Source organism: Plantibacter sp. CFBP 13570, from assembly GCF_014841395.1.
GTDB classification, from domain to species: Bacteria; Actinomycetota; Actinomycetes; order Actinomycetales; family Microbacteriaceae; genus Plantibacter; species Plantibacter auratus.
Window position 1 is genome coordinate 1 of sequence record NZ_JACYTW010000018.1, and the last position, 56,889, is coordinate 56,889.

Genomic DNA, 56,889 nt, shown 5'->3' on the forward strand with positions numbered 1-56,889 from the left:
GCCTCGGCCGGGGCGGCCTTCGGCTTGCGCTTCACGGGAGCCTTGCGAGCGGGCTTCTCAGCGGCTGCGGGAGCCGCCGGAGCTGCCGCGGGGGCCGCAGCGTCCGCCGGGGGCTTCGGGCGAGACGCGAAGGTCTCGAAGGCCTCACGCGGCGTCTGCACGGCCGACAGGGAGACGATGTCGCGTCCCAGCCAGAAGTTGTTCCACCAGCCACCGAACACGCGGAACTTGCGCTCGAAGCTCGGCATGGCCAGCCCGTGGTACCCACGGTGCGCGAACCAGGCCGGGAGGCCCTTGATCGCGAGGTTGCCGGACTGGAAAACGCCGACGCCGATGCCGAGACCGGCGACCGCACCCATGTTCTTGTGGAAGTAGTTCTTCGGCTCCTCGCCGCGGAGGACCGCGGTGATGTTCTTCGCGAGGAGCTTGCCCTGACGGACGGCGTGCTGAGCGTTCGGCACGCAGAAGCCACCGACGCCACCACCGCTGAGGTCGGGGACGGCGGAGACGTCGCCGGCCGCCCAAGCGCCCTCGACGATGTCGTCGTCGGTGCCGACGCGGAGGTCGGCGCGGGTCTTGATGCGTCCGCGCTCCTCGACGGGGAGGTCGCCACCACGGACGACGCCCGGGTTCGCCATGACACCGGCGGTCCAGACGATGAGGTCGGACTCGAACGACTCACCGGTCGAGAGCTCGATCTTGCCGTCGACCGCCGACTGCAGCTGGGTGTCGAGGTGCACGAGCGCGCCGCGCTCGGCCAGGTTCTTGAGGACCCAGTGGCTCGTCTCGATCTTGACCTCGGGCATGATGCGACCCATGGCCTCGATGAGGTGGAAGTGCGTGTCCTCGAAGGAGAGCTGCGGGTAGAACTTCAGCAGCGAGCTCGCGAACGAACGCAGCTCGGCGAAGACCTCGATACCGGCGAAGCCGCCACCGACGACCGTGAAGGTCAGCAGGCGGTCGCGCTCGGGCCCGGCCGGCAGGTTCGCGGCCTTGTCGAAGTTGGAGAGCACGCGGTCGCGGATCGCGACGGCCTCTTCAATGGTCTTGAGACCGATCGCGGTGTCGGCGACACCGGGGATCGGGAAGGTGCGGGAGACGGCTCCGGCGGTGACGACGATGATGTCGTAGTCGACCTCCCAGGGCTCACCGACCTCGGGCGTGATGGTCGCCTTCTTCTCGGCGTGGTTGATGCCCGTGACCTTGGCGGTGATCACGTTGGTGTGCTTCAGGTGGCGACGCGGCGAGACGACCGCGTGACGCGGCTCGATGGAACCGGCGGCGACCTCCGGCAGGAAGGGCTGGTAGGTCATGTAGGGCAGCGGGTCGACCATGGTGACTTCGGCCTCACCACGACGAAGCTGCTTCTCGAGCTTCCATGCGGTGTAGAACCCGGCGTAACCACCACCGACGATCAGAATTTTGGGCACGGCGAACGATCTCCTACGTCAAGACGATTGGTTCAGATGAGTGTCTGAGAATATCGGAACAGAGTACTACTTCTGCAGCACCCGCTTGAAATGCCTGGTAGCGCCTATGACACCGAGCGTGACCAGGCTACCAGTTCCGAGGAGGAGCGCCAGTGGCAGCGAGCCGTAGAGCAGGGTGCTCGGCGTCGGGAGGAACGGGTTCGCGCGCACCTCGACGGCCTCGTTCTCCGGGATCGCCGGGGGTACCGGCTCCGGTGTCGGCGACGGCTGCTCGGCACCCGGATCGGGATCGGGGACCTGCGGTGCCCGTCGGTAGAGCGTGATCCAGTCGGACAGCTGCTGCTCCGGCGAGGTCGCCGCCGGACCGACGGAACCGCTGACCGCCTTCGCGGCGTCGATGAGTCCTGCACCGTAGATGGGGCTCTGCGCGGAGTCGCCCACCTGCTTCGCCGTTGCCGTCACGCGCTTGATGGCGTCGGCGGCGCTGAGCTCCGGCCAGGCGGAGCGGACGAGGGCCACGAGTCCGGAGACGATCGGCGCCGCCCCGCTCGTCCCCTGCCACTGCACGTAGGACCCGGCGGGCGTCACCCCGACGAGTTGCTCGCTCGGCGCAGCGACGGCGATCGTGATGCCCTGGCTCGAGGCGTCGAAGCTCGCCGACCCCGCGCGGTCGACACCGGCGACGGTCAGCACACCCGGGATCGTCGCCGGAGCACCGACCTCGACCGTCCCGCTCCCCCGGTTACCCGCTGCGGCTACCACGACGACGTCGTGCGAGAAGGCGTAGAGGAAGGCGTCGTCCCAGCTCGTCGGCCAGTCGAGGCTGTTGCGCGTCAGCGACATGTTGATGACGTCGGCGCCGTTGTCCACCGCCCACCGGACGGCGGTCGCGATCTGATCGTCCCAGGGGACGACGGCCGACCCGTCGGAGCCGAACCCGACCGAGACGGAGAGCAGGCGCGCTTCTGGCGCCACACCGATGACCCCGGCACCGCCCGTGCGACCACGTCCGGCGATCATCGAGGCGACCAACGTCCCGTGCTCGCTCCCCTCGGAGCCCACCGGTGTCCGGCCGTCGGGACTCCCGAGCCCGGAGACGTCGACGCCACCCGCGACCGCACCGGTCAACTCCGCAGGACCGCTCGCGATGCCGGTGTCGATCACGGCGACGGTGACACCGGCGCCTTTCGTCGTCTCCCACGCCGTCGTGAAGCCGTAGTCGCCGAGCCAGTACTGCATGTCGCGCACCGTGTCCGCCGACGCCGGGAGCGCCTGCGTCCCCACGAGCAGGAACGCCAGGAGCACCACGGACAGCGCCGACAGCGCACCTCGGAGGCCGTGCGGACGACGACGGTCTCCGCGTCGCGGACCGTCACTCCCCCACAGGCGACCCCCGTCGCGTGCGGGGCCTATCCCTGCCCCGCCTGGCCGTCCGCGCATGCGCACACCTCGGGGCTCCAGCTCACGCGGTCGAGCGCGAGGTCGCCGATGGGGTTGACGCCCGGACCAGCCGCGAGGGCGTGGCCGACGAGCGCGTGGAGGCACTTGACCCGCACCGGCATACCTCCGGCGGAGATCCCGTCGATCTCGGCGACCTCGGCGATGGAGGTGCGGTCGGCGAGGTAGGCCGTGTGTGCGGTGGCGTAGTCGGCGCGGACCGCTTCGTCCTCGGCCAGGAGCTCGTTGTACTCGTTCATCACTTGGGTCGCCTCGAGCGAGGAGACCGCGGCCGTGGCGGCCGGGTGGGTCAGGTAGTAGAACGTGGGGAACGGCGTGCCGTCGGCCAGGCGAGGAGCGGTGGAAACGACCGTCGGGGCGCCGCAGACACAGCGCGCCGCGATGCCGACGACGTTTCGGGCCGGGCGTCCCAGTTGCGCCGACACGATCTCGACGTCGCGCTCGGAGACGGGGCCGAAGGGAGGGGTGCTCATGGTTCCATTATCGCCGGGTTCACCACTGTGTCCGGACGTCAGCCGCCGGCGGGAGGCGTCGTCTGCGTGGGAACGGGGGTGTCGGTCGCGACGGGGGCCGGCGAGTAGCCGGTGGCGACGAGCGAGGACAGCAGACCGTCGAGCCAGTCGGACTGCGAGTCGACGAGCGTGTCGCTCACGGGTGTCTCGGTGGTGGGCAACGAGGCCGGGTCGACGTCGTTGATGATGATGTAGCTGACCTCGCCGGGCAGGGCGTAGAACAGGCGGTCGCGTGCCTGCGTCATGACGTAGCTCTGGTCGTTCCAGCGCTCGCGTTCGGCCTGCTGCGCGTCCACCTTTTTCTGGGTGTCGGCGACACCGGCCTCCAGCGCGGCGATCTGCTGCCGCTGCTCGAGGAAGGTCTTGAGGTTCGGCGCCAGGACGACGACCCCGAGCACGAGTATCCCGAGGAGCAGGACGCTGAACCCGGACAGTCGCAGACTCCGCAACCAGCCGCCGGCGTCCGACTGGCGTGCCGAGGCGGTCCGTGTCGAGCCGGTCCGCGAGCGCGGTGCCGAGGAACCGGCCGACGCGGATCGCGGTGCCTTCGTCGTCGACCGCGGGGCTGTGCCTGCGGAGCGCGCGGGCTTCGCGGTGGCTCCAGTCGGGCGCTTGGACGACGAGGAGGCGCGCTTGGAGGAGGCATCCGCGGAGCTCGATCGGGGCTTCGACGTCGGTCGTTGCTTCGACGAGCCGGAGGACGAGGAGGACGCTGCTCCGCTGCCGGACGGCGTGGGCTTCGACTCGCCGCCGGCCGGCATCGATGGCTTCTTCACAGGCGCCTCCCGCACACGACGAAGGCTCTCAGGGGTGCCGATCGGCACCCCTGAGAGCCTTCAGGTGACGATGCTTAGGCGGTGAACCGGGGGAAGGCGCTGCGGCCGGCGTAGACGGCTGCCTGGCCCAGCTCCTCTTCGATCCTCAGCAACTGATTGTACTTCGCGACCCGCTCGCTGCGCGCAGGCGCACCGGTCTTGATCTGGCCCGCGTTCGTGGCGACCGCGAGGTCGGCGATCGTGGTGTCCTCGGTCTCGCCGGAGCGGTGCGACAGGATCGTCGTGTAGCCGGAGCGCTGCGCGAGGGAGACCGCGTCGAGCGTCTCGGTGAGCGTCCCGATCTGGTTGACCTTGACGAGCAGCGAGTTCGCCGCACCCTTGGCGATGCCGTCGGCGAGACGCTTCGGGTTCGTGACGAACAGGTCGTCGCCGACGATCTGGACCTTGGAGCCCAGCTCGGGGGTGAGGTGGGCGTAGCCTGCCCAGTCGTCCTCGGCCAGCGGGTCCTCGATGGTGATGAGCGGGTAGTTCGCGACGAGGTCGGCGTAGTACGCGGTCATCTCGGTGCTGTTGAGCGCCTTGCCCTCGAACTGGTACGCGCCCTCCTTGTAGAACTCGCTGGAGGCGACGTCGAGGCCGAGCGCGATGTCGGTGCCGACCGTGAAACCGGCCTTCTCGATGGCCTCGACGATGAAGTCGAGGGCCGCACGGTTGTGCTCGAAGTCGGGGGCGAAGCCACCCTCGTCGCCGAGGCCGGTCGCGAAGCCCTTCGACTTCAGCAGGCCCTTGAGCGTGTGGTACGTCTCGGTGCCCCAGCGGAGCGCCTCACGGAAGCTCGGAGCGCCGATCGGGAGGATCATGAACTCCTGGATGTCGACGCCGGTGTCGGCGTGCGAGCCACCGTTGATGATGTTCATCATCGGGACCGGGAGGACGTGGGCGTTGGCGCCGCCGACGTAGCGGTAGAGCGACAGGTCTGCGGAGTCCGCAGCGGCACGGGCGACCGCGAGGCTCGCACCGAGGATCGCGTTCGCGCCCAGGCGGCTCTTGTTCTCGGTGCCGTCGAGCTCGATCATGGTGTGGTCGACGAGGCGCTGGTCGTCCGCCTCGATGCCCTCGAGTGCCGGGCCGATCTCGTCGAGGACGGCGTCGACCGCCTTCTCGACACCCTTGCCGAGGTAACGCGCGGCATCGCCGTCACGCAGCTCGTACGCTTCGAACGCACCGGTCGATGCGCCGGACGGGACTGCTGCACGGCTGACCGTGCCGTCTTCCAGGAGCACCTCGACCTCGACGGTCGGGTTGCCTCGGGAGTCGAGAATTTCGCGAGCGCCTACTGCCTCGATGAGTGCCACTGATGTTCTCCTTGTGGGGATTGGGACGTGGGACGGGTACGACGGCCGCCCGCGCTCAGTCTAGTGACATCGGCTGAACGGGCGCAGAGCCGCGGATCGTCGCCCGAGGCGCGCGGTCAGCGGTCGAGCCGGAAGCTCGACACGATGCCGTGGTGGTCGCTGCCCTCGGCGTCGCCGACGGCGTTGTGGGTCGCGGTCATGCCGCGGACGAAGACGTGGTCGAGTCGCATGAGCGGTGTCCCGGCCGGCCAGGTGAGTCCGAAGCCGCCCTCACTCTGATTGGGCTCCGACACCTCGCTCTGGAGTGCGGCGAGCGCCCGGTCGGAGGCGGAGGCGTTGAAGTCGCCCATGACGACGATCCGATCGCGGGTGTTCGCCGCGACGGTGTCGGCCAACTCCGCGAGCATCACGTCCCGTTCGGCGTGCGCACCCGGACGCGCGGAGTCGGCGTGGATCACGTAGACGCTCACGGCTCCGGACGGGGTGTCGACGACGGCGTTGATCGCCCGGTACCAGTCGAGGCCGAGCTTCAGCCCGACCGAGTCGGCGATCGGATAGCGGCTCCAGAGACCCACCGTCCCCGTGAGCACGGAGTACGGGTACTGCTCGTCGAGCGTCGCGGCGAGCGGTTCGCGGTCGTGGTCCTCGATCTCCTGGAGCGCGATGAGATCCGCCCCACTGGCCTGGAGGGAGGCCGCGATGACCGCGGGATCGCCCTCCGGCCCGAGGTTCTGGCTGGCGACCGTGAGGGAGGCCTCGGCCGGGACCGCCGAACGTGCGTCACCCATGGGGACGACGCCGGGGCCGAACAGGAAGGCCCAGACGAGCGTCGGCGCGAGGAGACCGATGACGGCACCCGGCGTGCGGGCGACGAGGAGGACGAGGAAGAGCACCGGCAGCACGACCCATGTCCACGGCAGGGCGTTGTCCCAGACGAGTCCGAGGCCGAGGATGTCGGGGACGAGGGCGTGGGCGGCCGTCAGCAGGGCGAGCGGGACACCGACGGCCAGCGCGAGCGTGGTCGCCCGGCGCCGTACGAGGCTCACCCGGCGGCGCGTGGGACCGGTCGACTCCGGCGCGCGCCGAGGGCGCGCTGCAGGGGCCATGACGCTCATCGGGGGAACCAGTTCTTCGATCGGGGGCAGAGCGGACGGATCGATCGAGGGAGGCGATCCGGCCGAATGCTCCATCCTGCACCGACGAGCTGGGCAGCGGCTCGGAAGCGCGCCGAGGAGCGCGAAGCGGGTGCGGGAATCGTCAGTCGAGCGCTTTGAACTCGAGCGACTCGAGGGTCGAGTCGGCCGAGACGAACGCGAAGGCTCCGAAGCCGGCTGCCGACACGCGGTCGAGGAGGGCCTTGAGGTTCTTCACGCGGGCTTCGAGGCGCACCCGACGCCCCTGGGCGACGAGCTTGGCCTTCAACGCCACGAGCGTCACGGGAGGCACGTCGCGGTCGTGCACGAGCACGACGGCATCCGCGGCCGCGCCCGCGGGGAGCTCGATGAGGTCGACGATGCGCTCGAAGCCGATCGAGAACCCGACCGCCGGCACGTCCTGGCCGAGGAAACGCCCGATCATGCCGTCGTAGCGACCGCCGCCGCCGAGCGAGTACCCGAGGTCGGGGTGCGCGATCTCGAAGATGGCGCCCGTGTAGTACCCCATGCCCCGCACCAGGAAGGGATCGAACACGAGCGGGTTCGCGAAGGGGTCGGCCGGCTGACCCTGGAGGGACGTGGCCGCGGCGACGGCCTTCCCGAGTGCGTCGAGCTCCGCGACGACGGCGTCGTCGGCACCGAGCGGCAGCGCCTTGCGGATCGCCCGCTCGCCGAAGGTGTTGAACTCCATCGTCTGTGGACGGGAGAAGAAGGCCTCGAGCGCGTCGACGGCGGTGGCGTCGACGCCACGGTCGCGCAGTTCGGCGACCACGCCCTGCTGACCGATCTTGTCGAGCTTGTCGATCGTGATGAGCACCTGCGCGTGCTCGTCGGCAGGGAAGCCCAGCGACTCGAGCATGCCGATGAGGAGTCGGCGGTCGTTGATCCGCACGCTGCAGCCGGTGATGCCGAGCTCGGCGAGGGCCGCGAGGGTCGCGATGATGAGCTCGGTCTCGGCGAGGTTCGACGACTCTCCGATGATGTCGATGTCGCACTGCACGAACTGGCGGTACCGGCCCTGCTGCGGACGTTCGCCGCGCCAGACCGGAGCGATCTGGATCGAACGGAACACCGGCGGGAGCTCAGCCCGGTGCGACGCGTAGAACCGGGCGAGCGGCACGGTGAGGTCGAAGCGCAGGCCGAGGTCGGTGAGTTCGGTCTGGTTGTCCGCCGCGGCCACGATGGCCTCCGGGGTGAGCTTGCGCCGGAGGATGTTGAACGCCATCTTCTCGTTGTCGCCGCCGAGCCCGGAGTGCAGCCGGTCGTACTCCTCGACCACCGGCGTCTCGATCTCGTCGAAACCGTGCGCGGTGAAGACCCGACGGATGGTGCCCAGCGCGTGCTCCCGACGGGCCTTGTCGGCGGGGAGGAAATCGCGCATGCCGCGCGGCGGGTTCACTGGAGCTGCCATGCCTCAATTCTGGCATGGCGGGGAACCGGCACCGTGAGCAGGCGCCCGGCGACCCCTCGCTCAGCCGTCGGTCGGAGACGCCACCGGACGCTCGGCGTCCTGCACTCGCACGCTCAACCGACGGACGGCACCCCGGAGCGCCCGTTCCGCGTCGAGCCCGTTCGCCCGTGCTGCAGCGACCACGGCGAGGAGCTGCTCCCCCAGGGCGTCCTCGTCGTCCACGACATCAGCGTCGACCGTCGGGCCCACCCCGAGCGGCACGGCCCTGCCCAGCACCTTGTCGGCGAGGGCGAGCGACGGCATCCCCTGCGGGATCCCCTCGAGCGCGCTGCTGCGCTTCGCCTTCTCCTCGGCCTTCGCAGCGTTCCAGACGCGCACCACGTCCTCCGGGGTCGGCGCTGCTTCGTCGCCGAACACGTGTGGGTGACGGTGGACCATCTTGCGGGTGACGGCCTCGGCGACGTCGTCGAAGTCGAACGGCGCATCGGCGTCACGGGACGCGATCTCCGCATGGAAGACGACCTGCCACAGCACGTCGCCGAGTTCCTCGACGAGTTCGTCGCGCGTCCCGGCCTCGACCGCTTCGACGAGCTCGTAGCTCTCCTCGATGAGGTACGGCACGAGCATCTCGTGGTCGATGCCCTGCGTCCAGACGCAACGGTCGCGGATCTGCCGCATGGCGTCGACGAGGCGCTCAGCGGAGGTGTCGCCGACGGGCTCGCTGCTCACCGACGGGCTCCCCACGGGCGGCGGTCGTCGGTGCTGCCGGTCTTCGAGATCAGTCGCGCGATCCGGTCGCGCGCTTCGGTGAACGGCGGGTAGACGAGCGACAGCGTGTCCGGGGACAGCGGCTTGGAGAACACCGCCTTCGCGTGACTGAACGTGTCGAAGGAATGGCGACCGTGATACGCGCCCATTCCGCTGGCCCCGACACCGCCGAACGGCAGACCCGGCACGAGGAGGTGCGCGGCCGGCACGCCGAACGCCAACGCGCCCGAGGAGGTGTCGCGCGTGAACCGCTTCCGCGTCGCGCGGTCGTCGCTGAAGACGTAGAGCGCGAGCGGCTTCTCCCCCGCCCGGATGTGCGCGATGGCCTGTTCGAGGCCGGACACGTGGAGGATCGGCAGGATCGGACCGAAGATCTCCTCCTGCATGATCGACGCCGAAGCGTCGACGCCGTTCACGACCGTCGGGGCGATGTACCGCTCCGAGGCGTCGGCCCCTCCGCCCAGGGCCGGTTCGAGACCGTCGAGCAGACCGCTGACCCGGGCGAAGTGCTTGTCGGAGATGATGCGGCCGTAGTCGGCACTGTCGGCGGGGTTAGGGCCGTAGAGCGCCGCGATCGCGTCGCGCAGGTACGGGACGAGCCGATCGGCGACCGAGCGCGTCGCGAGCAGGTAGTCGGGGGCGACACAGGTCTGGCCGGCGTTCATGAGCTTGCCCCAGACGATCCGGCGGGCCGCGTCCGCGAGGTCAACGGTGTCGTCGACGTACACCGGCGACTTCCCGCCGAGTTCCAGGGTGATCGGGGTCAGATGTTCCGCCGCGGCCCGGGCGACGACCTTGCCCACGGCGGCTCCACCCGTGTAGAAGATGTGGTCGAACCGCTCGGCGAGGAGGGCGGTGGCGACCTCCGCATCGCCCTCGACCACCGCGACGGCACGGTCGTCGAGGTACTCCGGGAGGAGGCGCGCGAGTGCGGCGCTCGTGGCGGGGGCGAGCTCGCTCGGCTTCAGCAGGACGGCGTCACCCGCGGCGAGCGCCCCGATGACGGGACCGATGCAGAGCTGGACCGGATAGTTCCACGGGCCGATGACGAGGACGACGCCGACCGGTTCCACCACGACCGAAGCGGACGCTGGAGCGAGGGTGAGTGGCACCGCGACGCGTCGGGGCCGCACCCAGCGCTTCAGGTGCTTCAGCGTGTGATCGATCTCGCCGACGAGGAGGCCGATCTCGGTGATCTGCGCCTCGGTGCCGCTCTTGCCCAGGTCGGTCGCCAGCGCCCGCTCGAGCTCGCCGCCGCGTTCGAGGAGCAGTTGCTTCAACGCACGGAGTTGGCGGAGCCGCCAGGCGACGGGCTTCGTGGTGCCGCGGTCGAAGGTCTGTCGGAGCCGGGCCACGGCGTCGGCCACGACCACCTTCGGCTCCTGCTTCGTCCGGATGCTGGTCGCCATGGGTTCCTCCGACTCGACGGGATCGTGGGCACCAGCATACGTCCGTCCGCAGGCCGACGGCCGGGCCCGGCGACCGGCTACCCGACGCCTGGAGCCGTGACGAAGCGGTCGACGTCCGCCGCGATCTCGCGGGACTTCGTGTGGTGCAGGTAGTGGTCGGCGTCGAGCGGCACGACCTCTCCTCGGTCGACGCTCGCAGCCTGCTCCTCATGGAGCGGCAGCCACCCCTCCACCGTCGGGTTGTCCCGCTGGGCGAAGAGCAGCACCGGGAGGTCTGCCGGGAAGGTCTTCCCCTTCGCCGCTCGGAAGTTCGCCGCGATGCGCGACATCTCGTCCGAGGACGTCGCACTCGAGGTGTTGCGCAGCGAGATCATCCCGAGCTGCTCACGCGTGTGCTGGTCGTACGGCGGATCCGGGTACGGGTCGCCCGACAGCGCCGTGACGAGCCGGGTGATGCCGAGTGCCTTCGCCGCACGCAGGGCGTCGACCGGCAGCGCGGCATCCATGCCCGGCTGATCGGGCACGCTGCTGTCGATGCCGACGAACGCCGTCACCTCGCCGCGGAACCGCTCGACGTAGTCCAGCGCATAGATTCCCGCGATGGAGTGCCCCATCAACACGTACCGGTCGATGCCGAGCCCGGCGACCGCCTCGTGGATCTCGGAGACGATGTTCTCGGTCGTTCGCGGCACGTCGGTCTGGTCGCTCAGCCCGTATCCGAAGGGCTCGACCACGACCACCCGGTACGACGACGAGAGCTCCCCGACGAGCGGCGAGAAGTCGAGCACGGGCGAACCGGTGCCGAAGCCGGGCAGGAGGACGATCGTCTGATCACCCTCCCCCGTGATCGACACGTTCATGCGTTTGCCGTCGACCTCGACCCGCTGCCCGTACTCCTCGATGCGCGTGGCCTCAGAGGCCGATGCGGCGGTGTTGACGATGGTGGTCGTGAGGAGCCCGGCGAGCACGAGCGCGACGAGCGCTGCGATCCCGGTGAGGACGATGCGGAGGAACTTCTTCATCCCTCCACGCTAGGGATGGACGACGACCGTCGGATCGGCCGCGGGTACCGACGCCGTCGTCCCGCGGGCCCATCTGCGGCTGCCCGCTAGGACGACGTCGAGCCCTCCGGCAGCGGGTAGATCGCGTTCAGGAACTGCTGCACCCAGGCGATGAGGTCGGTGTCGGCCAGCGGTTCGTCGCCGACGCGCGGCAACGGCACGATGACGGTGTTCGTCTGGGCCAGGTACTTCGCGCCGGGATACATGCGTCGCAGCCGCGTCTGGATGGAGTCGGGGAGGTCGGCGGGCGTGACCCGCAGGTTCGGTCCGACGGCGATGAGGTCGCTGAGTCCCGAGCGCTGCGCACGCTGACGGAGCCGCGACACGGCGATGAGCGTGCTCACCTGCGCCGGCGGCTCGCCGTATCGGTCGGTGAGTTCGTCGATCACGAGGTCGATCTGGCCGTCCTTGGCCGCAGGTCCGGACGCGGCCGACAGCTTCTGGTAGGCCTCCAGCCGCAGCCGCTCGCTGTCGACGTACTCCTCGGGGATGTGTGCGTCGACGGGCAGTTCGAGCCGGAGCTCGGTCTGCCCTTCGGCGACGTCGCCACGGAAGGTGGACACGGCCTCGCCGATCATGCGCAGATAGAGGTCGAAGCCGACGCCCGCGATGTGGCCGGCCTGCTCGCCGCCGAGCATGTTGCCCGCGCCGCGGATCTCGAGGTCCTTCAGGGCGACCTGCATGCCGCTGCCGAGCTCGTTGTTCGCCGCGATGGTCGAGAGCCGGTCGTGGGCGGTCTCGGAGAGCGGCTTGTGCTCGTCGTACAGGAAGTACGCGTAGGCGCGCTCGCGACCGCGGCCGACGCGACCCCGCAGCTGGTGCAGCTGGCTCAGGCCGTACTTGTCGGCGCGGTCGATGATGATCGTGTTCGCGTTCGAGATGTCGAGGCCGGTCTCGATGATCGTCGTGCAGACGAGGACGTCGAAACGGCGCTCCCAGAAGTCGACCACGACCTGTTCGAGCGCGGCCTCGCCGAGCTGCCCGTGGGCGATGGCGATGCGCGCCTCGGGGACGAGCTCCGCGAGGTCCGCCGCGACGCGGCTGATGGACGAGACCCGGTTGTGCACGAAGAAGATCTGGCCCTCGCGCAGGAGCTCGCGCCGGATCGCCGCACCGACCTGCTTGCCGTTGTACGGACCGACGAAGGACAGGATCGGGTGGCGGTCCTCCGGTGGCGTCGCAAGCGTGGACATCTCCCGGATGCCGGTGACCGCCATCTCGAGCGTGCGCGGGATCGGGGTCGCGCTCATGGCCAGGATGTCGACGTTCGTCTTCAGCTTCTTGAGGGCGTCCTTGTGCTCGACACCGAACCGCTGCTCCTCGTCGATGATGACGAGGCCGAGGTCCTTGAAGTGCACCTTGTCGGTCAGCAGACGGTGCGTCCCGATGATGACGTCGACCGTGCCGTCGGCGAGTCCGGCGAGCGCCTCCCGCGCCTCCTTGTCGGACTGGAAACGGCTGAGCGGCCGCAGGTGCACGGGGAACCCGGCGAACCGCTCCTGGAAGGTCTCGAAGTGCTGCTTGACGAGCAAGGTGGTCGGCACGAGCATCGCGACCTGCTTGCCGTCCTGGACGGCCTTGAACGCGGCACGGACGGCGACCTCGGTCTTCCCGAACCCCACGTCGCCGGAGAGGAGGCGGTCCATCGGGATCTCCCGCTCCATGTCGGCCTTGACCTCGTCGATGGTCTGCAGCTGGTCGGGGGTCTCCGCGAACGGGAACGCCTCCTCGAGCTCGCGCTGCCACGGGGTGTCTGGACCGAAGGCGTGCCCCTTCGACGCCATGCGCGCCGAATAGAGCTTGACCAGCTCGACGGCGATGTCGCGGACGGCCTTGCGCGCCTTGCTCTTCGCCTGCGACCAGTCGCTGCCGCCCATCTTGCTGAGCTGGGGAGCCTCGCCGCCCACGTAGCGGGTGAGGAGGTCGAGCTGGTCCGTGGGGACGAGCAGCTTGTCGCCCGGGTAGCCGCGCTTGGAGGGTGCGTACTCGAGCACGAGGTACTCGCGGGTGCTCTTCACCGGGTTGCGTCCACCGCTCGAGACCTCGCGCTGGGTCATCTCGACGAACTTGCCGATGCCGTGGGTCTGGTGCACGACGAAGTCGCCGGACCGGAGCTGCATCGGGTCGACGACGTTCTTGCGTCGGGTGGCGAGCTTCTTGACCAGGCGCGAGTCGTACCCGGCGGTGCGTCCGTAGAACTCGGTCTCGCCGAGCAGCATGAGCTTCGACGTCTCCAGCTCGAAGCCACCCTCGACGTCGGCCTGCAGCAGGTAGGCGACCCCGGGCTCCGGGTCGGCCGGCAGCTCGTCGACCATACGGGCCGCGATCTCGTGCTCGGCGAGGACGTCCGCCGCACGCTCGACGAGACCGACCCCGCGGGCGGCGACGATGACCGTCCACCCCTCGCGGATGCGGTCGGCGACGTGTTCGATGGCGCCCTCGACGTTGCCGTGGAAGCTCGGCACGGTGTCGCCGTCGACCGTGACGGTGAGGAGCTCGTCGAGTTCGAGGTGCTCCGGGAGCGTCTCGACGTCGGGGCCGGCGCGGAAGCCGCTGAACGTCCACCACGGGTGGTCGGGCGCCGGCTGGCCAGGAGCGCTGAAGGTGACGGACTCCTTCAGGGCGCCCAGCGAGATGAAGTCGCCGGAGGCGAGGTCGATCGGCGCGTTCGCACCGACGGTCGCGGCGCTCCATGCGGCGGCGAGGAACTCGCGGTTCGTCTCGGCGAGGCTGATCGACCTCGTGACGACGCGCTCCGGCGAGACGACGGCGATGGCCGCTCCATCCGGCAGGTAATGAGTGATCGGGACGAGGCGGTCGACGAGGGCCGGGGAGAGCGACTCCATGCCCTCCACCGCGATGCCCTCCGCGATCTTCTCGAGGATCCCGGTGAGGCTCGGGAACTCGTGCTGCATCTCCGCGGCGCGCTGCCGGACGGCCGGGCTGAGGAGCAGCTCACGGGACGGCGGCAGGCGGATCGCGTCGACCGGCTCGGGCAGCGAACGCTGGTCGGCGACCGAGAACTCCCGGATGCCGTCGACCTCGTCGCCGAAGAACTCGACCCGGTACGGGTGGTCGGCGACCGGCGGGAAGACGTCGAGGATGCCCCCGCGCAACGCGAACTCACCACGCCGCGACACCATGTCGACCCGGGTGTACGCGAGTTCGACGAGTCGCAGCGCGATCGCGGCGAGGTCGTGTCCGCGACCGCCGTGGACGAGTTCGATGGGAGCGGTCTCGGTGAGGTTGTCGGCCACGGGCTGCAGCGCGGCGCGCACCGACGCGACGAGGAGGAACGGCCGCTCCCCCGTCCAGGCGCCGAGCCGCCGCAGCGCCTCCAGGCGTCGGCCGACGATCTCGGCGCTTGGGCTGAGGCGCTCGTGCGGCAGGGTCTCCCAGGCCGGGAACTCGACGATCTCGGCCTCTGGCATGAGGTCGCTGAGCGCGGAGCGGAGCCGCTCGGAGTCGCGGCCGGTCGCGGTGACGACGAGGGCCGCCTGGGCGGCACCCTGCCGACCGCGCTCGTCCATGAGCGCCGCGAGGAGCGGTGCACGCAGCCCGTCGATCACGGAGAAGTCCGCGCTCTTGCCCGCGTACGCGAGGGCATCGTCGATCGTTGCGGCGCGCCGAAGCGCGTGAGTCAAACCCTGAAGCGTCACCGGGACAGCCTACGCCGAGCCACCGACACCCATAACCCCATCGCCCACCGGCCACCGCTGTCAATCGGCTGCGGACGACGCGTCACGCGGCATCCTCTCGCGCCGGACGCGTCATGATTGACCCATGACGAGCACGGAGCCCCGGTCAGACCGACACCCCGAACGGACCGGCGGCTTCCCGCTCCCCCCGATCCGCCAACCGATCCGCCGGATCGGAGCGCGGACGTTCGACTTCTCGAAGCAGGTCGCGGTCATGGCGATCATCAACCGCACCCCGGACTCCTTCTTCGACCAGGGCGCGACGTTCTCGCTCGACCGAGCCGTCGACGCCGCCGTGACCGCCGCAGAACAGGGCGCCGACTGGGTCGACATCGGCGGAGCCAAGTTCGCCCCTGGGCCGGAGATCCCCACCGCCGAGGAGATCGACCGCGTGCTCCCCGTCGTCGAGGCGCTCGCCGCACGGAGCGACGTCGTCATCTCCGTCGACACCTTCCGCCCCGAGGTGGCGGCGGCCTGCATCGCGGCGGGCGCCTCCGTCATCAACGACACCACGGGGATCCACGACCCGGCTCTCGCGGACGTCGTCGCCGCGAGCGAGGCCACGCTCGTCATCACGCACAGCCTGGCCAGGCCGAGGCAGCCGCATCCCCGCCCCCACTACGACGACGTCGCCGGTGAGGTCGCCGCCTTCCTGACGGCCCGCGTCGACCTCGCACTCTCCCACGGCGTCCCCGAGTCACGGCTCATCGTGGACCCCGGGCACGACCTCAACAAGAACACCGTGCAGACGCTCGAACTCACCCGACGGTTCGACGAGATCGCCGCGCTCGGGCTGCCGACGCTCGCCGCGGTGTCGAACAAGGACTTCATCGGCGAGTCCCTCGACCGCCCGAAGTCGGAACGTCTCGAGGGGTCCCTGGTGTCCGCTGCGGCGTGCATCCTCCTCGGCGCCCGCATCGTGCGGATGCACGCCGTGCCCGAGTCGATCGCGGCCGTGCGGATGACCGAGGCGATCCTCGGCTTCCGCGCACCGGTGGCGCCCGTCCACAACGTCTGATCCGGAACCCCCGAGGAGTCACATGAGCACCCCCAGCATCACGAGCCTGGTCCCCGCGCAGGAGGAGCCGCTGTCGGTCGACGAACTCGTGGCGGCCTACACCGTCGAGGACCGCTCCGCCACGACCGTCCGCGTGAACTTCGTGACGAGCCTGGACGGTGGGGCGACCGTCGACGGCGTCTCCGGCGGCCTCGGCGGCCCGGCCGACAAGACCGTGTTCGACATCCTGCGCCAGCTCTCCGACGTCGTGCTCGTCGGTGCCGGAACCGTGCGCGACGAGGGCTACGGTGCCATGCGGCTCGACGTCGACGCCGCGGCGTGGCGCGACGACCACGACCTCCCCCTGCACCCGGTGTTCGCGATCGTGTCGGGCTCGCTCGACCTCGATCTCCGCTCGGAGGTCTTCACCCAGGCGCCGGTCCGGCCGCTCGTCGTGACGACCGACCGCGCCGACCCCGCGAAGCGCGCGGCGCTCGAGGCGGTCGCCGACGTGGTGGCGTGCGGCGACGAACACGTCGAACCGGCGCGTGTCGTCCAGGCGCTGTCCGACCGCGGCCTGCGGCAGATCCTGTGCGAGGGTGGTCCGGCACTCTTCGGCTCGTTCATCGCCGCTGACGCCGTCGACGAACTCTGTCTGACGATCAGTCCGACCCTCGTCGGCGGGGAAAGCGTCCGGGTCGCCACAGGTCCCGCGTCCGAGGTGCCGCGAGCGATGCGGTTGCAGCACCTCCTGCGCGCGGACGACCTCCTGATCTCGCGGTACATGCGAGCCTGAGCCGTCGGCTTCCGCGCCGTCGACACCCACCCCTCGATCGTCTGATATCCCAGTAGACCAGTACTGCTACGCTGGCGGCCTCCCCCCATCCGATGATCTCTTGGGATGCTGCATGCGCGTTTCGACCAGCCCACTCCGTCCGATCCTGACCGCGACCCTCGTGCTGGCGGTCGGCTGGACGCTCTCGATGATCCAGCCGTCAGCGGCCGGAGCGTCGGTTTCCGAGCCGACGACCGACGCAGCGGGTGCTCCACGCGGGGAGGTCTTCCACGAGGACTTCGAACGCGCACCCGACACCGGTACGCCCATGTCGGTCCGCGACTACCTGGGCCGTTCGGACCTGCGGTTCGACGCCGACGACTTCTGGACGGACCGAGCGGCGTGCAACGGCTTCATCCTGTCCGCCTCCATGACGGGCGCCGAGCCCGGCGACTGTCTGGACGTTCCGAGCGCCCTGGCGCACGTCCGAGCCCTCGCCGGAGTGCTGGGTATCCTCAACGGCACCGATCCGAGGTCCAATTCCGTCGTTGCGGCCTACACCCAGACGAACGGTCCCGACGGCGCGGTCGAGCTCGAGACGACCACGCCGGTCCCACTCGCGACCGGTTCCGGCCGCTTCCTGACCGCCTCCGTGAACGTCGCGTCCCTGAACTGCTTCGCAACGGTCCCGACCGCCCTGCAGCTCGCGCTGCGGACCCCCGACGGCGTCGAACACCCGGTGTCCGAGCAGGCGATCGACCCGTGCACGGACGATCGTGCCGAATCGTTCAGCCACGGCGGCGTCCCCGCTCGTGCGGGGCACTTCACCGCCGATGCCTCGATGCTGGTGGATGCGACCTCGATCGGTGTCGTCATGCGCAACGAGCAGGGCGGCGGATTCGGGAACGATCACGCCTTCGACGATCTGAGCATCATCGACGTGACCCCGACCCTCGATGTCGAGCTGTCGGAGGACACCGCTGTCGTCGGTGAAACGGTCCGCCTCCGCTTCCTCGTGCGCAACACCCCGGAACTCGCAGCGAAGGCCGGCTGGTCCGTGCAGACGGCCTTGCCCGGTGGACTCGCGGTCGCCGCCGATCCGCGCGTCAGCGCGAGTTGCACGGCGGAGGTGACCGCTCCGGCGTCCGGGGCCGACATCGCGTTCACCGGCGACCTCGCGACAGGCGAGGAGTCCTGCACGATCGAGGTCGACGCCACACCGGTCGCTCGTGGCGCGCTGACCGTCGCCCTGGCGGGTGACGCCGTCCGCGGGCTCGACATCGGCTCGCAGCCGGCCCTGACGGCCATCGACCGGGTCGTGATCGAGAGCCCGGTGTCCGATGCCCTCGTGGAGTCCTCACGACCGACCTTCGCTGGAACGGGCGAGCCGGGCGCCGACATCACGGTGCGCGACGGCGAGGGCCACACGTTGTGTGAGACCACCGTCGACGCGTCCGGCCGCTGGAGTTGCACGAGCACCGTGACCGTCGAGTCCGGCGAAGCGGTCGTCCGCGTGGAACAGACCGCCTCGGAACTGAGCAGCACGGACGAGACCACCTACCGCGTGCTCGTCCCTGAGCTGGCCGTGGAGGGCACCGTCCGCCTCGAGATCCAGGGTGCCGACGGATCATGGATTCCAGTCGAGGGCGAGACCGTCACGACCGACCCGGGTGACCGGCTGCGCGTCATCGCGACGGTCTCCAACACCGGCGCGAACGCGCTGGGCGACATCACGCTCGCGGAGACGCCGGACACCCGCCTCACCTGCACCAGCCAGCTCATCGAGCCTGGCACCTCGACGGTCTGCGCCAGTACCGAACCGCTCGTCCTGACGCCGGCCGCGCTCGACGACGGCTCGTTCGCCCACGCGTTCGAGGCGGTCCTGACCGGGTACTCGCGCGCGTCGGACCACTCCGCCACCGGGTCGGTGACGGCCGCCGACACCGGTCGTCTGCCGCTCCCGGACGCACCCCGCGTCTCGACGGGGGCGCTCCACACCTCGCTCGGCATCGTGTGGAGGGTCGCGCCACTCGAACCGCAGGCGCCGTTGGTCCGGACGGGAGCAGAGGTCCCGCTCTCCACCGCACTGCTCATCAGCGGACTGCTCCTGGTGGGCGCGGTGCTCGTCGGCGCCGGCACGCGCCAGGGCCGACGGGTCCGCGCACCACTCGGCTGAGCGGGTGTCAGGCGCCGTGGAACCGGGTCTGTGCAGCCAACAGGCCCTCGTTCACGAGGAGTTCGACCGCATCGGCCGCGTCGGAGACCAGCATAGGAAGCTGCTCCCGCTCGGTTCCCGCGAAGTCCTTGAGGACGAAGTCGGCGGCGTCCTGACGGCCCGGCGGCCTTCCGATGCCGACCCGGACGCGCAGGAACTCAGGGGTCTTCAGCGCTGAGGCGATGTCTCGGATGCCGTTGTGCCCGCCGTGCCCACCACCCTGCTTGAGCTTGATCGAGTCGAAGGGGATGTCGAGCTCGTCGTGGACGGCGATGACGTGGTCGGGGTCGACGGAGAAGAACTGGGCGAGCGCGGCGGTCGGGCCGCCTGAGAGGTTCATGTAGCTGTTCGGCTTGCCGAGGACGAGCTTCGGGCCACCCGGCACGAGCCGCCCCTCGGCCACGCGCGCGTTGCCCTTGTGGGTCTTGAAGGTTCCGCCGATCCGCTTCGCGAGCTCGTCGAGGACCATCTGCCCGACGTTGTGCCGGTTGCGGGCGTACTGCTCGCCCGGGTTCCCGAGTCCGACGATGAGCCACGTGTCTGCAGCCATGCTGCCTTCCTGATCGAACGCCTCGGCGCGACCGGTGAGACCGGCCAGAAACCGAGCGAACCTGCCGCCTGCCATGCACCGAGACTATCGGGGCGGGCGGGCGACAGGTTCGTCTGCTGGAGTGCTGACTACTCCGCGGCCTCGGCTGCGGTCTCCTCGGCGGCGGCCTCAGCGGCCTCCGTCTCCTCGTCCGCCGGAGCGGCCGGGACGGTGATCGCGACGATGAGGACGTCGGCCTCGGTGATGAGCGAAGCGCCCTTCGGGAGCTCGAGGTCGCCGGCCAGGATCTGGGCGCCCTCTTCGAGGCCCTCGACGCTGACGGTGACGCGCTCGGGGATGTGGGTCGCCTCGACCTCGAGGCTCACCGTGGTGGCGTCCTGGTTGAGGATGGTGCCGGCGGCGGACTCGCCCTCGATGGTCACGGGGATGTCGACCTGGACCTTCTCGCCCTTCTTGACCACGATGAGGTCGAGGTGCTCGATGATCTGGCGCACGGGGTCCTTCTGGACGTCCTTGACCAGCGCGAGCTGGCCCGTGCCGGCGATGTCGAGCTCGAGCACCGCGTTGGACTTGCGGAGGATGAGCAGCATCTGGTGGCCGGGCAGCGAGACGTGCACGGGCTCGGTGCCGTGGCCGTAGAGCACGGCCGGGATCTTGCCGAGGGCACGGAGCTTGCGGGCTGCGCCCTTGCCGAACGATTCGCGGAGTTCCGCGGTGACCTTCAGGTCATCGGACATGATGTTCTCCTCACGGGTCTTGCACCCGGTTGGTCGTGCCGCGACGATGCGCGGCGGAATGGATGAGTCAACTCGAACGCGTATCTGCGTGAGGAAAAGCCGGAAGCCAGACCACCGCGTCGATCACGGAAGCTGCCACGGGCCGCTTCCCTCGCCGAAGTTCAGTGGGAGAGTCTATCGCACCGCGCTGAGGCCCGCGACCGCCTCGTCCACGATCTCGTCGACGGTGGCGTCGACGTCCACCACGAAACCCGGTTCGTCGGCGTCCAGGTCCTCGAGGAGCGCGAACTGCGAGTCGAGGAGCGACGGCGGCATGAAGTGACCGCTCCTGCCCTCCATGCGGCGTCCGAGCACCTCGCGCGAGCCGTGGAGGAGCACGAACCGCACCCCGGGCGCCTCCGCGAGGATCGCCTCCCGGTAGGCCCGTCGGAGTGCGGAGCAGGCCATCACGAGCCCGGTGTCCGAGGCGTCGGCGAGTGCTTTGCCCACGAGGGCCAGCCAGGGCCAGCGGTCGGGGTCCTCGAGCGGCGTTCCGGCGGCCATCTTGCGCACGTTCTCGAGCGGGTGCAGGGCGTCGGCGTCGACGAAGGGCACCCCGAGCCGGTCGGCGATCAGCACCCCGGTCGTGCTCTTCCCGGACCCGGACACGCCCATGACGACGACGAGCGGTGCATTCACACGGAACCCCCTGTGGTCTCCGGCCGATGGCCGGGCGGCAGGCTCGTCCGACCCGCACAGCACGATACCGGACACCCCCGGACGGTCCGCTCGGACCTCACCTGCACGCGGGGTCATTGAGAGGTGGAGCGACACCTCCCTTTGCTACGGTTGCAGGACGGGCCGTGCCCGGATCGACGAGGGTGTCGCCGCTGTCCTGCAGCCGCCCCCATCGACTCCTGAGCACTCGGAACGCCTCCCGCATCACCCACTCTGAAGGAGAACCACATGGTGAACACCGCCGAAGCTCGCGCCAACATCGGCGTCGTCGGTCTGGCCGTCATGGGCAGCAACCTCGCACGCAACCTGGCGAGCCGCGAGGGCAACACGGTCGCCGTGTACAACCGCTCCCCCGAACGCACCGACCTGCTCGTGAGCGAGCACCCCGAGGCCGGCTTCGTCGCGTCGAAGACCATCGAGGAGTTCGCCGCGTCGCTCTCGAAGCCACGCACCGCGATCATCATGGTGCAGGCTGGCAAGGGCACCGACGCCGTCATCCAGCAGCTCACCGAGGTCTTCGAGCCCGGCGACATCATCGTCGACGGCGGCAACGCACTCTTCACCGACACCATCCGCCGCGAGAAGGCCGTCCGCGAGACGGGGATCAACTTCGTCGGCGCCGGTATCTCCGGCGGTGAGGAAGGCGCCCTCAAGGGACCGTCGATCATGCCGGGCGGCTCCGCCGAAGCGTGGGAGACCCTCGGCCCCATCCTCAAGTCGATCGCCGCGATCGCCGAGGGTGAGCCCTGCGTCACCCACGTCGGCACCGACGGCGCCGGCCACTTCGTCAAGATGATCCACAACGGCATCGAGTACGCGGACATGCAGCTCATCGCCGAGGCCTACGACCTCATCCGTCGCGGCACCGGCAAGTCACCGGCCGAGATCGCGGAGATCTTCGCCGAGTGGAACCGCGGCACGCTCGAGAGCTACCTGATCGAGATCACCGCCGAGGTCCTCAAGCAGGTCGACGCGAAGACCGGGCAGCCGCTCGTCGACGTCATCCTCGACCAGGCCGGCGCCAAGGGCACCGGCGCGTGGACCGTGCAGACGGCCCTCGACCTCGGCATCCCGGTGTCGGGCATCGCGGAGGCCGTGTTCGCCCGTTCGCTGTCGTCGAAGCCGGCGCAGCGCGCAGCGGCCCGCGAGCTCGCCGGTCCCTCCGAGGAGTGGACCGTCGCCGACCCCGACCAGTTCGTGGAGGACGTGCGCCAGGCGCTCTACGCGTCGAAGATCATCGCCTACTCGCAGGGCTTCGACGAGATCGTCGCCGGTGCCGAGCAGTACGGCTGGGACATCAAGAAGGGCGAGATCGCGAAGATCTGGCGTGGTGGCTGCATCATCCGTGCGCAGTTCCTCAACCGCATCACCGAGGCCTACGAGGAGAACCCCGAGCTGGTCGCCCTCGTGACGGCGCCCTACTTCAGCGACGCCGTCGCGGAGGCGCAGGACAGCTGGCGCCGCGTGGTCGTCGCAGCCGCCCAGGCGGGCATCCCCTCGCCGGCGTTCTCGTCGTCGCTGTCGTACTACGACGGACTCCGCGCCGAGCGTCTGCCCGCAGCACTCGTCCAGGGCCAGCGTGACTTCTTCGGCGCGCACACCTACAAGCGCGTCGACCTCGACGGCACGTTCCACACCCTCTGGTCGGGTGACCGCAGTGAGGTCGAGCAGGCGGGCTCGAGCCACTAGCTCACGGCCTGCAGACGCAGAACGCCCGGTCCGAGTCGGACCGGGCGTTCTGCGTACCAGCGGAAGGTGACGGGCTACGCAGCGCCGTCGAACATGCTCGTCACGGAACCGTCGTCGAAGACCTCATGGATCGCCCGGGCGATGAGCGGCGCGATCGAGAGGACGGTCAGTTTGTCGAAGCGCTTGGCCTCGTCGACCGGCAGGGTGTCGGTGACGACGACCGAGTCGATGGCGTCGCTCTGCAGGAGTTCGACCGCCGGGTCGGAGAACACCGCGTGGGTGGCCGCGACGACGACACCGATGGCACCGGCGTTCTTGAGTGCTTCGGCAGCCTTGACGATCGTGCGTCCGGTGTCGATCAGGTCGTCGACGAGCAGGCAGACCCGGCCCTCGACCTGGCCGACGATCTCGTGGACGCTGACCTGGTTGGGGACCAGCGGGTCGCGGCGCTTGTGGATGATGGCGAGCGGCGCTCCAAGCTTGTCGCTCCAGATGTCGGCCACGCGGACGCGGCCCATGTCGGGCGAGACGACCGTCAGCGTCGAGGCGTCGAGCTTGGCGCGGAAGTGCTCGAGGAGGACCGGCATCGCGAAGAGGTGGTCGACCGGGCCGTCGAAGAAGCCCTGGATCTGCGCGGCATGGAGGTCGACCGACATGATGCGGTCGGCGCCGGCGGCCTTGAAGAGGTCGGCGACGAGGCGGGCCGAGATGGGCTCGCGTCCGCGACCCTTCTTGTCCTGGCGCGCGTAGGGGTAGAACGGGGCGACCACGGTGATGCGCTTGGCGCTCGCCCGCTTGGCCGCGTCGACCATGATGAGCTGTTCCATGAGCCACTCGTTGATCGGAGCGGTGTGCGACTGGATGACGAAGACGTCGGTGCCGCGGATGCTCTCGTCGTACCGGGCGTAGATCTCGCCGTTGGCGAAGGTCCTGGCATCGGTGGGGAGGAGCTCGGAGTCGAGCTCCGCCGCGATCGCCTCGGCGAGTTCCGGGTGGGCTCGTCCGGAGACGAGAACCAGCTGCTTCTTGTTGTCCGCCGTGATGCCTGACACAGACCCTGCCTTCTGCCGGAATGCTCCGGCCTCACTCACGAGTCGACGTTACCAGCAGCAGCCGCGTCGTCCGACACGGCGTCGACGGCCGGGGTCGCCGATGCGGCGCTCGCGGCCGTCGCGGCAGCCGTGCCCGGGCGCTTCTGCTCGACCCAGCCCTCGACGTTCCGCTGCTGAGCCACCGTCAACGCCAGCGCCCCCGCCGGGACGTCCTTGCGGATGACGGTGCCGGCACCGGAATAGGCGCCGTCGCCGACGCTGACCGGGGCGACGAGCGTGTTGTGCGCGCCGGTGCGGACGTGCGATCCGATGGTCGTGCGGTGCTTGTGCACACCGTCGTAGTTCGAGGTGATCGTGCCGGCACCGACGTTCGACTCGACGCCGATCTCGGTGTCGCCGATGTAGCTGAGGTGCGGGACCTTGCTGCCCTCGCCGATCTGCGCGTTCTTCGTCTCCACGAAGGTGCCGATCTTGCCGCGCTCGCCGAGCACCGTGCCTGGTCGTAGGTAGGCGAACGGCCCGACCTCGGCACCGGCGCCGATGACCGACAGCGTCGCGTCCGTGCGGCGGACGCGCGCACCAGCGCCGACCTCGGTGTCGATGAGCGTGGTGTCCGGACCGATCGTCGCACCGGACTCGACGACCGTCGCGCCGAGGATCTGCGTCCCGGGAAGCAGGGTGACGTCGGCGTGCAGCCGCGCCTTGATGTCGATCCACGTCGTGGCCGGGTCCTGGACGGTCACGCCGGCGAGCTGCCAGGCGCGCACGAGGAGGGCGTTCAGTTTGGCCGCGGCGGCGCTCAGCTGGGCGCGGTCGTTGATGCCCTCGACCAGCCAGGAGTCGCTCACAGGGAGCGCCGACACCTCGGAGCCCGCGCGTCGCAGGAGGCCGATGACGTCCGTGAGGTACTTCTCCCCCTGGGCGTTGTCGGTGGTGACCTCGGCGAGGGCGTCGCGGAGCTGGCTCACGCCGAAGAGGTAGACCCCGGCGTTGATCTCGTTCACAGCCCGCTCGGCATCGGTCGCGTCCTTCTGCTCGACGATGTAGTCGAGTGCCCCGGCCTCGGTGCGGATGATGCGTCCGTAGCCGGTCGCGTCGTCGGGCATGGCAGAGAGGATGGTCGCCGCGACATCGTGGTTGCGGTGGCGTTCGATGAGCGTGGTGAGCGTGGCAGCGTTCAGCAACGGGACGTCGCCGTTGACCACGAGGACGTCGCCGTCGAAGTCGTCGGGCAGCGCCAGGAGCGCCTGCTCCACCGCGCGACCGGTGCCGGGCACCTCGTCCTGGTCGACGATGGTCGCACCGGGGAGCTCCGACTCGATGGCCTCGACGAGGCGGTCGCGCTCGTGGCGGACCACGGCGATGACGTGCCCGGCATCGAGCGAGCGGGCGGTCGCCAGCACGTGGCCGACGATCGGCACGCCGCCGAGCGGGTGCAGGAGTTTCGGCAGCGCCGACTTCATGCGGGTTCCCTGGCCAGCAGCCAGGATGATGATGGCCAGACGGTCGTCGGTCACGTGTGCTCCCCCTCGGTCCGGGCACTCGCCCGGTCGGTGATCGGTCGCTCCGCCACCAGGATTCGAACCTGGACCGAACAGCTCCAAAGGCTGCCGTGCTGCCGTTACACTATGGCGGACCACCACCCGGAGGCCGGGCAGCGTGGTCAATTCTGCCAGACGGATCCTGTGCTGCCGACTCGGATCCGATACGACACGAGCGTTGCCTCGATAATGGTGGGATGCCAGCTAGCACCGATGAGGTCGACCGGATCGTCGACGCCTGGAACCGCGAGCGCCCGGACCTCGACTTCTCGCCCCTCCAGATCCTCTCCCGTGTCGCCCGGCTGTCCCGCCACCTCGACCGCGCACGTCGGGCGGCCTTCACCCGGTCGAACCTCGAGCCGTGGGAGTTCGACGTCCTCGCGGCGCTCCGTCGCGCCGGCTCCCCCTACCGGCTGAGTCCGAAGGCCCTGCTGCTCCAGACGCTCGTCTCGAGCGGCACGATGACGAACCGCATCGACCGCCTCGTCGAGCGCGGACTCGTGGAACGCCAGGGCGACCCCAACGACGGCCGCGGCATCCTCGTGCAGATGACGAACGCGGGACTCAACACGGTCGATGCGGCCATCACGCGCCTCGTCGACGCCGAGGCGGACCTGCTCGACGGGCTGAGCTCGACCGAACAGGCGCGGCTGACCGTCCTGCTGCGGAAGCTCAGCCTCGACTTCGACTAGCGGAGCACGCTCGGTCACTGAGCCTGTCGAAGTGCGCCCTTCGACAAGCTCAGGGACCGGGTGGGGTGGCTCAGGGACCGGGTGGGGTGGCTCAGGTACCGGGTGGGGTGGCTCAGGGACCGGGTGGGGTGGCTCAAGGACCGGTCAGCGGCGGAGGATCTTCCGGGCAAGCCAGTTGCCGAAGAACTGGATGAGCTGCACGAGCAGGATGATGATGATCACCGCGGCCCACGTGACGACCGGCTCGAACTGCCGGAAGCCGTACTGGATCGCGAAGGCACCGAGCCCACCGCCGCCGATGAAGCCCGCGACCGCGGACATGTCGACGATGACGACGAACACGAAGGTGTAGCCCAGGATCAGCGGACCGAGTGCTTCCGGAAGGACGATGCTCAGCAGCGTCCGGAGCCGGCTCGCACCCGCGGCACGCGAAGCCTCGATGACGCCGGGCGACACCGTCAACAGGTTCTGCTCGACGATCCGGCTGATGCCGAAGGTCGCCGCCAGGGAGATGATGAAGATGAACGCGTTCGCGCCGATGCCGGTGCCGATGACGAGTCGTGAGAGCGGCTGGGCGGCCGCGAGGAAGATGATGAACGGGATCGGCCGGAAGATGTTCACGATCACGTTGAGCACGCCGTAGAGCACGGGGTGCGAGTACAGGTTGCCGGGCCGCGTCACGTAGAGACCGGTGCCGACGACGAGCCCTGCGATCCCGCCGAAGAGCAGGCTGAAGGAGACGAGGTAGAGGGTCTCGACGGTCGCGTCGCCGAGCTTCGGGAGCAGATCGATCAGTGCGTCCATGTCAGCGCACCTCCGTCACGGTCGCCTGGGATCCGATGGCGGTCAGCGCTCCGTCGATCGTCTGGTCGTCGCCGCGGAGGGCGAGCGTCAGGTGGCCGAACGCGCGACCCTGGATGTCGTTGATCCCGCCGTAGACGAGCTCGAAGTCGACGCCCGCCTGCGCGAGCGTGAGGAAGACACCGGCCTGCGAGGCGTCGCCGTCGCGGAACGAGAGGGTGACGATGCGCCCCACGTGCCGTTCCTTGAGCACCGCCAGCTCGGCCGGTGACGGTACGCCCTTGATGACCGTCGATACGAAGCGCTTGGACGCGGCGTGCTGCGGGTCGGAGAACACTTCGAAGACGTCGCCCTGCTCGATGACCTTGCCGCGCTCCATGACGGCGACCTTCGTCGCGAGCGACTGGATCACCTCCATCTCGTGGGTGATGACGACGATGGTCACGCCGAGGTCGCGGTTCACCTGCTTGAGCAGCGCCAGGACCTCCTGCGTGGTCTCGGGGTCGAGGGCGCTGGTCGCCTCGTCCGCGAGCAGGATCCGGGGCGAGGTCGCGAGCGCGCGAGCGATGCCGACGCGCTGCTTCTGTCCGCCGGAGAGTTGGTCGGGGTAGTTGTCGGCCTTGTCGGACAGCCCGACGAACGTCAGCAGCTCGTCGACGCGGGTGCGGATCTCCGCGCGGGGACGTCCGGCGACCTCGAGCGGGTACGCGATGTTCTTCCGCACCGACTTGGAGTTGAAGAGGTTGAACTGCTGGAAGATCATCCCGATGCCGAGCCGGAGGTCGCGGAGGCCGCGCTCCGAGAGCGTCGTCACCTCGGTGCCGTCGACGACGATGCTCCCCGACGTCGCGGGCTCGAGCGCGTTGATGAGGCGCACGAGGGTCGACTTACCGGCACCCGAGTAGCCGATGATCCCGAAGACGTCACCGGCCTCGATGTCGAGGTCGACGCCGTCGATCGCGGCGATCGGCGCGGCGCCCTTCTGCGGAGACGGGTACCGCTTCGCGACGTCTCGGAGGCTGACGAGTGGCATGGGGGTGTCCTCGGTGTGTCGTGTGATCAGGAGGCGGTGGAACGACGAAGCGTTCCTGTGGGAGCGGATGACAGCCTCCCACAGGAACGCTCTGAACGTCGGATCAGCCCTTGGCCTTGATGTCCTTCTGGACGGTCTCGAGCGACTTCACGAGGTCCTTGACCGGGGTCTTCAACGGAACCGCGGTACCGCCGGAGTTCTCCACGACGCCGTCGACGACGGACTTCGTGTCCTGGTAGATCTTCACGAGCTTCGCGTACGTCTCGTTGTCGGCGTCTGCGGCCTTCGCGGCGAAGATGTTGACGTACGGCAGCGCGTTCGGGTCGGACGGGTCGTCCTCGGCGATCGCGTCGGACGCCTTCAGACCGGAGTCGTTGATGAAGTCGTTGTTGATGATCGCGCCGGTGACGTCAGGCAGCGAGGTCGGCGTCAGCGAAGCCTCGAGCGAGGTGACGGTGACCTTCGACTTGTCGGCGATGATGTCGTCCGGCGTCGAGAAGATGTTCCCGCCGTCCTTCAGCTCCAGCAGGCCTGCGGACTGCAGGACGAGGAGCGCACGAGCCTGGTTGCTCTCGTCGTTCGGGATGGCGATCGTGTCGCCCTTCTTGATGTCCTTGACGCTGTCGACCTTGGTCGAGTAGAGGCCGAGGGGGTAGATCGCCGTCGAGCCGATGGGCGTGAGGTCCTCACCGGAGGCCTCGTTGTACTGCGCGAGGTAGACGATGTGCTGGAACTGGTTGAGGTCGATCTCGCCCTCGGTGAGCGCCGGGTTCGGCTGCGTGTACTCGCCGAAGTCGACGATGTCGACGAAGATGCCCTCCTTCTCGGCGGCGTCCTTATACGTCTCCCAGTAGGGGTCGCTCGCGCCGACGACGCCGATCTTGACGGGGTTCGCCTCGGTGCCCTTGTCTTCAGCGGCGGCGCCTGAGCCTGAGCCGCCGGCGCATCCGGCGAGGAGCGCGATGGCGGGGATGATGGCCAGTCCGGCCAGAAGCTTCTTCGAGAAGGTCATTGCTGTGATTCCTCTTTCGGGTGGTGCGCGCCGGTGGACGCTGATTCGACGGTACGTCGGCCTAGCAGGGATGACGAACCGGTGCGTAACACTTCGGAACAGAGCGACGAACGAGGTGATCCGGTCGCCGCGAGTGGGCTATTCGACGAGCTCGGAGAGCTCCAGCCAGCGGACCTCGAGGTCGGCGATCTCGCCGTACATGGCCTGGATCTTGGCGCCGAGCGCGGTGATCCCGGCGAAGTCGCTCTGGTCGTGGACCGCGACCTTCTCGTGTGCCTGCTCGATCTGACCGTTGAGCTTGTGGAGCTTGCGGTCGATCGCCTTGATCTCCTGCTGCGCGTTCCGGAGCTCTGCACCGCTCAGCTTCGGTGTCTTCTTGGTCGGGCCACCGCCTGAGGCCGTCGGGCGGTCGTGCTCCTGGGAGCGGCTGCCGGCCGTCCCGGCGTTGAGCTCCAGGTACTGGTCGATGCCGCCGGGCAGGTGCCGGAAGTGGCCGTCCATGATCGCGTACTGCTGGTCGGTCACCCGCTCGAGGAAGTACCGGTCGTGCGAGACGACGAGCAGGGTGCCCGGCCACGAGTCGAGGAGGTCCTCCATGGCGGCGAGCATGTCGGTGTCGAGGTCGTTGGTCGGTTCGTCGAGCACGAGGACGTTCGGCTCGTCGAGCAGGATGAGCAGGAGCTGCAGGCGGCGGCGCTGACCACCCGAGAGGTCCTTCACCGGCGTGGAGAGCTGCGCACTCGTGAAGCCCAGACGTTCGAGGAGCTGCCCCGGGGTCATCTCCTTGCCGCCGGCGACGTAGCTCGTGCGCTTGCGCCCGATGACGTCGCTCACGCGGTCCTGCTCGTACTCGGCGAGCTCGTCGAGCTGCTGCGTGAGCGTCGCGACCTGCACGGTCTTGCCGCGCTTGACGCGACCCTCGGTCGCTTCGACCTCGCCCGTGACGAGCCCGAGGAGGGTGGACTTGCCGGCGCCGTTCACGCCGAGGATGCCGGTGCGCTCGCCCGGGGCGATGCGCCACTCGACGTCCTTGATGACCGTCCGGTCGCCGTAGGACACCGTGACGTCGAGGATGTCGACGACGTCCTTGCCCAGGCGGGCGGTCGCCATGCCGGCCAGCTCGACCGTGTTGCGCACGGGCGGCTCGTCGGCGATGAGCGCGTTGGCGGCCTCGATGCGGAACTTCGGCTTGGCCGTGCGGGCGGGAGCGCCACGGCGCAGCCAGGCGAGCTCCTTCTTCATGAGGTTCTGGCGCTTGGCCTCGGAGACCGCGGCGGAGCGGTCGCGCTCGACGCGCTGCAGGACGTAGGCCGCGTACCCGCCCTCGAAGGGTTCGACGATGCGGTCGTGCACCTCCCACGTGGCCGTGCAGATGGCGTCGAGGAACCACCGGTCGTGGGTCACGACGAGCAGGCCGCCGGAGTTCTTCGACCAGCGACGGTTGAGGTGCTGCGCGAGCCAGGTGATGCCCTCGACGTCGAGGTGGTTCGTGGGCTCGTCGAGGAAGAGGATGTCGTGGTCGCCCACGAGCAGGGCGGCGAGGGCGACCCGGCGGCGCTGACCACCGCTGAGGTCGGCGACGAGGGCGTCCCAGGCGATGTCGGAGGCGAGGCCGGAGATGACGTCGCGGACCTTCGGGTCGCCCGCCCACTCGTGCTCGTCGAATCCGCCGACGATGGTCTGGCCGACGGTCTTGTCGTGGTCGAGGGTGTCGGACTGGTCGAGCACGCCGACCGTGACACCGTTGCGCACCGTCACGCGTCCGGAGTCGGGCTCCTTGCGGCCGGCGAGGAGGCCGAGGAGCGTGGACTTGCCGTCGCCGTTGCGGCCGACGATGCCGATGCGGTCGCCCTCGTTCACCCCGATCGTGATGCCGTCGAAGACGACCTTGGTCGGGTACTCGAGGTGGAGCGCTTCAGCGCCGAGAAGGTGTGCCATATCCGGTCAACGATACCGGGCCCGGGCGTCGACCACCGCCCGTGCACCGTAGGCTGCACGGGTGCCTCTGTTCTCCCGTTCCCGCCGACTCCCGTTCGGCCGTCGCGACGCCCGGATCACCCTCCTCGACAAGCGGACGCAGCGCTACGAGCTCAGCGTCGACGACATCCCGCAGTCGGTGGTCTCCCTCGCGGACCCCCGCTCGCTCGAGTACCCGTACATCCGGCACATCGCCCGCGTGATCGACGCCGAGGCGCCGGCGGGCGAGGAGCTCTTCGTCGTCCACCTCGGTGCCGGCGCGCTGACGCTCCCCCGCTACGTCCAGGCGACGCGTCCGGGATCGCCGCAACTCGTCGTGGAGTTCGAGCCGGAGCTGTACGCCGGGATGCTGGAGGCGCTGCCGCTCCCGGACGGCCACCGGGTCGAGGTCCGCTTCGGTGACGCCAGGGCCGTCGCGGACGAGCCGATCGACGAAATCGCTGCCACCGACGGGGACGTCACGGCATGGCGGGACGCGAAGGTGACCGTCGTGGATCTCTGGGACGCCGCCGTGATCCACCGTCGGGTCGCGAGCCTCGAGTTCTACCGCCGCGTGGCGGCGCGCTCGGCAGACGACGGCGTGGTCGCGGTGAACCTGCTCGACGGCAGCCCGTTCGACTACTCGCGACGCCAGGCGGCGACCCTGCGAACCGTGTTCGCGCATGTCGCCGTCGTCCTCGACTTCGATCCGGTCGACGACGAAGGGCCCCTCGGCAACGTCGTCGTCTTCGCGAGCGACGCACCGCTCGCGGCCGTGACCCACCCGCAGCTCTTCGGCGCACCCGCGCCCGTGCAGCTGCACGGTGACGCGCTCACGCACTGGATCGACGGGGCGACGGTCATGACCGATGCCGACGGCGAAGATTCCCCCGACCCCGACGACCCCCGCTGGGACTGACGACCAGACCGTCACCGGGGCCCTCCTCCCTATGCGCCCCCATCCCGTTGCGCTACGGTGGGCGTAGCGCAATGGACCGATCCGACCGGACTCCGGCGTCGCGCGGAGGAGGTTGGTCGGTGCCCGTCTCCCGACGCGTCTCCCGCGCTCAGCAGATGAGCGACCGCATCCTCGACGCAGCCCTCGACCTCATGCGCTCGCGCGGCTCGGTCGCCGTCAACATCGAGGCGGTCGCGGAGACCACCGGCGTGGCGAAGACGACGATCTACCGGCGGTACCGCAACCGCTCCGAGCTGCTCACGGCGGCCGTCGCGCGCGCCATGGAGACCCCGGTCGAGATCCCCGAGAACCTCTCGACCTACGACACCTTCACCTGGCTGCTCCACGAAGCCCGGGCGATGATCGAGGACGTGGTGGGCCGGGGCACGATCGCATCGATCCTGCTCCAGGACGACCCCGAGTTCTCGACGCTGCTCCGCGACCTCACGAGGAACCGGGCGCGCGCGCTGTCCAACCTGGTCGACGAACGGATCTCCACCGGCGATCTGAAGCCCGGACTCGACGGCCGCCTCGTCGCGACTCTGCTCCTCGGTGCGGTCCTCGGACAGCTCGTCCGCGGCGCCGACATGGACGACGACTGGGCGGACCAGGTCCTGTCCGTCCTCTGGCCGGCACTGGCCGCATGACGCGAGGCAGCACCCCGCCGCACGCTGCGGTGATCTACAACCCGACGCGCATCCAGCTCGAGCGCGTGACGAGGCTCGTCGACGCCGCGGCCACGGACGCCGGCTGGGGCCCGACGAGCTGGATCCCGACCCGCGAGCGGTCGACCGCGGTCGACCAGGTCGCCGAGGCGCTCGGAGGCGGCGCGTCGCTCGTGATCGCCGCCGGCGGTGACGGGACGGTCCGCGAGGTGGCCGGGGCGATGCGTCACACCCGGACGCCGTTCGCCGTCGTCCCCGTCGGCACCGCGAACCTCTTCGCCCGGAACGCCGGTATCCCGATCGACACGGCCACCGCCGTGCGGGCCGTGTTCACCGGGGAGGACCGGAGCGTGGACGTCGGCGTCATCGAGTACCGGAACCCCGACGGCGTCCGGCGCAGCACCCCGTTCCTCGTCATGTCCGGCTTCGGCGTCGACGCGGACATGGTGGCCTACGCCGACCCCGTCCTGAAGCGCCGCTTCGGCTGGATCGCCTACGTCGTCCCGATCATCCGCGGGCTGTTCCGCCGCGACCGGCCCCGCGTCTCCTGGAAGGAGGACGGCGGACCGATCCGGAGCGGACGGACGCACACGATGTTCGTCGGAAACTGCGGCACCGTCTCGGCGGGCCTCGACGTCCTCCCCGACGCACTCCTCGACGACGGTGTGCTCGACGTCCTGATGGTGCGGTCCCTCGAGGGGTGGGACGGGGTCCGGGTCACGCGCTGGCTGCACCGCGCGAACAACCCCGTCGCCCGGTTCTCCAAGGGAAGACGGACACGGGGCCGCCGCGTGCAGCCGAGTGCCGTCGAGACGGCTGGTTCCGCCGGCGGGGCGCTCCGCTACCTGCGGGTACGACGGATCGATGTGACGGTTTCACCGCCAGCCGAGTTCCAAGCAGACGGCGACGGGATCGGCCTGGTCTCGGCGGCCCGGCTGACCGTCGACCCCGGCGCGCTCATCGTCCGACTACCGGCGACGGCGGCGCGATCGGGTCGGCTCCGGCCCTGAGCCCGCCCTTCGACAGGCTCAGGGACCGGAAACGGCTCAGGGACCGGAAACGGCTCAGGGCTCGGACGAACAGCTCAGGGACCGGAGGAACGGCTCAGTCCGCGAGGATCTTGCCGGGGTTGAAGTTCGAGCCGGGGTCAGCACTGTCGAAGAGGCCGCGCATGATCGCGACGCCCTCGGTCGAGATGTCCTGCTCCATCCACGGCGAGTGCTCGACGCCGACCGCGTGGTGGTGCGAGAGGGTGCCACCGTGGTCGACGAAGGACTGCTGGATCGCCGACTTGACCTGCTCGTACTCGCCGATCGGGTCGTCGCCGGTGATGAACGCGAAGGTGAAGTAGAGGCACGCGCCGGAGTGGTACGAGTGGGAGAGGTGGCACATGATCCACCCGTGCACCCCGAGCTTGTCGTACGCGGCGTTGGCGGCGTCGTTCGCGGCGTCGTAGACCTCCTGCAGGCGCGACCAGGGCGCCGCGGTCTCCGAGACGTCTGCCGCGGCTCCGCGGTCGAGGAGGAAGTCGCGCAGGTACGGGGTGTCGAACTTCTTCTGGTCATAGAGGGCACCGGGGCCCTTGCCGACGCCGATGCCGCCGTGCTTCCGGACGATCGAGCCGACGAGGCCCTTCTCGTACCGCACGTGCGACGCGCTGCCCTCGTAGCCGATGAAGGAGAGGCACAGCTGCTCGAGGTCCCAACCCCTGGCCGTGAGCACCTTCATGAGCCCCTTGGTGACCTGCGCCGAGACGCCGGTGCTGGCCTTGCGGGTCGCGAGCGAGAAGCCGCTCTCCCTGGCGTTCGAAACCCGGGTGACCGACGGGCTGGCGTCGCTCTCAGCGATCTCGTGCATCGCCGCGAGCCCGGCCTCCCAGGTGGGGAAGAAGTAGCCGAGGACCTCGCGGACGGCGGGCGTCCGGTGGACCTGCACGGTGACCTCGGTGATGATGCCGAGTCGACCCTCGCTGCCGATGATCATCTCGCGGACGCTCGGCCCGGTCGACGCACTCGGCACGGGGCGGATCGCCACGATGCCGTTCGGGCGCACCATCCGCAGGCCCTTGGTGATGTCGGCGATGTCACCGTACTTGTCGGACTGCATGCCCGAGGAGCGGGTCGCGACCCATCCGCCGAGCGTGGAGTGCGTGAAGCTGTCGGGGAAGTGGCCCATCGTCCAGCCTTTGGCGCCCAGCTGCTCCTCGATCGAGGGGCCCTGCGCGCCGGCCTGGATGGTGGCGAGACCGGAGCCCTCGTCGATCGACAGGACGCGGTCGAGCCGGCCGAGGTCGAGGGAGATGATGACCCGCTCCTCGGTCGGCTGCGGGTCGAGCGAGCCGGCGATGTTGGTGCCGCCACCGAACGGGATGATCACGGCGTCTGCGGCGACGGCTGCAGCGACGACCGACGCGACCTCGGCCTCGTCAGCCGGGTACACGACGAGGTCGGGCGTGCGGGGCAGGTCGTTCGCGCGGATCCGGAGCAGGTCGCGGATGCTCTTGCCGTAGGTGTGGACGACGCGTTCCTGGTCGTCCGTGGTCACGTGACCCTGACCGACGAGCGTCGAGAGCTCGGCGATGAACTCCTCGGACGCGCGCGATGCGGGGACGGTGAGCTCGTCGAAGCTGAGGTGCGCCTGCGCCGGCTTCCGGAGGTCGAGACCGACGGCCTGCTTCACGAACGGCGCGAAGTCCGGTTTGTTGCTGTGCTCGAAGGCGACCCCTTCGACTCCCCAGCCCCACCACTTCATGTGCTCCACAGACGTCATCCGGCTTCCTTTCGTGGTGTGTCGATCGAAACGTGTGCTCCCGGCTCGACCGAGGCGCGCAGCGCGACGATCTCGGCGACGACGCGGTCCATGAGCTGGACGGGCGTCTCGTTCGGCTGCGGGTGGATCGGTTGCCCGAAGACGACGCGCACCGGCGGTCGTCCGGGGACGGGCCAGTTGCGACCCTTCGGCATGGCGGAGTGGGTGCCGAGGACGGCCACCGGGAGGCACGGGATGCCCTGACGGGTTGCGAGTGCCGCGGCACCGGGCTTGAACCGGCCGAGCTCACCCGTCCGCGATCGGCCGCCCTCCGGGAAGATGAGGATCGGGACGCCGCTCTCGAGCAGCTCCCGTGACACGCCTGCACGCTTGCGGTCACCCGAGCGGTCGACCGGGAACGCGTTGAAGAAGAGGGCGGCGAAGATGCGGCGGGCGGGCACGTCGAAGAAGTAGTCGGCCGCGACACCGGCGGCGAGGTAGCGCGACAACCGACGCGGCATCGCCCCGACGACGAGCGGTGCGTCGAGGTGCGACTGGTGGTTGGCGACGACGATGTACGGCCCGGTCACGCCCGACAGGCGCTCGCGACCCGTCACCGTCACGCGGGTCAGCGACCAGACGAGCGGCTTCAACAGCAGACGCTGGGCGACGAACCGCGCGTTGGCGTGGAGGGAGGAGGTGAACCGCGGCTCTGCGGTCATCGGCGGGCTCCTGACTGGGCGGCGTTGGCGGCTCGGCGGCTCGAGGACATCCGGCCGGAGATCCACCGGATGGACGCACGGGGCGCGAACTTGACGAGGGCCATGAGGGCCTTGAAGCGGAAGCTCGGGATGGAGACGACGACCCCCCTCCCGGCGTCGCGAAGGGCGTCGGCGACGAGCCGGTCCACATCGATCCACAGACCTGACGGGATCGATCGGGTGCTGATGCCGGCGCGATCGTGGAACTCCGTACGGACCCACCCGGGGCACAGGGCCGTGACGCGGACACCCGAGCCGGCGAGCTCGACCGCGAGCGCCTCGGTGTAGATGGTGACGAACGCCTTCACCGCGGAGTAGCCGCCGGTGGTGATGTACCCGGCCGTGCTCGAGACGTTGATGATGGTGCCGCGTCCGCGTTCCCGCATGGCACGGGCCGCTGCGCCTGAGAGCGTGGTGACGCTCCGGCACATGACCTCGATCGCGTTGTCGAGCTCGCTCGTGTCGGGGTCGGTCAGCCGGGAGTGCACGCCGAACCCGGCGTTGTTCACGACCACGTCGATCGGTGACCCCTGATCCTCGATCCGCGCGGCGAGTCTCGCGACGTCGGCGCGGTCCGAGAGGTCGGCACTGATCACCTCGACGGTGCGACCGGTCGCGCGCAGTCGCTCGGCCGATCGCTCGAGCCGCTCGACATCACGGGCGACGAGCACCAGGTCGAAGCCCCGCCCGGCGAGCGCCGTGGCGAACGCGGCACCGATGCCGGACGTCCCACCGGTGACGAGAGCTGTAGCCATGGGGATCAGAATACGCTACGCGTTGCGTATCGTTGCAAGCTACAGTGATGAGGTCGGATCGTCACGGAACGGAGACGCCATGGTGAACCGGGATTCGCCGCGCGGAACAGCACCCGCGGCCCTCGAGGACGCGGAGCAGGAGAGCGCCATGCTGCGGCCTGCCCACGGGTTCAGCGTCCGCGACTACGCGAAGTCCGCCGTCGGCAGTCGTCGCAAGGAGATCGACGCCGCGGCCTTCGCCGAAACGCCGCTGCGTGCTGAGACGGTCGCGCTGCTCCGCGCCCTGTCGGACATCGAGCGCGCGACGATGCAGTACCTCCGCGGGGTGCTCGTCACCCCCACCCACAAGGACGCCAGGGTCACCGCGTTCCTCATCACCTGGGCGTACGAGAAGTACTGGATCACCGACACCCTCGACACCGTGCTCAAGGCGAACGGGACCCCGCGCGACAAGACGCGTTCGACGGGTCTCCGCCGCACCGTCCACGGCGTGCGCGACCGCTTCGCGCCCATCGGCCAGGCCCTCATCGCGAACGTGCTCGGCGAGGACATCATCGCCTGGCACATGACGATCGGGACGATCGACGACCTCATCACCCACGCCGCCTACCGTGCGGTGCGCGAGCGCGAGCCGCACCCCGTGCTCGACCGCCTCGTCGACGAGATCCTCGAGACGAAGGCCAGGCACCTCGAGTTCTTCACCGCTCAGGCGAGTGACCGCCTCGCCGCGTCGCCCCGTGCACAGGGCATCACCCGTCGCCGCATCCGGAACGCCGTGTGGCCCACCGGCTCCGATGCGAACGGCCCCCGACAGACGGCGCGGTTCGCCGCGCTCGTGTTCCGCAGCACCGCCACCTGGAGCGACCCCGCCGTCCTCGGCATCGACGCGTCGATCGACGCGCTGCCCGGTCAGTCGGGCCTCCATCTCGCCGCAAGACTTGCCCGCCGCGGACGCCGCGGCAGCCTCGAGGAGAACCGATGACCGACACCCCCACCCCAGACGCCGAACAGCCCGACGCCCAGGAGCCGGAGGCTCAGCAGCCGGACGCACAGGAGTCCGCAGCCGAGCAGCCCACCATCGCCCTGGATGCCCTCGACGGCGCGCACGTCCTCGTCACCGGCGGCACCGGCTTCCTCGGCCAGGCGGTGCTCGAGCGCCTGCTCGCCGATCACCCGACCACGCGCGTCAGCCTGCTCATCCGGAAGAAGGGGTCGGTCCGCGGGAGCGACCGTCTCCAGACCCTGCTCCGCAAGCCGGTGTTCAAGGCCTGGCGCGAACGCGTCGGCGCCGAAGCCGCTGCAGCGATCGTGGCCGAACGCGTCAGCGTGATCGAGGGTGGCCTCGACGAGATGGCACTGCCGGCCGACCTCGACGTCGTCATCCACAGCGCGTCGACCGTCTCCTTCGACCCGCCGATCGACGAGGCCTTCGCCACGAACGTCGGCGGCGCGACCACCCTGTACGCGGCGCTCGCGAAGAGCGGCGCGACCCCGCACGTCGTCCACGTCTCCACCGCCTACGTCGGTGGCACGCGGAAGGGCATCCAGCCGGAACGCAGCCTCGCGCACGACGTCGACTGGCGCGTCGAGGCCGAGGCAGCCCGCTCGGCGCGCGTCCGCACCGAGGAGTCGTCCCGTCGTCCGGAGGTCTTGCGCAAGCTCATGCAGACCGCCCGTCGCGAGCACGGCAAGGCCGGCCCCCAGGCCGTCTCGAACGCCGCCGAGGCCGCACGCATCGCGTGGGTCGACGCCCGACTCGTCGCCCACGGGCGCGCACGCGCCGAGAGCCTCGGCTGGACCGACGTGTACACCTTCACGAAGGCGATGGCCGAGCGGGTCGCCGAAGAGCGCTGGGCCGGCGAGGGCAACCGACTCTCCGTCGTGCGTCCGTCGATCATCGAGAGCGCGCTCGCGCACCCCTTCCCCGGCTGGATCGACGGCTACAAGGTCGCCGACCCGCTGATCATCGCCTACGGGCGCGGACAGCTGCCCGACTTCCCTGGCCTCCCCGACAGCGTGCTCGACATCATCCCCGTCGACTTCGTCGTCAACGCGATCCTCGCTGCGGCCCAGACCCCGCCGGAGCCGGCTGCGGCGCGCTACTTCCACGTGAGCTCCGGCGCCAGCAACCCGCTGCCGTTCCACAAGATGTACGCGAACGTGCACAGCTACTTCACGGAGCACCCGATCCCGGCGGACGCCGGCGACATCAGTGTGCCGACCTGGAACTTCCCCGGCGGGCGTGCCATCGAGCGCTCCATCGACCGGCGGCAGAAGGCGACGACGGCGGCCGGCCGGGTCGTCTCCCACTTGCCGGCGAACGCGACCACCCGCGGGTGGCAGGACCGGATCCGCAAGGCGTCGAGTGACCTCGGCTCGCTCCGCGACTTCACCGGGCTCTACCGCTCCTACGTGCAGAGCGAGATCGTCTTCGACGACCAGCGCACCCGTGCCCTGCACGCCTCGCTGACGCCCGAGCAGCAGGCGGACCGCGGGTTCGACGTCACGACGATCGACTGGGACGACTACTTCCAGCGCATCCACTTCCCCGCCGTCACGACCCTGACCCGCGCCTTCGCCAACCGCAAGGCGGGCGCCGCGAAGCAGCAGAAGATCCTGCCCGTGCGCGACGACGTCCTCGCGGTGTTCGACCTCGAGGGCACGGTGCTCGCCTGGAACCTCATCGAGCAGTACCTCTGGCTGCGGCTCGCCGCGACCTCACGGTCGCGCTGGCCCATCGAGATCGCCACGCTCGGCGCCTCCATGCCGGGGTACATCGGTGCTGAACTCCGCGACCGCGGTGAGTTCATCCGCACGTTCATGCGCCGCTACGAGGGCGTCGACGTGGCGCAGCTCGAGAAGATCGTCCGGGGCGGCTTCGGCAAGGCCGTCCGGTCCCGCCTCCTCCCCCAGGCGCTCGAACAGATCGCCGCGCACCGGGCGGCCGGTCACCGGACGATCCTCGTCACGGGCACCATCGACCTCATGACGGCTCCGCTCGAGCCGTTCTTCGACGAGGTCGTGGCCGGGGCGATGCACGCCGAGAACGGACGCCTCACGGGCTACCTCGACAGCCCGCCGCTCGTCGACGAAGCGCGCGGCGCCTGGCTCACGCAGTACGCCGAGCAGCACGGCATGGACCTCGCGCACTCCTACGGCTACGGCGACTCCCATGCGGACGCCGCCTGGCTGCAGCTGGTCGGGAACCCGGTCGCCGTCAACCCCGACCACACCCTGTACAAGCTGGCGCAGGCCGGCCGGTGGACGGTGCGAGAATGGGCACGAACCACCGGAGGCGTCCGCTCCGAAGACGAACTGACCCGCGCACCGCGCCCCGCACAGCCGAGAGGAGAGCGGACGGCCGAGGACACGATCCCCGACCGCCCCACCGCACATGGCGTTTGACATCGACAAGTTCACCGAGACGAGTGTCTCGGTGAACTGGAGCGACCTCGACTTCGACGAGTTCAAGACGAACCCGCTCCCCGCTTCCACCCTGCGCAGCCTGCGCTACATGTGCGACATCGAGTACCACACGGTCTGCTATCTGCGCGACATGCTCATGACGCCGTCCCACGAGGACGACGAGGTCGGCGCGTTCATGACGATGTGGAACCGTGAGGAGTTCTGGCACGGGGAGGCGCTCGCCGCCGTCCTCGCCGCCCACGACATCACGGTCGACTTCGACGAGCTCAAGGCGACGCGCCTGAAGCTCGGCTGGAAGGACCGCCTCGACCCCATCAAGCAGTCGATCCTCGGCAACCTCGTGGGCACCGACTTCATCGCGGTGCACATGAGCTGGGGCGCGGCGAACGAGTGGTCCGCGACCGCCGCGTACACCCGCCTCGCGCAGTTGGAGCGACACCCGGTGCTCTCGGTGCTCCTCAAGCGGATCGCGAAGCAGGAGACGCGTCACGTGGCGTTCTACGCGAGCCAGGCCAAGGCACGCCTGGAGTCGTCGAAGAGCGCACGTCGACTCACCCGCTTCCTGCTCCGCAAGGTGTGGGGCCCCGTCGGTTCCGGCGTCATGCCCGACTCCGAGGTCACGCACGTCATGGGCCACCTCTTCGGCGACGAGGACGGCCTGGCCGAGGTGCGCCGCATCGACGGGCACATCGCCAAGCTCCCCGGCATGGAGGGGCTCACGATCATCGAGAACTCGCTCCGCGTGCGCGGCGTCGCGGCCTGAACCGCGCCACCTCGCACAGCAGCCCCGGTCGGATCTCCGACCGGGGCTGCTTCGTGTCGTGCGGGCCGCGTCTCAGCTCTGCGAGACGATGCGGGCGCCGTGGACCGGTCCGTGGGCACGGATGACCTTCAGCCCGGACGAGGCGAGCGTCACCTGCAGTTCGACGGCGTCGTCGGTGTCGGCAGCCAGGAAGGCGATCGTCGGCCCGGAGCCGGAGACGAGGCTGCCGAGGGCGCCCTGGGAGTCGCCGAACTCGAGCACCTCGCCCAGCACCGGGCGCAGCTGCAGCGCGGCGGCCTGCAGGTCGTTGTAGAGGACTTCTCCGAGGAGGTGGGCGTCGCCCGCCCGCAACGCCTGGAGCACCGCGGCGTCGACCGTCGGCTGACGACCGGACGGCGAGATGTCGAGGATGTGCCGCGCACGGTGGGCGTCGAGCTCCTGGTAGACCTGCGGGGTCGACATCCCGAAGTCGGCGAGGGCGAGCACCCACTCGAACTGCCCCTTGGCCAACGCGCTGCTCAGTTGGTCGCCGCGGCCGGTTCCGACCGCGGTGCCGCCGAGCAGGGCGAAGGGCACGTCGGCGCCGAGGCGTGCCGCCAGCGCCAGGAGGTCGTCGCGGCTGCGTTCGGTCCCCCAGAGAGCGTCACAGGCGAGCAGCGTGGCCGCCGCGTCGGCTGAGCCGCCGCCCATCCCGCCGGCGACCGGGACGTGCTTCTCGATCTCGAGCCGGACACCGCCGCGGTACCCGGTCCGTCTCGCGAGGGCCTTCGCGGCGCGGATGGCGAGGTTGCTCGTGTCGGTCGGCACACCCGACACGTCCACCGAGCCGGAGAACGACACACTGAAGTCGTCGGCCGGGTAGGCGTGCACGTCCTCGTACAGCGAGATCGCCTGGTACGCGGTCGCGACGTCGTGGTAGCCGTCGTCCATCACTTCGCCGACTTTGAGGAAGACGTTGATCTTCCCCGGTGCTCGCACGTGGACGTGCTTGAGGATGGCCTCGGTGGTCATTGTTCCAAGTTAGTCGATCGAGCAGGCGCCTCAGACCGCGTCACTTGTCGGAGGAGTCCGCCCAGATGTTGACGTCGGCGCCCTCCGCGAGTCGGTCGATCTCCTCGAGCTCCTCGGTCGTGAACGCGGGGCCGTCGAGCGCCGCCAGGTTCTCGTCGAGCTGCTCGGGGCGAGAGGCGCCGATGAGGGCGGAGGTGATCGCGGGGTTGTTCAGGACCCAGGCGAGCGACATCTGCGCGAGGGTCTGCCCGCGCTCCACGGCGATGTCGTTGAGGGACCGGAGGCGGGTCGCCATCTCCTCGCTCACCTGGCGGTCGGGCAGGGAGGGACGGTTCGTGGCACGCTCGGCCGGGCCGTCGCCGAGGTACTTGTCGGTGAGCAGGCCCTGCGCGAGGGGCACGAACGCGATCGCGCCGAGGCCGGTCTCGGTCAGCACCTCGGTGAGGCCGTCCTCGACCCAGCGGTTGAGGATCGAGTACGACGGCTGGTGGATCACGAGCGGCGTGCCGAGCTCGCGAGCGACGGCGTGTGCGGCGGCGGTCCGCTCGGCCGAGTACGACGAGATGCCGACGTACAGGGCCTTGCCGGAGCGCACGATCGCGTCGAGCGCGCCCACGGTCTCCTCGATGGGCGTGACCTCGTCGACCCGGTGCGAGTAGAAGACGTCGACGTAGTCGAGACCCATCCGCTCGAGCGACTCGTCGAGGCTCGCGGTCAGGTACTTCTTCGAACCGAAGTTGCCGTACGGGCCTGGCCAGAAGTCGTAACCGGCCTTCGAGGAGATGATGAGCTCGTTGCGGTACGGACCGAAGTCCTCGCGCATCATGCGACCGAAGTTCGTCTCGGCGGAACCGTAGGGCGGGCCGTAGTTGTTCGCGAGGTCGAAGTGGGTGATGCCGTGGTCGAACGCGTGGCGCAGCAGCGCGCGCTGCCCGTCGAACGGCCGGTTGTCGCCGAAGTTGTACCAGAGGCCGAGCGAGATCGGCGGGAGGAAGAGCCCCGAGGTGCCGACCTGGCGGTAGTCGTTCCGCGCGTAGCGGTCGTCTGCCGCAGCGTACGGGCGGTGGATGTCGGGGACGTTCAGCGGGAATCGAGCATCAGCGGTCATGCGCCAACGTTATCGCCCCGCACGCACGATCGACAGGAAGTCGTGGACCGTGAGCTCCTCGCCGCGTGCCGTCGGCTTCACCCCGGCGGCCTCCATCTGCTCCGTCGCGGCCTGGGAGCTGCCGAGGACGCTCCCGAGTGCCTGCCGGAGCATCTTGCGACGCTGCTGGAACGCCGCGTCGATGAGCGCGAAGGTCTTGATGCGCTCCTCCTCGGTGCCGATGACGTCGCTGCGCCGCTCGAATCCGACGAGCACGGAGTCGACGTTCGGAATGGGCCAGAACACCTGGCGGCTCACCTGGCCGGCGATGCGCCACGCGCCGTACCAGGCGGCCTTCGCGCTCGGTGCGCCGTAGACCTTGCTCCCCGGGCCGGCGGCGAGTCGGTAGCCGACCTCGGCCTGCACCATGACGACACCGGCCGTCAGCGAGGTGAAGTGCTCCAGGAAGTGCAGGAGGACGGGTACGGAGATGTTGTACGGCAGGTTGGCGACGAGTCGGTTGGGCTGCGCGGGGAGTTCCTCGATGCGCATCGCGTCCTCGTGGACGACCGACAACCGGTCGATCATGCCCGGTGCCATCTCCCCCACGGTGAGCGGCAGCTGCTTGGCGAGCCGACCGTCGATCTCGACGGCGACGACGCTCGCGTCGGCCTCGAGCAGGCCGAGCGTCAACGAGCCGAGGCCGGGGCCGATCTCGACCACGACGTCGCCCGGAGCGACGTGCGCGACCGACACGATCTTGCGGACGGTGTTCGCGTCGATGACGAAGTTCTGACCGAGCTTCTTCGTCGGCGTCACGTCCAGCAGGGTGGCGAGATCTCGGATCTCGGCGGGGCCGAGCAGGGCGACGGAGGCGGTCATCCCTCCAGTATCCCTGATCGCGGAGCCGGTCCTCGTCGGACGACGGGCGCGAGGCTCGGTGACGGGCTCAGTCGCTCAGTCGGCCCAGGAGCCGTAGACGCGCTCGGTGTTCGTCGCGAGCTGCGTCGCGAACGCGGCCACGTCCTCGCCCAGGTGCTCGGCCATGCCGCGCACCGTGTACGGGAGGAGGTACGGCGCGTTCGGCCGACCGCGGAACGGGGCGGGCGTGAGGTAGGGCGCGTCGGTCTCGACCATGATCAGCTCGCGGGGCATGATCGCGAGCGCCTCACGCAGCGGTGCGGCGTTCTTGAACGTCACCGTCCCGGCGAAGGAGGCGTACCAGCCGTGCTCGGCGCACAGCTCGGCGAGCTCCGGGCCGCCCGAGAAGCAGTGGAAGACGGTGCGTTCCGGAGCGCCCACCCGCAGGAGCGTCTCGACGACCTCGTCGTGGGCGTCGCGATCGTGGATCTGCAGTGCGACACCGTGACGTTTCGCGATCGCGATGTGCGCTTCGAACGATGCGAACTGCGCCGCTCGGCCGTCCTCCTCGGTGCGGAAGAAGTCGAGGCCGGTCTCCCCGACGGCGCGGACGCGAGGCTCCGCCGCCAGACGGTCGATCTCGGCCAGCGCCTCGTCCAGGGTGCCCGCGCGGTCGAGGTCCGGCGCGTCGTTGGGGTGGATCGCGACCGCCGCGAGCACACGGGGGTCACGAGCGGCGATCGCCGCCGACCAACGCGAGGTCTCCACGTCGGTGCCGACCTGCACGATGCCGCGGACCCCGACGGAGGCTGCACGGTCCAAGTGCTCGGACGGGGTCAGCGGGGCGTCGCCGTCGGCGTGTTCGAGGTGCGTGTGGTTGTCGTAGACCGCGACCGGCAGCGCCTCAGGTGCCTCGGGATAGCTCAGCTGCTTCCGCTCCCCCGCTTCGCGCTGCCGCAGGTGCGGTGTGACGGCCGGATCCGGCGCGACGCCCCCGCTCATTCGGCGACGGCCTCGATCCGCGGGAACAGGGGCTCGAGCCCTGCCACCGAGGTGCCGGCGGGCAGCTGCCCCCAGGTGCCGACGTCGCCGATGCGCTGTGCGCCGAGCTCGCCGAGGGCGGCTTCAGCGCCGAGGGCGGACCACAGCTTGGTGGTCGCCTTCGGGACGAAGGGGTGGAGCAAGACCGACAGGGCGCGCAGGCCCTCGACCGCCGTGGCGAGCACGGTGCCGAGCCGCTCCCGCTTGGCCTCGTCCTTCGCGAGTGCCCACGGCTCCTGCTCGGTGATGTAGCCGTTCAGCTCGTCGACGATCCGCCAGATGGCCGCGAGCGCGTCCTGGATGGCGAGGCGCTCGATCGCGGCGTCGGCGTCGGTTGCAGCGCGGGCGACCGTCTCCTGGATGGCCACGTCGGCCGGCTCGGCAGGGCCGCTCGCCGGCACGACGCCGTCGAAGTACCGCGTCACCATCGCGAGCACGCGCGACGCGAGGTTGCCGAAGCCGTTCGCGAGCTCCGCCTGGTACCGCGCGGAGAGGTCCTCCCAGCTGAACGAACCGTCCTGCCCGAAGGCGATGGCGCGCATGAAGTAGTAGCGGAACGCGTCGGAGCCGAAGGTGTCGGTGATCTCACTCGGTGCGATACCGGTGAGCTTCGACTTCGACATCTTCTCGCCGCCGACGAGCAGCCAACCGTGACCGAAGACCCGCTTCGGGACCTCGAGCCCGGCGGCCATGAGCATGGCCGGCCAGATGACCGCATGGAACCGCAGGATGTCCTTGCCGACGATCTGCGTGGCGGGCCAGCGCTCGGCGAACGCCTCCTCGTCGGAGCCGTACCCGGCGGCGGTGATGTAGTTGAGCAGGGCGTCGAACCACACGTAGACGACGTGGCTCTCGTCCCACGGGACCTTGATGCCCCAGTCGAAGGTCGAGCGGGAGATGGACAGGTCCTTGAGCCCCTGGCGCACGAACTGGATGACCTCGTTGCGCGCCGACTCCGGCTGCACGAACTCCGGTCGTTCCTCGTAGAGGGCCAGCAGGCGCTCGGCGAAGTCGCTCATGCGGAAGAAGTAGTTGCTCTCCTGGAGCAGTTCGACCGGCTTCGAGTGGATCGCGCACACGAGCTGCCCGACGTACTCGCCGGTGCCCTGCACGAGGTCGCTCTCCTGCTTGTACTCCTCACAGCCGACGCAGTAGTACCCCTCGAACTCACCGGTGTAGATGAAGCCGGCGTCGTACAGGCGCTGGAGGAAGAGCTGGACGTTCTGCTCGTGCCGTTCGTCCGTCGTGCGGATGAAGTCGTCGTTCGAGATGTCGATCGTGTCGAGCAGCGGGTACCAGGACTCGCTGACGAGCTTGTCGGCCCACTCCTTCGGCGTCACGCCGTTCGCGGTCGCCGTGCGCAGGATCTTCTGGCCGTGCTCGTCGGTCCCGGTCAGGAACCAGGTGCGGTCTCCGGCCTGACGGTGCCAGCGCGCGAGGACGTCCGCGGCCACCTCCGTGTAGGCGTGCCCGATGTGCGGGGCATCGTTGACGTAGAAGATGGGCGTGGTGATGTAGAACGAGGTGCCGTCGGCCATGGGGTCAATCCTAGGACGAGCGGGCGTCGCCACCGTGCCTGTTACGGTGCGGGACGCACCTGCGCGTCCGGTGACGCCTTCGGGGGCCGGGCTGCGAGGGCCGCCTGGTACAGGTCGCGCTTCGAGAGGCCGGTGGCCTCGGCGACCTCGTTGGAGGCGTCCTTCAGGCGCGTGCCCGACGCCACGAGCGCGAGCACCTGCTCGAGCGCGGTGGCCGGATCGGCCTCGACGGCCTCCGCACCGGCGATGACGATGCAGATCTCGCCTTTCACACCCCCGGACGCCCACTCGGCCAGTTCAGCGGCCGTTCCCCGCTTGACCTCCTCGAACAGCTTGGTGAGCTCCCGGCACACCGCCACGCGACGTTCGGCTCCGAGCACGGAGGCGATGTCCTCGAGGGAGGAGGCGAGTCGGTTGGGCGATTCGAAGAACACCATCGTGCGTGGCTCGGTCGCGAGGCCCCGGAGGCTGCTGCGTCGGTCGCCCGGCTTCCGCGGGAGGAACCCCTCGAAGGTGAAGCGGTCGGTCGCGAGGCCGGACACGGCGAGCGCCGTCACGACCGCAGACGGCCCGGGGATCGCGGTGACCTGGACGTCTGCGGCCGCCGCCGCGTCGACGAGGTGGAAGCCGGGGTCGGACACGGTCGGCATGCCGGCGTCGCTGAGCACGAGGACGTCGGTCTCGCGGGCCAGTTCGACGATCTCGGCCGCGCGTTCGCGCTCGTTGTGGTCGTGCATGGCGATGAGGCGCGGCCGCGATTCCACACCGAGCGCGCGCAGCAGGTGGATGGCCGTCCGGGTGTCCTCGGCGACGATGACCTCCGCCGCGGCCAGCGCCTCCCGGAGTCGGGGCGACGCATCGCCGAGGTTGCCGATGGGGGTCGCTCCGAGGATGATCACCGGACCAGTCTCCCATCCGGTCGGGGTGGTTAGATGAGACGGTGTCGGTCGATCTTCTGGAAGCCCCTGTGACGGGATCCCGCCTCGACCGCTGGTGGGAGCGGATGCTCCGCACCGAGCGCCGCCGGAAGCTCTGGATCTGGGGTGGTCCGGCCGCTGTGACGCTCCTCGCGTTCGTGCTGCGGTTCTGGAACCTCGGTCACCCGCACTCGCTCGTCTTCGACGAGACCTTCTACGTGAAGGACTCGTGGTCGCTGTGGCTGAACGGCTACGAGAGCACCTGGCCGGACGGGGCGGACGAGGGCTTCGCGAACGGCGACGCGGGCAGCCCGAGCACGAACCCCTCCTACGTCGTGCACCCACCGCTCGGCAAGTGGCTGATCGCGCTCGGCATCGCCGTGTTCGGCATCGACGACAGCACCGGGTGGCGCATCTCCACCGTGATCGCCGGAACGCTCGCGGTCCTGCTCGTCACGCTCATCGCCAAGCGGTTGTTCACCTCGTCGATCCTCGCCGTCCTGGCCGGGTTCCTGTTCGCGATCGACGGCCACGCGATCGTCATGGCCCGGGTCTCGCTGCTCGACAACTTCGTCATGTTCTTCGTCCTGGCGGGATTCGGCGCGATCCTGTTGGACCGGTCGTGGCACGCGTCACGCCTCGCGGCGAAGGTCGCGTCAGCCCGGGCGAGCGGCGCCGATCCGGCCTGGGGTCCCGTCCTCTGGTGGCGGCCGTGGCTGCTCGCCGCAGGGGTCGCGTTCGGCGCGGCCACCGCGGTCAAGTGGAACGGGCTGTACTTCCTCGCCGCGTTCGGCGTGTACGTGATCGTCACGGATCTGCTGCTCCGCCGCCGACTGGGCCTCAGCCTGTGGGCGAGCGCAGCGGTCCTCAAGCAGGGCCCCGTGTCCTTCGTGACCCTCGTCCCCGTGTCCGCCGTCGTGTACCTCGCCAGCTGGACCGGCTGGATCAGGACGTCCGGCGGGTACGACCGCCAGTGGGCCGATGCGGTGGGCAACGCCTGGACCGGCACCTTCGCGTGGGTCCCCCACTGGTTCCAGAGTCTCCTCCACTACCACCAGAGCGCCTACAGCTTCCACGTCGGCCTCAGCACCCCGCACCCCTACGCCGCGAACCCGCTCGGCTGGCTGCTCATGATCCGGCCGACGAGCATGTACTACCAGTCCCCCGCCACCGGGACCGACGGCTGCGCGTGGGACGCCTGCTCCTCCGCGATCACCTCGATCGGCAACCCGCTCATCTGGTGGGGCGCCGCCGTCGCGCTCGGGTACTGCGTCTACCGGCTCGTCCGCTACCGCGAGTGGCAGGTCGGGCTCATCGTCCTCGGGGTCGCAGCGGGGTACCTGCCCTGGCTGCTCTACCTGAACCGGACGGTGTTCCAGTTCTACACGATCGTCTTCGAGCCGTACCTCATCCTGGCGCTCGTCTTCGCGATCGGGAAGATCCTCGGGTCCCGCGACGACCCGGAGGAACGCCGATTCGCCGGCGTCGGCGTCATCGGGGTGTTCGTGACCATCACGACGCTGTTGAGCATCTTCTGGTATCCGCTCTGGACCGCCATCACCGTGCCCTACTGGTTCTGGCACCTGCACGCCTGGTTGCCGTCATGGGTGTGACGGGAGGTCGGTGATGAAGGCGCTCCCCGGGGTGCTCGTCGCCGGTGCAGCGGCGCTCGCCGCCCTGGGCCTCCACACCCTCCTGCCGGTCGTCCCGCTGCTGACCGCGAGCGTCCTGCTCGGCATGGTGGCGGGCCAGCTCCCGCCGTTCCAGCGGCTCGCGGCGGGCGTCCTGAAGCCGGGACTCGGGATGAGCGCGAAACGGTTCATGCGGATCGGTGTCGTCCTGCTGGGGCTGAAGCTGAGCCTCGTCGACATCGCCGGCCTGGGGTGGGTCACGCTCGCCACCACGGTCGCGATCGTCGTCGTCACCTTCTTCGTCACCCTCTGGCTCGGCCGGAGACTGGGGCTCGCGGGCCCCGAACCGCTCCTCATCGCCACGGGCTTCTCCATCTGCGGCGCCTCCGCCATCGGCGCGATGAGCGGCGTCGTGAAGGCGAAGGACGAGGAGCAGGCGACGCCCGTCGCGCTCGTCACCCTGTGCGGGACCCTCGCGATCTTCGTCCTCCCGGCGCTCCGTGGCCCCCTCGGGCTCAGCGACGAGCAGTTCGGTCACTGGGTGGGGGCGAGTGTGCACGACGTGGGTCAGGTCGTCGCGACCGCCCAGATCGCCGGCACGAGCGCACTCGCGATCGCCGTCGTCGTCAAGCTGACCCGGGTCGTGCTCCTCGCCCCCATGGTCGCCGCCGCCGCGACGATCGAGCGCCGCCGACTCCTGACGGTGTCGGCCGGCGCCGGTGCGCAGGTCGATGCCGACGGAACCGCGACCGCAACCCGACCGCCGATCGTCCCGCTGTTCGTCGCGGGCTTCATCGCCGCGGTCCTCGTCCGCACCCTGCTCCCGGTGCCCGAGCTCGTCCTCGACGTCGCCGACGGCGTGCAGACCGCGCTGCTGGCGATGGCGCTCTTCTCGCTCGGTGCCGCGATCCGCGTCCGCACGCTCGTCACCACCGGGTGGCGCGCGCTCGTCGTCGGGCTCGTCTCCTGGCTCCTCATCGCGGTGCTCGCGCTCGGAGCGGTGCACCTGGCCTGAGGCACGGGCACGCGGTCGCTTTCGCGGCACGTCATGCACGGCGTGCCGCGGGCGCGGGCACGTGCCCGCGTGGCGCGGCTAGTGCTCGCCGCCCACGATCTTCAGGCCGATGACGCAGCCGATGAGCCCGAGGATGAGCAGCACCTTGACGACCGACAGCTGCTCGCCGCCGAAGGTCATGGCGTACCCGACGGTGAGCGCGGCACCGATCCCGACCCAGACCGCGTAGGCGGTGCCCACCGGGATGTCGCGCATGGCCCAGGCGAGGCCGGCCATGCTGAGCACGAGCGCCCCCGCGAACGTCACGGTCGGCCAGAGCTTCGTGAACCCCTCGGACTTGCCGAGCGCGGTGGCCCAGACGGCTTCCAGGACGCCGGAGGCGATGAGTACGATCCAAGACATGACGATCACTCCCAAGTGGTCAGTCTTGTCGCGTTCCGGGTACTGCGCCCTCGTCCGGCAGCCCGATGAGGGCTGTGTCCCACACGATACGCCGAAGCGCTGGGCAGGCCCTGTGCAGTGCGGTCGAATGCGACGCAATGTTGCAGCACGGTGAAGCGCTCGACGGTGCTCCGGTAGCGTGAACGCATGGCAGATCGTGAGTATGGCTTCCGCACGCGTGCGATCCACGCGGGCAACATCCCCGACCAGGTGACCGGCGCACGGGCGCTGCCCATCTACCAGTCGAGTGCCTTCGTCTTCGACGACACCGCCGACGCAGCCGCGCGCTTCGCCCTGCAGAAGTACGGGAACATCTACTCCCGCCTCGCCAACCCGACGGTCGCGAGCTTCGAGGAGCGCATCGCCAGCCTCGAGGGCGGCCTCGGTGCCGTCGCGACCGCCTCCGGCCTCGCCGCGCAGTACATCACCTTCGCCTCCCTGGCGGGGCAGGGCGACCACATCGTCGCCTCGGCCAACCTCTACGGAGGCTCGATCACGCAGCTCGACGTCACCCTCCGCCGGTTCGGCATCGAGACCACCTTCGTGCAGTCCTCCGACGCCGCCGACTACGCCGCCGCCATCCAGGAGAACACGAAGCTCGTCTTCGCCGAGACGGTCGCGAACCCCTCGGGCGAGATCGCCGACATCGAGGGCCTCGCCGACGTCGCGCACGCGCACGGCATTCCGCTCATCATCGACTCGACCATCGCCACGCCCTACCTCAACCGTCCGATCGAGTGGGGTGCCGACATCGTCACCCACTCCGCCACCAAGTTCCTCGGCGGCCACGGCACGACCCTCGGCGGTGTGGTCGTCGAGAGCGGACGGTTCGACTGGGACAGTGACAAGTTCCCGCTCTTCGGCCAGCCGGTGCCGAGCTACGGCGGGCTGCAGTGGTCGGGGAACTTCGGCGAGTACGCCTTCCTCACGCGCCTCCGCGCCGAACAGCTCCGCGACATCGGTCCGGCGCTCGCCCCGCACTCGGCGTTCCTCCTCGCCCAGGGTGTCGAGACGCTGCCCTTCCGGATCCAGGCGCACGTCGACAACGCACGGATCGTCGCCGAGTGGCTCGACGCCGACCCGCGGATCGCCGCCGTCAACTGGGCCGGGCTCCCCGCTCACCCGCACCACGAGCGCGCGAACAAGTACCTGCCGAAGGGCCCCGGTTCGGTCTTCAGCTTCGAGGTGAAGGGCGGCCGTCAGGTCGGCCAGAAGCTCATCGAGTCCGTCGACCTCGCGAGCCACCTGGCGAACATCGGCGACGCGAAGACGCTCATCATCCACCCGGCGTCGACCACCCACGCCCAGCTGTCCGACCAGCAGCTCGTCGACGCGGGCGTCCTGCCCGGCATCGTGCGGCTGAGCGTCGGCATCGAGGACCCCGACGACATCATCTACGACCTCGACCAGGCGCTCGCCGCAGCGGTGAAGGAGTGATGGCATGAGCACTTCGACAAGCTCAGTGACCGGTGTGGACGCGACCGTGACCGGCGTGGACGCGACAGTGACCGGCGTGGACGCGACCGTGACCGACCAGGACGCGACCGAGACGGTCCGGCTCACCAACGGTCTCACCTGCTCGCTGCCCGCCGATTCGCCGCTCGCGAAGCTGCTGCGTTCGCAGCGCACCTGGGCGGGCCCCGACGCGAAGGCTCGCCTGAAGCTCCTCCGCGAGGCGAAGTCCGTCGCGATCGTCGGCGCCTCACCGAACCCGGCGCGCTCCTCGTACTTCGTGGGCACCTACCTGCAGCAGTCGAGCGACTTCACGATCTACTTCGTGAACCCGAACGCCACGGAGATCCTCGGTCAGCCCGCCTACCCCGACCTCGCCTCCCTGCCGGAGGTACCCGACATCGTCGACGTCTTCCGCAAGGCGAGCGACATCCCGCAGGTCATCGACGAGGTCGTCGCCATCGGAGCACCGACCGTCTGGGTGCAGCTCGGCATCTGGAACCAGGAGGCCGCCGAGTACGGCGAGTCGAAGGGCCTGAACGTCGTGATGGACCGCTGCATCAAGGTGGAGCACGCCCGGTTCCACGGTGGACTCCATCTGCTCGGCTTCGACACCGGGCAGATCACCGCCCGCAAGACCCTGCGCTGACGCCTCGGTTCCCTGAACTCGTCGGCAGGTCGCACTTCGACAGGCTCAGTGACCGGGGACGGCTCAGTGACCGGGCCGGTCCAAGTAACGAGCCGTGGATACACTCGTGACGTGCCTGCGTCGAACCTCCGAGTGACCGTCCTGGGGCCGGTGCTCGTCGAGGGACGCACCGGTCGGCTCGTCGAACCCGGCGGCCGGCTCGCCAAAGCGCTGGTGACCATCCTGGTGCTCGCGGACGGGCGCGCCGTGTCGACGGCCGCCCTCACCCCGCTGGATGTCGTGTCCGAAGACGGTGGCGGTGCCGGCGTCGGGACGCAGGAGCGTCGCCAGCATGCTGATGGTGGTGGTCTTGCCGGCGCCGTTCGGGCCGAGGACGCCGTAAACGGTGCCGGTGCGGACCGAGAGGTCGACGCCGTCGACCGCCCGGTTGTCGCCGAAGGTCTTCACGAGGCCGTGGGCTTCGATCGCCCAGTCGGAGCTGATGCTCATGCGGATGCCTTTCGAAATCAGGTGTGGGCCGCCGGTGGGCGACCCGGACAACAGTGTGGGCGGGGGCACTCACGGATCGCTCACCTACCGCTGACACCCGCTGACACCGCACCCGGCGCCGAAGACGCTTAGAGTGAGAGGAGCCAGTCGCACCGAAGGGGGTCGTCCAGTGACCGCATACGTGTCCGCGTTCGACCTCTTCTCCATCGGGATCGGGCCGTCCAGCTCGCACACGGTCGGACCGATGCGGGCGGCCCTGGCCTTCGCCACCGGGCTCGCGGACGACGGACTGCTCGACCGGGTCGACCGCGTCACATGTTCGTTGTACGGATCGCTCGGCGCGACCGGCATCGGTCACGGCACCCCCGACGCCGTCGTCGCGGGCCTCCAGGGACTCACCCCGGAAGAATGCGATCCAGCCGAGGTCCGCCGGGCCTGGAGCGACCACCTCGACGGCGCTCCGCTCACCCTCGCCGGGACGCGTGCCATCGCGTTCTCGAAGGACGACGTCTCGTTCGTGCCCAGGACGAGGCTGCCGGGCCACCCGAACGCCATGACGCTCCACGCCTGGGATCAGCGGAGCGACCTCCCGGTGCGCTCCGAGACGTACTACTCGGTCGGCGGCGGCTTCATCCGTCGTGACGGCGACGACCCGAGCACGGTGCTGCCGTCGACACCCGTGCCGATGCCGTTCCGGACCGCTGAGACGCTCATCGGGCTCTGCGACGAGACAGGGCTCCCGATCGACGCGATCGCGAGACGCAACGAAGAGGCCCTGCGGTCCGCGGTCGAGGTCGACGCCGGCCTCGACGCCATCTGGACGGCCATGCACGAGTGCGTGACCGCCGGGCTCGCCGACACCGGCACCCTCCCGGGCGGTCTCGGCGTCAAGCGCCGGGCACGTGCCGTCCGTGAGCGCCTCGACGTGGCCGAGGCCGAGAGCGGGCGCGAGCTCCCCACGGAGTGGCTGCATGCATTCGCCCTGGCGGTCAACGAGCAGAACGCCTCCGGCGGGCGGGTCGTGACCGCACCCACGAACGGGGCCGCGGGGATCATCCCGGCGGTCGGGAGCTACTACCTGCGGTTCGTGCCGGGCGCCTCGCTCTACGGGATCCGTCGGTACCTGCTCACGGCGACCGCCATCGGCTCGCTCTTCAAGGCGAACGCGTCCATCTCCGGGGCCGAGGGCGGCTGCCAGGCCGAGGTCGGCTCGGCCTGCGCCATGGCCGCCGGTGCCCTGTGCGCCGTCCTCGGCGGCACACCGCGTCAGGTCGAGAACGCCGCGGAGATCGCGATGGAGCACCACCTCGGCCTCACGTGCGACCCGGTGGGCGGGCTCGTCCAGGTCCCGTGCATCGAACGCAACGCGATCGCCTCCTCGACTGCCGTCAGCGCCGCACGTCTGTCGCTGCACGGCGACGGGACGCACCTGGTGTCGCTCGACACCGTGATCGAGACCATGCGCCAGACCGGTGTCGACATGTCGACGAAGTACAAGGAGACGAGCGAGGGCGGTCTCGCGGTCAACGTCATCGAGTGCTGAACCGCGGCGTCGTGTGACCGCGTGTTGCCGACCACCGTGGTCATCCGGGCTGCGGCCTCCTACGGTGGGCGCATGACCTCCACGCACGCGCCGTTCCTGGTGGACCCGCTCGTCTCCACCCAGTGGCTCGCGGACCATCTCGGCAGCGAGAGCCTCATCGTCCTCGACGCGAGTGTCGTCGAGCTGCCTGCGCTGGACGGCGGCCCGGTGCGGCTGGTGAGCGGCTACGACCTGTACCTCTTCGACGGGCACGTACCCGGTGCCGTGTTCGTCGAGCTGCTGGACGCGCGCCAGGGGCTCGGAGCATCCTCAGCGGACGAGATCCGACGCGGTGCGGCCGCCATCGGCATCACGGAGCAGCACACGATCGTCCTGTACGACCAGCTGGACGGGCGCTCCGCCGAGCGCCTTCGTGCGGCGCTGACCGGAGCCGGATACGAGCGCGTCGCGCTCCTCGACGGTGGACTCGGACGCTGGCGCTCCGAAGCCCGCGAGCTGCGCTTCGGTGGACCGGACGGCACGTTCGGAGCCTGACCCGTCGACGTGACGGGTCGGTCGGTGGGCTGGTTCAGCGGGCGTCGAGCTGCGCCGCGTCCGTCACCGGGAGGCGGCAGACGAAGTCCCGGCAGTGGTAGGCGGTCAACCGGCCGTCCCGACTGGTCCGTTCGGCGAAGACGTCGAACCCGCTCGTCGCCCAGGCCACCGCCTGCCGCTCGGAGACCACCGCCACGACGTCGTCCCGGCGCGTCCTGACCGCGTCGCGCATCGCCCGATCCGCCGTCGCGCGATCTTCGTCCTCGTCCGGGTCCACCCGATCCGGCCCGACGACGATGAGTTGCGACGCCGGCCCGGTGAGCGATGCCGCCAGGGCCAGACTCGCGCCGAACGCGGTCGGTGCCGACAGCGCAGCCGACGCGGCGAACCGGACCGCGCCCTCGGCGGCGTCCCGGAACCGGCCGTCGGCCGTCAGCTGGAACAGCAGCAGCGACGCGCGTCCGAGCGACGATATCCCCGAGGGATACGCGCCCTCCGACGGGTCGCCGTCGATCCGCATGCCCTGGGCCGACAGCACCGGGTCGCCGCCGCCCGGCAGGATGAAGCCGGCCACCGCGGCGGAGGAGGCGTCGGTCACGGTCTCGTCCGGCAAGCACCGGTCGACGAGGTCGCGGGCTACCTCCGCGTAGCGGACCTCGCCCGTCGCGAGGCCGAGGCGCAGGAGCGCCTCCGCGAGCATCCCGTAGTCCTCGAGGGCCGCCGCCGCACCCGCCCGCCGTTCGTCGAGCGAGGCCCGGGCGAGCGTGCTGTCCGAGCCGAGGTGGTTCTCGACCACCGCGTCCGCCGCCCACCTCGCTGATTCGAGCCACTCGGGGCGGTCGAAGACCGTCGAGGCCTCCGCCAGCGCGCCGATCGCGAGCCCGTTCCAACCGGTGAGCACCTTGCGATCAACGGCCGGCGGGGTCAGCATCGCCCGGCCGTCCACATCGCGTCGGTAGTAGCCACCCTCCGATCCGACGCCGTCGACGACGCTCTCGGAGTCCTGCGCCGACCCGAAACCGCCGCTCGGCTGCTGCAGCGTGCCGATGAGGAACTCGGCGATCCCGGCGGCAACACTGGCCGCCCACGAGCTCGGGCGCTCGGTCCAAGCCCGCGTGTACGCGGTGAGGAGGAGCGCGTTGTCCGTCAGCATGCGTTCGTAGTGCGGCTCGGTCCAGTCCCGGTTGACCGCGTACCGGAAGAACCCGCCTTCGACCGGATCCCGGAGCGCCGAGGCCCCCATCGTCCTGAGGGTGCGTTGCGCGAGGTCGACACCGCGGCGGGCGACCTCCCCCTCGCGCGGCGTCAGCAGGAAGTCGAACAGCGGGGCCATCGGGAACTTCGGAGCCGTGCCGAAGCCGCCGAGCTCCCGGTCCTCGAGCGCCTCGACCGCCACGATCGCCGCGTCGAGGTCGCCGGGCTCCGGCAGTGGGGCGTCATCCGTGGACGACATCGTCTCGGCGATCGCCCGCGCGAGTCCGTCGGCGCTCGCGACGACCTGCTCCCGTCGCTCGGTCCACGCGACACGGACGGCCTCGAGCACCTGCGGGAACGAGGGATGCCCGCGGAGCGGCACGGGAGGCGAGTAGGTCCCCGCGTGGAAGACGTGTCCGCGCGGCGTCACGAACACGTTCAGCGGCCAGCCCAGGTCACGGGTGAACGCGCCGGCGGCGGCGAGGTAACTGGCGTCGACGTCGGGATGCTCCTCGCGGTCGACCTTCACCGCCACGAAATCGCGTCGGAGGAGCTCGGCGAGGTGCTCGTCCGAGAACGACTCGCGTGCCATGACGTGACACCAGTGACAC

The 56,889-nt window shown here is 69.9% G+C and carries 50 protein-coding genes, 1 tRNA gene and 1 riboswitch (1 of these 52 only partly in view); of the genes, 18 read left to right on the top strand and 33 right to left on the bottom strand.

Annotation, left to right across the window (positions count from 1 at the left end; genetic code table 11):
- The 4 genes from IFT89_RS08260 to IFT89_RS20025 all read right to left on the bottom strand — a co-directional run.
- Positions 1-1,430: NAD(P)/FAD-dependent oxidoreductase (locus IFT89_RS08260; protein ID WP_202938717.1), on the bottom strand; the 1,430-nt coding region annotated here is incomplete at its 3' end.
- Positions 1,431-1,496: 66 nt separating this feature from the next.
- The gene (locus IFT89_RS08265) at positions 1,497-2,738 is read right to left on the bottom strand and encodes a S8 family serine peptidase (protein ID WP_307783479.1); all 1,242 of its coding nucleotides are present in this window, start codon (positions 2,736-2,738) and stop codon (positions 1,497-1,499) included.
- A gap of 101 nt (positions 2,739-2,839) precedes the next feature.
- Entirely contained in the window at positions 2,840-3,361 is a 522-nt protein-coding gene (locus tag IFT89_RS08270; protein WP_202938718.1) for a DUF501 domain-containing protein, read from the bottom strand.
- Between the two features lie 38 nt (positions 3,362-3,399).
- Entirely contained in the window at positions 3,400-3,849 is a 450-nt protein-coding gene (locus IFT89_RS20025; RefSeq protein WP_161578538.1) for a septum formation initiator family protein, read from the bottom strand.
- Between the two features lie 163 nt (positions 3,850-4,012).
- On the opposite strand from IFT89_RS20025, the gene IFT89_RS20030 reads away from it, so the two are divergent.
- A complete protein-coding gene (locus IFT89_RS20030) occupies positions 4,013-4,261 on the top strand; it encodes a hypothetical protein (RefSeq protein ID WP_161578539.1) in 249 nt (82 codons plus the stop codon).
- Here IFT89_RS20030 and eno read toward each other — a convergent pair.
- From eno to mfd, 7 genes are all read right to left on the bottom strand, one after another.
- Positions 4,251-5,531: a phosphopyruvate hydratase gene (gene eno, locus IFT89_RS08280; RefSeq protein WP_085510462.1), complete on the bottom strand. Its 1,281-nt coding sequence runs from the start codon at positions 5,529-5,531 to the stop codon at positions 4,251-4,253. The genes IFT89_RS20030 and eno overlap by 11 nt on opposite strands.
- A 116-nt stretch (positions 5,532-5,647) precedes the next feature.
- Positions 5,648-6,577: an endonuclease/exonuclease/phosphatase family protein gene (locus IFT89_RS08285; RefSeq protein ID WP_137242003.1), complete on the bottom strand. Its 930-nt coding sequence runs from the start codon at positions 6,575-6,577 to the stop codon at positions 5,648-5,650.
- A 211-nt stretch (positions 6,578-6,788) separates the two neighbouring features.
- Complete coding sequence (gene hisS / locus IFT89_RS08290; protein ID WP_191940748.1) at positions 6,789-8,096, bottom strand: histidine--tRNA ligase; 1,308 nt, start codon at positions 8,094-8,096, stop codon at positions 6,789-6,791.
- Between the two features lie 60 nt (positions 8,097-8,156).
- The gene (locus IFT89_RS08295) at positions 8,157-8,825 is read right to left on the bottom strand and encodes a MazG family protein (RefSeq protein ID WP_229938703.1); all 669 of its coding nucleotides are present in this window, start codon (positions 8,823-8,825) and stop codon (positions 8,157-8,159) included.
- Positions 8,822-10,273 (bottom strand): aldehyde dehydrogenase family protein, encoded by a 1,452-nt coding sequence (locus IFT89_RS08300; protein ID WP_202938720.1) that lies wholly within the window; start codon positions 10,271-10,273, stop codon positions 8,822-8,824. Before IFT89_RS08300 ends, IFT89_RS08295 begins: the two co-directional genes overlap by 4 nt.
- A 77-nt stretch (positions 10,274-10,350) precedes the next feature.
- Positions 10,351-11,295, bottom strand: coding sequence for an alpha/beta fold hydrolase (locus IFT89_RS08305; protein ID WP_194644323.1), 945 nt, complete (start codon positions 11,293-11,295; stop codon positions 10,351-10,353).
- A gap of 86 nt (positions 11,296-11,381) precedes the next feature.
- Positions 11,382-14,993, bottom strand: coding sequence for a transcription-repair coupling factor (gene mfd / locus IFT89_RS08310; protein ID WP_202938721.1), 3,612 nt, complete (start codon positions 14,991-14,993; stop codon positions 11,382-11,384).
- A gap of 124 nt (positions 14,994-15,117) precedes the next feature.
- Between mfd and folP the strand changes: the two genes are divergently transcribed.
- From folP to IFT89_RS08325, 3 genes are all read left to right on the top strand, one after another.
- A complete protein-coding gene (gene folP, locus IFT89_RS08315) occupies positions 15,118-16,050 on the top strand; it encodes a dihydropteroate synthase (protein WP_159878161.1) in 933 nt (310 codons plus the stop codon).
- 22 nt (positions 16,051-16,072) lie between these two features.
- The gene (locus IFT89_RS08320) at positions 16,073-16,825 is read left to right on the top strand and encodes a pyrimidine reductase family protein (RefSeq protein WP_202938722.1); all 753 of its coding nucleotides are present in this window, start codon (positions 16,073-16,075) and stop codon (positions 16,823-16,825) included.
- 112 nt (positions 16,826-16,937) lie between these two features.
- Entirely contained in the window at positions 16,938-18,980 is a 2,043-nt protein-coding gene (locus IFT89_RS08325; protein WP_202938723.1) for a DUF7933 domain-containing protein, read from the top strand.
- A 7-nt stretch (positions 18,981-18,987) separates the two neighbouring features.
- On the opposite strand, the gene pth is transcribed toward IFT89_RS08325, so the two are convergent.
- The 3 genes from pth to IFT89_RS08340 all read right to left on the bottom strand — a co-directional run bounded on the left by pth (position 18,988) and on the right by IFT89_RS08340 (position 20,984).
- Positions 18,988-19,569, bottom strand: coding sequence for an aminoacyl-tRNA hydrolase (gene pth, locus IFT89_RS08330; protein WP_086473844.1), 582 nt, complete (start codon positions 19,567-19,569; stop codon positions 18,988-18,990).
- Between the two features lie 128 nt (positions 19,570-19,697).
- Positions 19,698-20,306, bottom strand: coding sequence for a 50S ribosomal protein L25/general stress protein Ctc (locus IFT89_RS08335; RefSeq protein WP_086473726.1), 609 nt, complete (start codon positions 20,304-20,306; stop codon positions 19,698-19,700).
- 174 nt (positions 20,307-20,480) lie between these two features.
- Positions 20,481-20,984 carry a gluconokinase gene (locus IFT89_RS08340; protein WP_229938709.1) on the bottom strand — a complete coding sequence of 168 codons (504 nt, stop codon included), beginning with the start codon at positions 20,982-20,984 and terminating at the stop codon, positions 20,481-20,483.
- A gap of 267 nt (positions 20,985-21,251) precedes the next feature.
- Between IFT89_RS08340 and gndA the strand changes: the two genes are divergently transcribed.
- Positions 21,252-22,712 (top strand): NADP-dependent phosphogluconate dehydrogenase, encoded by a 1,461-nt coding sequence (gene gndA, locus IFT89_RS08345; protein ID WP_079001993.1) that lies wholly within the window; start codon positions 21,252-21,254, stop codon positions 22,710-22,712.
- Positions 22,713-22,786: 74 nt separating this feature from the next.
- On the opposite strand, the gene IFT89_RS08350 is transcribed toward gndA, so the two are convergent.
- The 3 genes from IFT89_RS08350 to IFT89_RS08360 all read right to left on the bottom strand — a co-directional run bounded on the left by IFT89_RS08350 (position 22,787) and on the right by IFT89_RS08360 (position 25,400).
- Positions 22,787-23,764 carry a ribose-phosphate diphosphokinase gene (locus tag IFT89_RS08350; RefSeq protein WP_079705464.1) on the bottom strand — a complete coding sequence of 326 codons (978 nt, stop codon included), beginning with the start codon at positions 23,762-23,764 and terminating at the stop codon, positions 22,787-22,789.
- Between the two features lie 35 nt (positions 23,765-23,799).
- Positions 23,800-25,281, bottom strand: coding sequence for a bifunctional UDP-N-acetylglucosamine diphosphorylase/glucosamine-1-phosphate N-acetyltransferase GlmU (gene glmU, locus IFT89_RS08355; RefSeq protein WP_086473728.1), 1,482 nt, complete (start codon positions 25,279-25,281; stop codon positions 23,800-23,802).
- A 47-nt stretch (positions 25,282-25,328) separates the two neighbouring features.
- Positions 25,329-25,400: transfer RNA gene (locus IFT89_RS08360), tRNA-Gln, on the bottom strand.
- Between the two features lie 102 nt (positions 25,401-25,502).
- Between IFT89_RS08360 and IFT89_RS08365 the strand changes: the two genes are divergently transcribed.
- Positions 25,503-25,997 (top strand): MarR family winged helix-turn-helix transcriptional regulator, encoded by a 495-nt coding sequence (locus IFT89_RS08365; protein ID WP_064296482.1) that lies wholly within the window; start codon positions 25,503-25,505, stop codon positions 25,995-25,997.
- Between the two features lie 144 nt (positions 25,998-26,141).
- Here IFT89_RS08365 and IFT89_RS08370 read toward each other — a convergent pair whose 3' ends face one another.
- The 4 genes from IFT89_RS08370 to IFT89_RS08385 form a co-directional block, all read right to left on the bottom strand.
- On the bottom strand, positions 26,142-26,801 hold the full coding sequence (locus IFT89_RS08370; RefSeq protein WP_064296483.1) for a methionine ABC transporter permease: 660 nt from the start codon (positions 26,799-26,801) through the stop codon (positions 26,142-26,144).
- A 1-nt stretch (position 26,802) separates the two neighbouring features.
- Positions 26,803-27,831 (bottom strand): methionine ABC transporter ATP-binding protein, encoded by a 1,029-nt coding sequence (locus IFT89_RS08375; RefSeq protein ID WP_086473729.1) that lies wholly within the window; start codon positions 27,829-27,831, stop codon positions 26,803-26,805.
- Positions 27,832-27,934: 103 nt separating this feature from the next.
- A complete protein-coding gene (locus IFT89_RS08380; protein WP_086473730.1) occupies positions 27,935-28,843 on the bottom strand; it encodes a MetQ/NlpA family ABC transporter substrate-binding protein in 909 nt (302 codons plus the stop codon).
- A gap of 138 nt (positions 28,844-28,981) precedes the next feature.
- Positions 28,982-30,781: an ABC-F family ATP-binding cassette domain-containing protein gene (locus IFT89_RS08385; protein WP_137242013.1), complete on the bottom strand. Its 1,800-nt coding sequence runs from the start codon at positions 30,779-30,781 to the stop codon at positions 28,982-28,984.
- A gap of 61 nt (positions 30,782-30,842) precedes the next feature.
- On the opposite strand from IFT89_RS08385, the gene IFT89_RS08390 reads away from it, so the two are divergent.
- From IFT89_RS08390 to IFT89_RS08400, 3 genes are all read left to right on the top strand, one after another.
- Positions 30,843-31,718, top strand: coding sequence for a spermidine synthase (locus tag IFT89_RS08390; protein ID WP_202938724.1), 876 nt, complete (start codon positions 30,843-30,845; stop codon positions 31,716-31,718).
- Positions 31,719-31,837: 119 nt separating this feature from the next.
- A complete protein-coding gene (locus tag IFT89_RS08395) occupies positions 31,838-32,404 on the top strand; it encodes a TetR/AcrR family transcriptional regulator (RefSeq protein ID WP_161578540.1) in 567 nt (188 codons plus the stop codon).
- Positions 32,401-33,432, top strand: a complete 1,032-nt coding sequence (locus IFT89_RS08400) for a diacylglycerol/lipid kinase family protein (RefSeq protein ID WP_202938725.1) — start codon at positions 32,401-32,403, stop codon at positions 33,430-33,432. Before IFT89_RS08395 ends, IFT89_RS08400 begins: the two co-directional genes overlap by 4 nt.
- A 94-nt stretch (positions 33,433-33,526) precedes the next feature.
- Here the strand turns inward: IFT89_RS08400 and IFT89_RS08405 are convergent, their stop codons facing one another.
- The 3 genes from IFT89_RS08405 to IFT89_RS08415 are packed head-to-tail and all read right to left on the bottom strand — an operon-like array spanning position 33,527 to position 36,686.
- Positions 33,527-35,191 (bottom strand): FAD-binding oxidoreductase, encoded by a 1,665-nt coding sequence (locus IFT89_RS08405; RefSeq protein ID WP_064296489.1) that lies wholly within the window; start codon positions 35,189-35,191, stop codon positions 33,527-33,529.
- Positions 35,188-35,892, bottom strand: coding sequence for a lysophospholipid acyltransferase family protein (locus tag IFT89_RS08410; protein ID WP_079705454.1), 705 nt, complete (start codon positions 35,890-35,892; stop codon positions 35,188-35,190). The genes IFT89_RS08405 and IFT89_RS08410 overlap by 4 nt, the downstream gene beginning before the upstream one ends.
- Positions 35,889-36,686, bottom strand: coding sequence for an SDR family NAD(P)-dependent oxidoreductase (locus IFT89_RS08415; RefSeq protein ID WP_202938726.1), 798 nt, complete (start codon positions 36,684-36,686; stop codon positions 35,889-35,891). The genes IFT89_RS08410 and IFT89_RS08415 overlap by 4 nt, the downstream gene beginning before the upstream one ends.
- A gap of 79 nt (positions 36,687-36,765) precedes the next feature.
- Here IFT89_RS08415 and IFT89_RS08420 point away from each other — a divergent pair, with 79 nt between their 5' ends.
- The 3 genes from IFT89_RS08420 to IFT89_RS08430 are packed head-to-tail and all read left to right on the top strand — an operon-like array spanning position 36,766 to position 40,875.
- Complete coding sequence (locus IFT89_RS08420; protein WP_202938727.1) at positions 36,766-37,668, top strand: hypothetical protein; 903 nt, start codon at positions 36,766-36,768, stop codon at positions 37,666-37,668.
- Positions 37,665-40,091 carry an SDR family oxidoreductase gene (locus IFT89_RS08425; RefSeq protein WP_202938728.1) on the top strand — a complete coding sequence of 809 codons (2,427 nt, stop codon included), beginning with the start codon at positions 37,665-37,667 and terminating at the stop codon, positions 40,089-40,091. Before IFT89_RS08420 ends, IFT89_RS08425 begins: the two co-directional genes overlap by 4 nt.
- Complete coding sequence (locus tag IFT89_RS08430; protein WP_079705450.1) at positions 40,081-40,875, top strand: hypothetical protein; 795 nt, start codon at positions 40,081-40,083, stop codon at positions 40,873-40,875. Before IFT89_RS08425 ends, IFT89_RS08430 begins: the two co-directional genes overlap by 11 nt.
- A 72-nt stretch (positions 40,876-40,947) precedes the next feature.
- On the opposite strand, the gene IFT89_RS08435 is transcribed toward IFT89_RS08430, so the two are convergent.
- The 6 genes from IFT89_RS08435 to rsmI all read right to left on the bottom strand — a co-directional run bounded on the left by IFT89_RS08435 (position 40,948) and on the right by rsmI (position 47,312).
- Positions 40,948-41,886, bottom strand: a complete 939-nt coding sequence (locus IFT89_RS08435) for a 4-(cytidine 5'-diphospho)-2-C-methyl-D-erythritol kinase (RefSeq protein ID WP_064296493.1) — start codon at positions 41,884-41,886, stop codon at positions 40,948-40,950.
- A gap of 40 nt (positions 41,887-41,926) precedes the next feature.
- A complete protein-coding gene (mgrA, locus tag IFT89_RS08440; RefSeq protein ID WP_124768944.1) occupies positions 41,927-42,994 on the bottom strand; it encodes an L-glyceraldehyde 3-phosphate reductase in 1,068 nt (355 codons plus the stop codon).
- A gap of 9 nt (positions 42,995-43,003) precedes the next feature.
- Positions 43,004-43,855: a 16S rRNA (adenine(1518)-N(6)/adenine(1519)-N(6))-dimethyltransferase RsmA gene (gene rsmA, locus IFT89_RS08445; RefSeq protein WP_079705445.1), complete on the bottom strand. Its 852-nt coding sequence runs from the start codon at positions 43,853-43,855 to the stop codon at positions 43,004-43,006.
- A gap of 75 nt (positions 43,856-43,930) precedes the next feature.
- Positions 43,931-44,836: a TatD family hydrolase gene (locus tag IFT89_RS08450; protein ID WP_202938729.1), complete on the bottom strand. Its 906-nt coding sequence runs from the start codon at positions 44,834-44,836 to the stop codon at positions 43,931-43,933.
- Positions 44,833-46,413, bottom strand: coding sequence for a methionine--tRNA ligase (gene metG, locus IFT89_RS08455; RefSeq protein WP_192018249.1), 1,581 nt, complete (start codon positions 46,411-46,413; stop codon positions 44,833-44,835). The genes IFT89_RS08450 and metG overlap by 4 nt, the downstream gene beginning before the upstream one ends.
- 41 nt (positions 46,414-46,454) lie before the next feature.
- Positions 46,455-47,312 (bottom strand): 16S rRNA (cytidine(1402)-2'-O)-methyltransferase, encoded by an 858-nt coding sequence (gene rsmI, locus IFT89_RS08460; protein WP_086473743.1) that lies wholly within the window; start codon positions 47,310-47,312, stop codon positions 46,455-46,457.
- 68 nt (positions 47,313-47,380) lie between these two features.
- Here rsmI and IFT89_RS08465 point away from each other — a divergent pair, with 68 nt between their 5' ends.
- Both IFT89_RS08465 and IFT89_RS08470 read left to right on the top strand, forming a co-directional pair.
- Positions 47,381-48,943: a dolichyl-phosphate-mannose--protein mannosyltransferase gene (locus IFT89_RS08465; RefSeq protein WP_242664492.1), complete on the top strand. Its 1,563-nt coding sequence runs from the start codon at positions 47,381-47,383 to the stop codon at positions 48,941-48,943.
- Between the two features lie 13 nt (positions 48,944-48,956).
- On the top strand, positions 48,957-49,976 hold the full coding sequence (locus IFT89_RS08470; protein WP_202938730.1) for a YeiH family protein: 1,020 nt from the start codon (positions 48,957-48,959) through the stop codon (positions 49,974-49,976).
- Positions 49,977-50,054: 78 nt separating this feature from the next.
- Here IFT89_RS08470 and IFT89_RS08475 read toward each other — a convergent pair whose 3' ends face one another.
- On the bottom strand, positions 50,055-50,378 hold the full coding sequence (locus tag IFT89_RS08475) for a DMT family transporter (protein WP_079003866.1): 324 nt from the start codon (positions 50,376-50,378) through the stop codon (positions 50,055-50,057).
- 14 nt (positions 50,379-50,392) lie between these two features.
- A riboswitch (guanidine-III (ykkC-III) riboswitch) is annotated at positions 50,393-50,456 on the bottom strand.
- A 108-nt stretch (positions 50,457-50,564) separates the two neighbouring features.
- On the opposite strand from IFT89_RS08475, the gene IFT89_RS08480 reads away from it, so the two are divergent.
- A complete protein-coding gene (locus tag IFT89_RS08480) occupies positions 50,565-51,854 on the top strand; it encodes an O-acetylhomoserine aminocarboxypropyltransferase/cysteine synthase family protein (RefSeq protein WP_056007552.1) in 1,290 nt (429 codons plus the stop codon).
- Between the two features lie 172 nt (positions 51,855-52,026).
- On the top strand, positions 52,027-52,518 hold the full coding sequence (locus IFT89_RS08485; protein WP_370282230.1) for a CoA-binding protein: 492 nt from the start codon (positions 52,027-52,029) through the stop codon (positions 52,516-52,518).
- 63 nt (positions 52,519-52,581) lie between these two features.
- Here IFT89_RS08485 and IFT89_RS20915 read toward each other — a convergent pair whose 3' ends face one another.
- Positions 52,582-53,007 (bottom strand): ATP-binding cassette domain-containing protein, encoded by a 426-nt coding sequence (locus IFT89_RS20915; RefSeq protein WP_374190795.1) that lies wholly within the window; start codon positions 53,005-53,007, stop codon positions 52,582-52,584.
- Positions 53,008-53,176: 169 nt separating this feature from the next.
- Between IFT89_RS20915 and IFT89_RS08495 the strand changes: the two genes are divergently transcribed.
- The gene (locus IFT89_RS08495) at positions 53,177-54,550 is read left to right on the top strand and encodes an L-serine ammonia-lyase (RefSeq protein WP_202938731.1); all 1,374 of its coding nucleotides are present in this window, start codon (positions 53,177-53,179) and stop codon (positions 54,548-54,550) included.
- Positions 54,551-54,622: 72 nt separating this feature from the next.
- Positions 54,623-55,084 (top strand): rhodanese-like domain-containing protein, encoded by a 462-nt coding sequence (locus tag IFT89_RS08500; RefSeq protein ID WP_202938732.1) that lies wholly within the window; start codon positions 54,623-54,625, stop codon positions 55,082-55,084.
- Positions 55,085-55,118: 34 nt separating this feature from the next.
- On the opposite strand, the gene IFT89_RS08505 is transcribed toward IFT89_RS08500, so the two are convergent.
- Positions 55,119-56,889, bottom strand: partial view of a thioredoxin domain-containing protein gene (locus IFT89_RS08505; RefSeq protein WP_202938733.1) — the 3' portion only. Its footprint extends 146 nt past the window's final position; the window shows 1,771 of its 1,917 coding nt (coding positions 147-1,917); the start codon falls outside the window, past its right edge — the gene reads right to left on this strand; it ends in the stop codon at positions 55,119-55,121.

Bases quoted from the DNA above. Each gene is read 5' to 3' on its own strand.
- IFT89_RS08405 (WP_064296489.1), bottom strand. From the start codon at position 35,191: ATGACGTCTGTGGAGCACATGAAGTGGTGGGGCTGGGGAGTCGAAGGG.
- IFT89_RS08305 (WP_194644323.1), bottom strand. From the start codon at position 11,295: ATGAAGAAGTTCCTCCGCATCGTCCTCACCGGGATCGCAGCGCTCGTC.
- IFT89_RS08380 (WP_086473730.1), bottom strand. From the start codon at position 28,843: ATGACCTTCTCGAAGAAGCTTCTGGCCGGACTGGCCATCATCCCCGCC.
- IFT89_RS08475 (WP_079003866.1), bottom strand. From the start codon at position 50,378: ATGTCTTGGATCGTACTCATCGCCTCCGGCGTCCTGGAAGCCGTCTGG.
- IFT89_RS08425 (WP_202938728.1), top strand. From the start codon at position 37,665: ATGACCGACACCCCCACCCCAGACGCCGAACAGCCCGACGCCCAGGAG.
- IFT89_RS08270 (WP_202938718.1), bottom strand. From the start codon at position 3,361: ATGAGCACCCCTCCCTTCGGCCCCGTCTCCGAGCGCGACGTCGAGATC.
- IFT89_RS08470 (WP_202938730.1), top strand. From the start codon at position 48,957: ATGAAGGCGCTCCCCGGGGTGCTCGTCGCCGGTGCAGCGGCGCTCGCC.
- IFT89_RS08415 (WP_202938726.1), bottom strand. From the start codon at position 36,686: ATGGCTACAGCTCTCGTCACCGGTGGGACGTCCGGCATCGGTGCCGCG.
- IFT89_RS08320 (WP_202938722.1), top strand. From the start codon at position 16,073: ATGAGCACCCCCAGCATCACGAGCCTGGTCCCCGCGCAGGAGGAGCCG.
- IFT89_RS08500 (WP_202938732.1), top strand. From the start codon at position 54,623: ATGACCTCCACGCACGCGCCGTTCCTGGTGGACCCGCTCGTCTCCACC.
- folP (WP_159878161.1), top strand. From the start codon at position 15,118: ATGACGAGCACGGAGCCCCGGTCAGACCGACACCCCGAACGGACCGGC.
- IFT89_RS08435 (WP_064296493.1), bottom strand. From the start codon at position 41,886: ATGACCACCGAGGCCATCCTCAAGCACGTCCACGTGCGAGCACCGGGG.
- gndA (WP_079001993.1), top strand. From the start codon at position 21,252: ATGGTGAACACCGCCGAAGCTCGCGCCAACATCGGCGTCGTCGGTCTG.
- metG (WP_192018249.1), bottom strand. From the start codon at position 46,413: ATGGCCGACGGCACCTCGTTCTACATCACCACGCCCATCTTCTACGTC.
- IFT89_RS08450 (WP_202938729.1), bottom strand. From the start codon at position 44,836: ATGAGCGGGGGCGTCGCGCCGGATCCGGCCGTCACACCGCACCTGCGG.
- IFT89_RS08375 (WP_086473729.1), bottom strand. From the start codon at position 27,831: ATGCCACTCGTCAGCCTCCGAGACGTCGCGAAGCGGTACCCGTCTCCG.
- IFT89_RS08410 (WP_079705454.1), bottom strand. From the start codon at position 35,892: ATGACCGCAGAGCCGCGGTTCACCTCCTCCCTCCACGCCAACGCGCGG.
- IFT89_RS08370 (WP_064296483.1), bottom strand. From the start codon at position 26,801: ATGGACGCACTGATCGATCTGCTCCCGAAGCTCGGCGACGCGACCGTC.
- rsmA (WP_079705445.1), bottom strand. From the start codon at position 43,855: ATGACCGCCTCCGTCGCCCTGCTCGGCCCCGCCGAGATCCGAGATCTC.
- pth (WP_086473844.1), bottom strand. From the start codon at position 19,569: ATGGCTGCAGACACGTGGCTCATCGTCGGACTCGGGAACCCGGGCGAG.
- IFT89_RS08335 (WP_086473726.1), bottom strand. From the start codon at position 20,306: ATGTCCGATGACCTGAAGGTCACCGCGGAACTCCGCGAATCGTTCGGC.
- IFT89_RS08480 (WP_056007552.1), top strand. From the start codon at position 50,565: ATGGCAGATCGTGAGTATGGCTTCCGCACGCGTGCGATCCACGCGGGC.
- mgrA (WP_124768944.1), bottom strand. From the start codon at position 42,994: ATGACCGCTGATGCTCGATTCCCGCTGAACGTCCCCGACATCCACCGC.
- IFT89_RS08430 (WP_079705450.1), top strand. From the start codon at position 40,081: ATGGCGTTTGACATCGACAAGTTCACCGAGACGAGTGTCTCGGTGAAC.
- IFT89_RS08325 (WP_202938723.1), top strand. From the start codon at position 16,938: ATGCGCGTTTCGACCAGCCCACTCCGTCCGATCCTGACCGCGACCCTC.
- IFT89_RS08300 (WP_202938720.1), bottom strand. From the start codon at position 10,273: ATGGCGACCAGCATCCGGACGAAGCAGGAGCCGAAGGTGGTCGTGGCC.
- hisS (WP_191940748.1), bottom strand. From the start codon at position 8,096: ATGGCAGCTCCAGTGAACCCGCCGCGCGGCATGCGCGATTTCCTCCCC.
- IFT89_RS20915 (WP_374190795.1), bottom strand. From the start codon at position 53,007: ATGAGCATCAGCTCCGACTGGGCGATCGAAGCCCACGGCCTCGTGAAG.
- IFT89_RS08385 (WP_137242013.1), bottom strand. From the start codon at position 30,781: ATGGCACACCTTCTCGGCGCTGAAGCGCTCCACCTCGAGTACCCGACC.
- IFT89_RS08400 (WP_202938725.1), top strand. From the start codon at position 32,401: ATGACGCGAGGCAGCACCCCGCCGCACGCTGCGGTGATCTACAACCCG.
- IFT89_RS08365 (WP_064296482.1), top strand. From the start codon at position 25,503: ATGCCAGCTAGCACCGATGAGGTCGACCGGATCGTCGACGCCTGGAAC.
- IFT89_RS08420 (WP_202938727.1), top strand. From the start codon at position 36,766: ATGGTGAACCGGGATTCGCCGCGCGGAACAGCACCCGCGGCCCTCGAG.